At 63.5% G+C, this 54,370-nt stretch carries 44 protein-coding genes (1 of these 44 cut by a window edge); 25 read left to right on the forward strand and 19 right to left on the reverse strand.

Annotated features, from left to right (window positions below):
• The 7 genes from AC5E6W_RS03165 to AC5E6W_RS03195 form a co-directional block, all read right to left on the reverse strand.
• On the reverse strand, positions 1-892 hold the 5' portion of the coding sequence (locus AC5E6W_RS03165; RefSeq protein ID WP_491750804.1) for an Nramp family divalent metal transporter. It extends 371 nt beyond the left edge of the window; 892 of the gene's 1,263 nt are visible here — the first part of the coding sequence; its start codon is at positions 890-892; its stop codon lies beyond the left edge, outside the window.
• Positions 893-1,091: 199 nt separating this feature from the next.
• Positions 1,092-2,147 (reverse strand): CgeB family protein, encoded by a 1,056-nt coding sequence (locus AC5E6W_RS03170; protein WP_491750805.1) that lies wholly within the window; start codon positions 2,145-2,147, stop codon positions 1,092-1,094.
• Between the two features lie 9 nt (positions 2,148-2,156).
• Complete coding sequence (locus AC5E6W_RS03175; RefSeq protein ID WP_491750806.1) at positions 2,157-2,348, reverse strand: hypothetical protein; 192 nt, start codon at positions 2,346-2,348, stop codon at positions 2,157-2,159.
• A 16-nt stretch (positions 2,349-2,364) separates the two neighbouring features.
• Positions 2,365-3,630 (reverse strand): magnesium transporter MgtE N-terminal domain-containing protein, encoded by a 1,266-nt coding sequence (locus tag AC5E6W_RS03180; RefSeq protein WP_491750807.1) that lies wholly within the window; start codon positions 3,628-3,630, stop codon positions 2,365-2,367.
• Between the two features lie 327 nt (positions 3,631-3,957).
• Positions 3,958-5,019 (reverse strand): 1,9-bis(guanidino)-5-aza-nonane synthase, encoded by a 1,062-nt coding sequence (locus tag AC5E6W_RS03185; RefSeq protein WP_491750808.1) that lies wholly within the window; start codon positions 5,017-5,019, stop codon positions 3,958-3,960.
• 176 nt (positions 5,020-5,195) lie between these two features.
• Positions 5,196-6,578 (reverse strand): methyl-accepting chemotaxis protein, encoded by a 1,383-nt coding sequence (locus AC5E6W_RS03190; protein ID WP_491750809.1) that lies wholly within the window; start codon positions 6,576-6,578, stop codon positions 5,196-5,198.
• Between the two features lie 200 nt (positions 6,579-6,778).
• Positions 6,779-8,161 carry a methyl-accepting chemotaxis protein gene (locus AC5E6W_RS03195; RefSeq protein WP_491750810.1) on the reverse strand — a complete coding sequence of 461 codons (1,383 nt, stop codon included), beginning with the start codon at positions 8,159-8,161 and terminating at the stop codon, positions 6,779-6,781.
• 203 nt (positions 8,162-8,364) lie between these two features.
• Between AC5E6W_RS03195 and AC5E6W_RS03200 the strand changes: the two genes are divergently transcribed.
• Positions 8,365-9,489 (forward strand): serine hydrolase domain-containing protein, encoded by a 1,125-nt coding sequence (locus AC5E6W_RS03200; protein ID WP_491750811.1) that lies wholly within the window; start codon positions 8,365-8,367, stop codon positions 9,487-9,489.
• Between the two features lie 122 nt (positions 9,490-9,611).
• Here AC5E6W_RS03200 and AC5E6W_RS03205 read toward each other — a convergent pair whose 3' ends face one another.
• From AC5E6W_RS03205 to AC5E6W_RS03215, 3 genes are all read right to left on the reverse strand, one after another.
• Positions 9,612-10,508 carry an alpha/beta fold hydrolase gene (locus AC5E6W_RS03205; protein WP_491750812.1) on the reverse strand — a complete coding sequence of 299 codons (897 nt, stop codon included), beginning with the start codon at positions 10,506-10,508 and terminating at the stop codon, positions 9,612-9,614.
• A 116-nt stretch (positions 10,509-10,624) separates the two neighbouring features.
• Positions 10,625-10,819, reverse strand: coding sequence for a helix-turn-helix transcriptional regulator (locus AC5E6W_RS03210; RefSeq protein WP_491750813.1), 195 nt, complete (start codon positions 10,817-10,819; stop codon positions 10,625-10,627).
• Positions 10,812-11,231 carry a hypothetical protein gene (locus tag AC5E6W_RS03215; protein ID WP_491750814.1) on the reverse strand — a complete coding sequence of 140 codons (420 nt, stop codon included), beginning with the start codon at positions 11,229-11,231 and terminating at the stop codon, positions 10,812-10,814. Before AC5E6W_RS03215 ends, AC5E6W_RS03210 begins: the two co-directional genes overlap by 8 nt.
• 293 nt (positions 11,232-11,524) lie before the next feature.
• On the opposite strand from AC5E6W_RS03215, the gene AC5E6W_RS03220 reads away from it, so the two are divergent.
• The 5 genes from AC5E6W_RS03220 to AC5E6W_RS03240 all read left to right on the forward strand — a co-directional run bounded on the left by AC5E6W_RS03220 (position 11,525) and on the right by AC5E6W_RS03240 (position 15,869).
• Entirely contained in the window at positions 11,525-11,860 is a 336-nt protein-coding gene (locus AC5E6W_RS03220; RefSeq protein WP_491750815.1) for a hypothetical protein, read from the forward strand.
• A 244-nt stretch (positions 11,861-12,104) separates the two neighbouring features.
• A complete protein-coding gene (locus tag AC5E6W_RS03225; RefSeq protein WP_491750816.1) occupies positions 12,105-12,776 on the forward strand; it encodes a hypothetical protein in 672 nt (223 codons plus the stop codon).
• Positions 12,777-12,973: 197 nt separating this feature from the next.
• Positions 12,974-14,332, forward strand: a complete 1,359-nt coding sequence (gene pncB, locus AC5E6W_RS03230) for a nicotinate phosphoribosyltransferase (protein ID WP_491750817.1) — start codon at positions 12,974-12,976, stop codon at positions 14,330-14,332.
• Positions 14,333-14,336: 4 nt separating this feature from the next.
• Positions 14,337-14,999 (forward strand): leucine-rich repeat domain-containing protein, encoded by a 663-nt coding sequence (locus tag AC5E6W_RS03235; RefSeq protein WP_491750818.1) that lies wholly within the window; start codon positions 14,337-14,339, stop codon positions 14,997-14,999.
• 45 nt (positions 15,000-15,044) lie between these two features.
• Positions 15,045-15,869, forward strand: coding sequence for an SOS response-associated peptidase (locus AC5E6W_RS03240; RefSeq protein ID WP_491750819.1), 825 nt, complete (start codon positions 15,045-15,047; stop codon positions 15,867-15,869).
• 32 nt (positions 15,870-15,901) lie between these two features.
• Here the strand turns inward: AC5E6W_RS03240 and AC5E6W_RS03245 are convergent, their stop codons facing one another.
• Positions 15,902-17,536: a VWA domain-containing protein gene (locus AC5E6W_RS03245; RefSeq protein WP_491750820.1), complete on the reverse strand. Its 1,635-nt coding sequence runs from the start codon at positions 17,534-17,536 to the stop codon at positions 15,902-15,904.
• Between the two features lie 76 nt (positions 17,537-17,612).
• On the opposite strand from AC5E6W_RS03245, the gene AC5E6W_RS03250 reads away from it, so the two are divergent.
• Positions 17,613-18,596, forward strand: a complete 984-nt coding sequence (locus AC5E6W_RS03250) for a phospholipase C/P1 nuclease family protein (RefSeq protein ID WP_491750821.1) — start codon at positions 17,613-17,615, stop codon at positions 18,594-18,596.
• Between the two features lie 121 nt (positions 18,597-18,717).
• Here AC5E6W_RS03250 and AC5E6W_RS03255 read toward each other — a convergent pair whose 3' ends face one another.
• Positions 18,718-19,200: a DUF2062 domain-containing protein gene (locus AC5E6W_RS03255; protein WP_491750849.1), complete on the reverse strand. Its 483-nt coding sequence runs from the start codon at positions 19,198-19,200 to the stop codon at positions 18,718-18,720.
• Positions 19,201-19,457: 257 nt separating this feature from the next.
• Between AC5E6W_RS03255 and AC5E6W_RS03260 the strand changes: the two genes are divergently transcribed.
• The 4 genes from AC5E6W_RS03260 (at position 19,458) to AC5E6W_RS03275 (ending at position 22,751) form a co-directional block, all read left to right on the forward strand.
• The gene (locus AC5E6W_RS03260; RefSeq protein WP_491750822.1) at positions 19,458-20,243 is read left to right on the forward strand and encodes a lysophospholipid acyltransferase family protein; all 786 of its coding nucleotides are present in this window, start codon (positions 19,458-19,460) and stop codon (positions 20,241-20,243) included.
• A gap of 110 nt (positions 20,244-20,353) precedes the next feature.
• Positions 20,354-21,727, forward strand: a complete 1,374-nt coding sequence (locus AC5E6W_RS03265; protein WP_491750823.1) for an ATP-binding protein — start codon at positions 20,354-20,356, stop codon at positions 21,725-21,727.
• A gap of 183 nt (positions 21,728-21,910) precedes the next feature.
• Positions 21,911-22,282 carry a response regulator gene (locus AC5E6W_RS03270; protein WP_491750824.1) on the forward strand — a complete coding sequence of 124 codons (372 nt, stop codon included), beginning with the start codon at positions 21,911-21,913 and terminating at the stop codon, positions 22,280-22,282.
• Between the two features lie 184 nt (positions 22,283-22,466).
• Entirely contained in the window at positions 22,467-22,751 is a 285-nt protein-coding gene (locus AC5E6W_RS03275; RefSeq protein WP_491750825.1) for an Hpt domain-containing protein, read from the forward strand.
• 142 nt (positions 22,752-22,893) lie between these two features.
• Here AC5E6W_RS03275 and AC5E6W_RS03280 read toward each other — a convergent pair whose 3' ends face one another.
• The 3 genes from AC5E6W_RS03280 to AC5E6W_RS03290 all read right to left on the reverse strand — a co-directional run bounded on the left by AC5E6W_RS03280 (position 22,894) and on the right by AC5E6W_RS03290 (position 30,502).
• Positions 22,894-24,912: a glycoside hydrolase family 88 protein gene (locus AC5E6W_RS03280; RefSeq protein ID WP_491750826.1), complete on the reverse strand. Its 2,019-nt coding sequence runs from the start codon at positions 24,910-24,912 to the stop codon at positions 22,894-22,896.
• A 68-nt stretch (positions 24,913-24,980) separates the two neighbouring features.
• A complete protein-coding gene (locus AC5E6W_RS03285) occupies positions 24,981-28,625 on the reverse strand; it encodes a hypothetical protein (RefSeq protein WP_491750827.1) in 3,645 nt (1,214 codons plus the stop codon).
• Positions 28,541-30,502, reverse strand: a complete 1,962-nt coding sequence (locus AC5E6W_RS03290; RefSeq protein ID WP_491750828.1) for a DNRLRE domain-containing protein — start codon at positions 30,500-30,502, stop codon at positions 28,541-28,543. The genes AC5E6W_RS03285 and AC5E6W_RS03290 overlap by 85 nt, the downstream gene beginning before the upstream one ends.
• 316 nt (positions 30,503-30,818) lie before the next feature.
• On the opposite strand from AC5E6W_RS03290, the gene AC5E6W_RS03295 reads away from it, so the two are divergent.
• From AC5E6W_RS03295 to AC5E6W_RS03310, 4 genes are all read left to right on the forward strand, one after another.
• Positions 30,819-32,225: an APC family permease gene (locus tag AC5E6W_RS03295; protein ID WP_491750829.1), complete on the forward strand. Its 1,407-nt coding sequence runs from the start codon at positions 30,819-30,821 to the stop codon at positions 32,223-32,225.
• Positions 32,226-32,322: 97 nt separating this feature from the next.
• Positions 32,323-34,023: a phosphoglucomutase (alpha-D-glucose-1,6-bisphosphate-dependent) gene (pgm, locus tag AC5E6W_RS03300; RefSeq protein ID WP_491750830.1), complete on the forward strand. Its 1,701-nt coding sequence runs from the start codon at positions 32,323-32,325 to the stop codon at positions 34,021-34,023.
• 250 nt (positions 34,024-34,273) lie between these two features.
• Positions 34,274-34,579 carry a DUF6582 domain-containing protein gene (locus AC5E6W_RS03305; RefSeq protein ID WP_491750831.1) on the forward strand — a complete coding sequence of 102 codons (306 nt, stop codon included), beginning with the start codon at positions 34,274-34,276 and terminating at the stop codon, positions 34,577-34,579.
• Positions 34,580-34,628: 49 nt separating this feature from the next.
• Positions 34,629-35,147: a DUF2199 domain-containing protein gene (locus AC5E6W_RS03310; protein ID WP_491750832.1), complete on the forward strand. Its 519-nt coding sequence runs from the start codon at positions 34,629-34,631 to the stop codon at positions 35,145-35,147.
• A gap of 65 nt (positions 35,148-35,212) precedes the next feature.
• Here AC5E6W_RS03310 and AC5E6W_RS03315 read toward each other — a convergent pair whose 3' ends face one another.
• Entirely contained in the window at positions 35,213-36,700 is a 1,488-nt protein-coding gene (locus AC5E6W_RS03315; RefSeq protein ID WP_491750833.1) for a GDSL-type esterase/lipase family protein, read from the reverse strand.
• 431 nt (positions 36,701-37,131) lie between these two features.
• Between AC5E6W_RS03315 and AC5E6W_RS03320 the strand changes: the two genes are divergently transcribed.
• The 4 genes from AC5E6W_RS03320 (at position 37,132) to AC5E6W_RS03335 (ending at position 41,942) form a co-directional block, all read left to right on the forward strand.
• Positions 37,132-37,269: a hypothetical protein gene (locus AC5E6W_RS03320; protein WP_491750834.1), complete on the forward strand. Its 138-nt coding sequence runs from the start codon at positions 37,132-37,134 to the stop codon at positions 37,267-37,269.
• A gap of 47 nt (positions 37,270-37,316) precedes the next feature.
• Complete coding sequence (locus AC5E6W_RS03325) at positions 37,317-38,396, forward strand: YeiH family protein (RefSeq protein ID WP_491750835.1); 1,080 nt, start codon at positions 37,317-37,319, stop codon at positions 38,394-38,396.
• Positions 38,393-38,593 carry a hypothetical protein gene (locus AC5E6W_RS03330; protein ID WP_491750836.1) on the forward strand — a complete coding sequence of 67 codons (201 nt, stop codon included), beginning with the start codon at positions 38,393-38,395 and terminating at the stop codon, positions 38,591-38,593. The genes AC5E6W_RS03325 and AC5E6W_RS03330 overlap by 4 nt, the downstream gene beginning before the upstream one ends.
• A gap of 145 nt (positions 38,594-38,738) precedes the next feature.
• Positions 38,739-41,942, forward strand: a complete 3,204-nt coding sequence (locus tag AC5E6W_RS03335) for a carboxypeptidase-like regulatory domain-containing protein (protein WP_491750837.1) — start codon at positions 38,739-38,741, stop codon at positions 41,940-41,942.
• A 425-nt stretch (positions 41,943-42,367) separates the two neighbouring features.
• On the opposite strand, the gene AC5E6W_RS03340 is transcribed toward AC5E6W_RS03335, so the two are convergent.
• Positions 42,368-44,131, reverse strand: coding sequence for an RNB domain-containing ribonuclease (locus AC5E6W_RS03340; protein ID WP_491750838.1), 1,764 nt, complete (start codon positions 44,129-44,131; stop codon positions 42,368-42,370).
• A 154-nt stretch (positions 44,132-44,285) separates the two neighbouring features.
• Here AC5E6W_RS03340 and AC5E6W_RS03345 point away from each other — a divergent pair, with 154 nt between their 5' ends.
• Positions 44,286-45,821, forward strand: a complete 1,536-nt coding sequence (locus tag AC5E6W_RS03345; RefSeq protein WP_491750839.1) for a PAS domain-containing protein — start codon at positions 44,286-44,288, stop codon at positions 45,819-45,821.
• Positions 45,822-45,962: 141 nt separating this feature from the next.
• Here AC5E6W_RS03345 and AC5E6W_RS03350 read toward each other — a convergent pair whose 3' ends face one another.
• Positions 45,963-47,075 carry a radical SAM protein gene (locus AC5E6W_RS03350; RefSeq protein WP_491750840.1) on the reverse strand — a complete coding sequence of 371 codons (1,113 nt, stop codon included), beginning with the start codon at positions 47,073-47,075 and terminating at the stop codon, positions 45,963-45,965.
• A gap of 341 nt (positions 47,076-47,416) precedes the next feature.
• On the opposite strand from AC5E6W_RS03350, the gene AC5E6W_RS03355 reads away from it, so the two are divergent.
• From AC5E6W_RS03355 to AC5E6W_RS03370, 4 genes are all read left to right on the forward strand, one after another.
• On the forward strand, positions 47,417-49,954 hold the full coding sequence (locus AC5E6W_RS03355; RefSeq protein WP_491750841.1) for a 2-oxoglutarate dehydrogenase E1 component: 2,538 nt from the start codon (positions 47,417-47,419) through the stop codon (positions 49,952-49,954).
• Positions 49,955-50,025: 71 nt separating this feature from the next.
• Positions 50,026-50,307: a type II toxin-antitoxin system RelE/ParE family toxin gene (locus tag AC5E6W_RS03360; protein WP_491750842.1), complete on the forward strand. Its 282-nt coding sequence runs from the start codon at positions 50,026-50,028 to the stop codon at positions 50,305-50,307.
• A 9-nt stretch (positions 50,308-50,316) separates the two neighbouring features.
• On the forward strand, positions 50,317-50,601 hold the full coding sequence (locus AC5E6W_RS03365) for a HigA family addiction module antitoxin (RefSeq protein WP_491750843.1): 285 nt from the start codon (positions 50,317-50,319) through the stop codon (positions 50,599-50,601).
• Between the two features lie 10 nt (positions 50,602-50,611).
• The gene (locus AC5E6W_RS03370) at positions 50,612-51,235 is read left to right on the forward strand and encodes an HAD family hydrolase (protein ID WP_491750844.1); all 624 of its coding nucleotides are present in this window, start codon (positions 50,612-50,614) and stop codon (positions 51,233-51,235) included.
• Between the two features lie 203 nt (positions 51,236-51,438).
• On the opposite strand, the gene AC5E6W_RS03375 is transcribed toward AC5E6W_RS03370, so the two are convergent.
• Complete coding sequence (locus tag AC5E6W_RS03375) at positions 51,439-53,142, reverse strand: MFS transporter (protein ID WP_491750845.1); 1,704 nt, start codon at positions 53,140-53,142, stop codon at positions 51,439-51,441.
• A gap of 80 nt (positions 53,143-53,222) precedes the next feature.
• Between AC5E6W_RS03375 and AC5E6W_RS03380 the strand changes: the two genes are divergently transcribed.
• Entirely contained in the window at positions 53,223-54,194 is a 972-nt protein-coding gene (locus AC5E6W_RS03380; protein ID WP_491750846.1) for a hypothetical protein, read from the forward strand.
• Positions 54,195-54,370 lie beyond the last annotated feature (176 nt).

Raw genomic sequence — 54,370 nt, forward strand, 5'->3', positions numbered from 1 at the left:
AAGCCGCAAAGAACGACGCATTGAACAGCCCAGCCGCGAACAGGATCGGCGCATACCGCTCCGCAAACGGCTTCATCGCCGCGGCAGCATCCGCGCCACTCGCAATGTTCCGCACCCCATGCGCATACAACGTCCCCGCACACGCCACGATGATGAACCAAGCCACCACGTCGGTGAAGATCGACCCCACGATGACATCCAACCGCGAAGCCTTGTACTGCTTCACCGTAACGCCCTTCTCCACCACTGACGATTGCAGGTAAAACTGCATCCACGGCGTGATCGTCGTGCCAATCACACCCACCGTCATGTACACGTAGTTGTGGTCCTTCCAGATCGACCGCGGCGGCAGCGTAATCGTCTGCATCATCGCGTGCTTCCAGTCCGGATGCGCCAGCACGCCCGCGATGATGTACGAGAAGTACAGCAGGCTCGCCACCAGGAAGATCTTCTCCACCGACTTGTAGTTGCCCTTCACCACCAGCGCCCACACGGCCGCGCCGCACACCGGCACGCTGAGGATCTTCGGCACCGCAAACAGCTGCGCGCTCTCCGCAATGCCCGCAAACTCCGCGATCACGTTGGTGAAGTTCACCAGCACCAGCAGCACCATCATGATGAACGTCAGCCGCAGCCCGAACTCTTCGCGGATCAGGTCGCTGAGTCCCTTGCCCGTCACCGCGCCCATGCGCGCGCACATCTCCTGCACCACGATCAGCGCAATCGTGATCGGCAGCATCGTCCACAGCAGGTGATACCCGTACTGCGCGCCGGCCTGCGAATACGTGAAGATACCGCCCGCGTCGTTATCGACGTTGGCGGTGATAAACCCCGGCCCCAGCACAGCGAAGAACAGCATGATGCTGATCCGCCAGCGCTTCCAGAAACTCATACCCGGCGGACTCCTTCGAGAACGCTGCCACACTCATGGTCTACAGAACGCAACCCCGCGCCGCCCCGCATCGAGGCCAGACTCCGGCCAGCGGAAGCACGCTTCCGTTGTAACGTTCCCTGCAATGTCACGGTGTCGTCCCTGCGTGTCTAGAGTACCCTGTTCAGCCCCCGCACGGCTCCCCGTACAGCCCCACCGGTCAGATGTTTACAGCGGCGTTGTGTGGTCGCTCCTGGCTCGTCACCCGCTCCAATATCCGTTCCACCTGCGCATCGTTGCTATACCCGCTCCGCAACGCGCGCTCGCATCCGGCCTTCGCAATCCGCTCCCGCGCCTCCACATCGGGCAGGTATCTGCGAATCTTCGCCAGGCACTCCTCAAAGTCCGAGAAGAACACCGCCTCCTCGTCTTCGACAAAACGCTCCAGGTGCCCCGCCGACCGCTCCGCCAACAGGAACCCGCCACATGCCGCAATCTCGAAGCTCTTGTGCACGAACTCATCCTGGTTGGAATGGGTAAGAAAGCTGAGGTTGATCTTCGACCGCCAGATCGCCTCACGGTAGTCGATGCGATACAGCTCCGCTCCCGTGAACAACGCAGCCAGCGCCTCGGCGTCGAGCTGCTCCCGCCACATCCGGTTGCCCGAGATTGCCACCGGCACGCCATACTCACGCCACAGCCGGGTCAGGAACGCGGCCCGCTGGTCATACGGCGTTCCGATGAACGAGACTCCGCGATCGCGCATGCGTTCGTTCCAGCGGGCCGGCGCCGGAAAATGAATCGTCGGCTCATACGCCGTCTGGATCTTGATCACATCCCGAGCCCCACGCGCCTTGTAGTCCAGCACGTTCTGGTCACGCTGCGTCGCATGCACGTCGAAGTGCGGGATGCACTGCATGTACAGCCGCCATCCCGGATCGCGCCGCGGCCCAAACGCGTTGTCAATCATGTAGCTGACCGTCTTGATGCCCATCGCCCGCAACGCATCCAGCGTCGCCGGCTGCAGGCTCAGCAGCTTATCCGCCCAGAACACATCCGGCCTGTGCTCCCGAGCCATCGCCAGGATGTCCCGATTCAGCCGCGCGACCCACGGCCCCATCTGCGTCCGAAACACAACCTTGCGCAGCAGCTCATTCCGCGGCCGGTACTCCAGGTCATTGATCGTAATGACCTCATGCCCCAACCGCTCCAACGCCCACCCACGATACTGCGCCGAATCATTCGGACTAAGCTGAGCTGCGTAAAGAATCTTCAAACCCTGCCCTCACCGCCCGATCGCCACGCAGCACTTCATCCCCACACCGCGGCCCTCAGCGTACTCCGCGTTCGTCGTTCCCGGGTTCGTCGTCACGCCCAGCATGCTCTCGTAGCGTACCGTCGCGTCGCGGCGTTTGCAGCTCCTTGGTGAAACCTTCGTGCCCTTGGTGTCCTTGGTGGTTTCCTTTCCCTTTTCCAAAGGCAGCGAAGAACCTCTACGCTTCGCGAAGCTGCGCAATCACCTGCTCCGCATGAATCGCCCCCGCCAGATGCCCCTTGTGATCCACCACCGGCAGAGACCGCAAATTGTATTTGTCGAACAGCTCCGCCACCTGCTTGTGACTCGCATTCAACGGGCAGCTCACAATATGCCCCTCCCACAGCGACGACAACGTCGTCTCCGGCTTCGCCAGGATCAGCCGCGGCAGCATCACCACGCCCAGCAGCTTCTCCTCCGCATCCGTCAGGTAGACCTCGGTGATCGTATCCGGGTCGCCTTCGAACGTCCGCAGCGCCTCGATCGCCTCGCCCACCGTCGCCTCGTTCGGCACACTCAGGAAGTCCGTCGTCATCTGGCCCGCCGCCGTGTTGTGCTCAAACTCCAGCAACTCCTCGACGTCATGACGCTCCTCGGGCTCCATCTCCTCGAGAATCGCCTCCGACTCCTCATCCGAAAGCTCGCTCAGCAGGTCGGCCGCCGCGCCCGGGTCCATCTCTTCGATGATGTCCGCCGCGCGCTCGGAGTCCATGCGCTGCACGAGCTCCTTCTGCATCCGCGGCTCGAACTCCTCCAGCGTCTCTGCCGCCGTCTCCTCCGGCAGCGAGCTGAACACCGCCTCGCGCTCCGCCGGTGCCAGATCTTCGAGAATCTCCGCAATATCCGAAGGATGCAGCTTCGCCAGCCGCTCCCGCCCGATCTTCAGCCGCACCCTCCGCGCCGGATCCCGCTCGATCAGGTCCACGCAGTTCCACGGGATGATCCGCGGCTTCATCTTCCCCGTAAAGTTCTCCACCGCCGCCGCAGGAAGTCCCTTCAGCAGCCGCCGGATCGCCCCACGGTTGCCCACCTCCACGTCCTCAATGCTTAGCCGCGTCGACCCCGGAGCCCCATTCCCCTGCCACGCCAGGTCCACATCGTTCACGCGGACCACCTTGCGCCCATCCACGTCGATAATCTGCTGGTCCAGCAGGTCGAAGTCCAGCAGCAGGAAATCGTTCGGCCGCTTCAGCAGCTCAGGCTGCGCAGTAGCCTCCAGCGTCGTCGCGTTCGGCTGCGGCGCCTTCAGGTCGGACATCAGCAACAGCAGATCCTTGCCGCCCATGTGAGGATTCCGCAACACCAGCCCGGCCACCTGCGTGCCGTCCTTCAACACATCGATGGCAAGATCCCGCACCCGCCCCAGCTTCGTTCCGCTGGCGTCGACAACAGTCACCCCCAGCAGGGCGGAGACACTCGTCGGAATGGCACGCACATCGCTCATCGCTACCTAACCTTACCCCATTCCGATGCAAACGAAATCAGACGCCAACCCCCGACCCCAGTACAAATCAGGTGCCCCATGCCAGCACGAAATCTCGAAAAGATGTGGGCTCAAAGGATGCGGGTGGGATGTCGGGTGGCCCATCCTTTCCCAGCCCAACCGCACACCTCAAACCTCCAGCCCGCATAGCGGGCAACCTGTTCCCCTCACACCTCTACAGAAAACCAGCACCCAAACACACGAACGGCGGAGCCAAAGCCCCGCCGCCGCACTGCATTCTGAACCCTGGGCCCTAAACTCTTGACCCTTGGCCCTATACCCTTGGCCCTACGCCGTAACCGGCTCCAGCACCGCCGCAAACGCCTTGCCTTCACGAGCCGCCGCAGCCTTCTTATGCCACGCATAGCCGGCGATCAGCGGAAACGCCATCGTCGCCTCGGCATACACCATCTGCTCGAACGTCAGATCCACCTTGCCCCACGAGCTGGCTTCCTTCAGCGTCGAGCCCGACAGCGCACCATCGCGAGCATCCGCTACCGTGATCTGGATCGCGTACTTGTGCATCGACGCATCCACGCCCAGAATGTCCGCCGCCACCACGATGTCCTGCGCGAAGTTCTTCGGCACGCCGCCGCCAATCATCAGCAGACCCGTCGTCGGGTTCGCCAGCTTGATCTGCGTCAGCTCATAGAAGTCCTTGCCCGAATCGATCGACACCACAGCCTTGCCAGCCCGTGCATGCTGGTGCGCCACGATCCCAAACCCAAACGAGCAGTCCGAGAACGCCGGGCAGAAGATCGGCACTTCCTTCTCATAGCAGGCCAGCACGATCGAATCGTTGTTGCCCTGCTCCGGCGTGCGGCCATTCTTCACCAGGTACGCGCCCATCGCCTTGATCAGCTCCCGCGATGAGTAAGCCTTCGGCTCCAGCGAGTTGATGATCCTCTCGGTCGTCTCATCGCAGATCCGCAGCTCTTCCTCATCGATGAACGTGTCATAGATGCGGTCGATCATCAGCTCGCGAAGCTCCGCGTCGCCTGCGCCGTACTTGTACTCATCGCCCGCGATGTAATGCCGGTACCCCAGCGCCTCGAAGAAGTCCTGGTCGACGATGTTCGCGCCCGTGGACACAATCGCATCCACCATGTTGTTCCGCACCAGGTCGACGATGACCTTCTGCAGCCCCGCCGAGATCAACGATCCCGCCAGGCAAAGGATGACGCCGCACTCGGTATCGCGCAGCATCATGTCGTAAATGGTGGCAGCGCGGTGCAAATCACGCGAGCTATACGCCATCGAACCCATCGCATCCACCAGCGCCACTACGTCGTGCTTGCTGATGTCGATGTGCTCAATCTGCTTCTGGAGAAGTTCTTTCTTGGTCGCCATATCGATTAACAGTTTATCGTTTTTCGCCAGTCCCCAAGCGGAAATCTGTGAATTTGGTGTTTCAATCGACCCCATGAAAACCGCGGTGCTCCTCCTGAGCCTCTCCAACGGGCAACTGGCAAACTGAGAACTGGCAACTGAGAACGAACACCGGCGATTCCCTCGCCCGCAGCCCCTTACGCCGCCCGCGCGCCCTTCACCACCACATCCAGCCGCGACGCCAGCTCCTGCAGCATCTCCGCCTGGGCCGTAAGCTGTTCCGAGGCTGCAGCGCTCTGCTCCGCGCTGGCGGCGCTCTTCTGCGTCACCGCCTCCATCTTCCGGATGGCCCGTCCGATCTGTTCGATCCCCCGGCCCTGCTCGGTGCTTCCGTCGTGAATCTGCTCGACCAGCCCCTTCACCGACGAAAATGCCGCGGTCGCCTTCTGACCCGACTCCACCAGCGCTGCAATTTTCGTGCTGCCCATATTCGAGTTGCTCGCTGAAAGCGTCGTCAGCTCCGAGATCTCCTCAGCCGCCTTCGCCGAGCGATGCGCAAGATTCCGAACCTCTTCCGCCACCACCGCGAAGCCCTTCCCAGCCTCTCCAGCACGCGCCGCTTCCACCGCGGCGTTCAACGCAAGAATGTTCGTCTGGAATGCAATCTGGTCGATCACCTGCAGCGTCTTCGCAATACTCTGGCTCGACTCTCCGATCGCATCCATCGCCTCGACGCACGCCTTCATCGCCAGATCCGACTCCTGAGAACTCTTCGCAGCACTCGTCACCAACCCGGCTGCACTGCCGGAGCTAGCCACATTCCGTTGCGCCATCGCATTGATCTCCTCGGTAGACGCCGAGGTCTCTTCGATCATCGCCGCCTGCTCCGACGTCTCTCGCGCAAGGTCCTGGCTGGCGTCGCAGACGCCGGCGGCTGCCGCATGTACCTGCTCCGCGCCCTCCCGCAACTCCGCCGTGATCGCGTTCAGGCTGCTGTCGATCTGCCGCGTCAGCCACACCGCAAATCCAATGCTGAGAACCAGGCTGAGGACAAGGACCGATCCTCCCAGCAGCGACGCCCTCACTATGCCACTCACCATGGACGTCCGCGACTGCTCGCTGAGCTTCGCACAAAGATCCTGCACCGCCTGAGCGTCCGCGACCAGCGTGGCTCCCCGCGCCGCCCACTCCTTCACCTGCGCATCATAGGCCGGGCCGCTTCGCTCCCCGCGGGCCACCATCGCCAACGCAGGCCTCATCTGGCCTTCGTAATCCGTCATCGCGCGCTGCAGCTCCACGACAGCCGGACGCACCGTCTGCAACTGCTCATCTGCATTCACCAGCGTGGCCAGATTCGTCAGTCGCTCCTGCGCCGCACGAAACCGCTCATCGCCCTTCTGCAGCGCTCCAGGCTTCTGGATCGTAAGTTGGTAGATGTAAAAGATGCGCGCGTTGAGGATCTCGCGCTCGAAGCCCGTCGCCCCCTGCTGAACATGACTGAAGCTTTGCGCCTGCGTGTCCTCGCCCTGCATCACCGTGCGCATCGTCAAACCCGACATCACCGCAAGCAGGGCCATCATGGTCAGCAATCCGGCAAAGCCGAGAGAGATCTTCCGGGAAATGGGCCAGCCGTTCACAACGCGCCTATCGGCCTCTTGCGGGAAACATTCACCGCTGACCCACAACACGTAGTTTCATATCGGAATTGGTGCGGCGCAGGTCGCCGCGAACGCACCTCTGCTCATTCATCCCCTTATCCCTTGGGATCGATGAGTCCTCGTCAGGCCGCCCGCGCGCCCTTCACAATCAAATCCAGCCGCGACCCCAGGTCCGCCAGCGATTCCGCCTGCGCCGTCAGCTGCTGCGCAGCCGCGGCGCTCTCCTCCGCGCTCGCCGCACTCTTCTGCGTTACCGCCTCCATCTTCTGGATCGCCCGGCCGATCTGTTCAATCCCGCGGCCCTGCTCCGTGCTTCCCTCGTGGATCTGCGCCACCAGCCCCTTCACCGACGCAAATGCCACAGTCGCCTTCTGCCCCGACTCCACCAGCGCCGCAATCTTGCTGCTGCCCACATCCGAGTTACTGGCGGAAAGAGTCGTCAGCTCCGAGATCTCTTCAGCCGCCTTCGCCGACCGCTGCGCCAGGTTCCGAACCTCCTCCGCCACCACCGCGAATCCCTTGCCGGCCTCTCCCGCCCGCGCCGCTTCCACCGCCGCGTTCAGCGCCAGGATGTTCGTCTGGAACGCAATCTGGTCGATCACCTGCAGCGTCTTCGCAATCCTCTTGCTCGAATCGCCAATCGCGTCCATCGCCTCGACGCACTCCTTCATCGCCAGGTCCGACTCCTGGGAACTCTCCGCCGCGCTCGACACCAGCCCCGCCGCGCTTCCCGAGCTCACAATGTTCCGCCGCGCCATCGCATTGATCTGCTCCGTCGACGCCGACGTCTCCTCGATCATCGCCGCCTGCTCCGAAGTCTCCCGCGCCAGCACCCGGCTCGCATCCGAGACACCCGCCGCTGCCATCGACACTTGGCATGCGCCCTCCCGCAGCTCAGCCGTAATCGCATTCAGGCTCGCATCGATCTGCCGCGTCAGCCACACCGCGCACACGATGCAAAGCAGCAGCGTCATGCCAAAGATCGAACTGCCGATGAGCATCGCGCGGTGCATGCCGTCCACCATCGAGGCCCGCGAGCTCGCACTGAGCTTCGAGCAAAGATCCTGCACCGCCTCCGCGTCAGCGACCAGCGTCGCTCCATGCGCCGCCCAGTCCTTCACCTGCGCATCGTAGCCTGGTCCGCTCCGCTCGCCTCGTGCCACCATCGCCAGCGTTGGTCGCAACGCGCTTTCATAGTCCTTCATCGCCTGCTGCAGCTCCGTCACAGCCGGTCGAACTTCCTGCAGCGCATCGTCCGCCTCCACCAGCGCCGTCAGCGCTACCAGCCGCTGCTGCGCCTCATGAAAGCGCTCCTCACCCTTCTCCACCGCTCCCGGCTTCTGGATCGTCACGTTGTAGATGTAGAAGATGCGAGCATTCAGGATCTCGCGCTCGAAGTTCGTCGCCTCTTGTTTCGCCGGCACAAAGCTTCGGTCCTGGGTGTCTTCTCCCCGCATCACGGTCCGCATCGTCAAGCCGGACATCACCGCGAGCAGGGCCATCATGGTCAGCACTCCGGCAAAGCCAGCCGAAATCTTTCGAGAAATAGGCCAATCGTTCACAGCGTTCCTATCGACCCGTAGTGGGAAACATTCATCCAGGGGTCACCGGTGATCGCCCGCAGGCCCTAAACGGAACGGCACCCGGAACCGCCGCCCCTCCCTCCGCGTATCAGCCTCAACACGACACTCCGGACGGAACGGACCCCATGCGCTCTCTGCACCAAGGACTCCTCGCAGCTCTCAGCCTCGCGCTCAGTATCCTCCCCGCCACGGCGCAAACTCCGCAGCCTTCCGCTGCCACCCTCCGCGCTCGCATTCAGGGCAACCTCCCGCTCTGGCTCAAGGCCAACAACGTCCCCAGCGCCGCCGTCGCCTACATCGAGAACGGCAAGATCGCCTGGACCGTCGTCTCCGGCGAACAGAGCCCCGGCGTTCCCGCCACCGACCAGACGCTCTACAACATCGCCTCGCTCACCAAGCCCATCGTCGCCGAAACCATCCTGCGCATGGCCTCGCACAACGAACTCCAGCTCGACGAGCCCATCTACCCCTTCTGGGTCGATCCCGACGTCAAAGACAATCCCTGGAACAAGGAGCTCACGCCGCGCCTCTGCCTCACCCACCAGACCGGCTTCGCCAACTGGCGGCGCATGACCAACGGCGTCCTCACCTTCAAGTTCGAACCCGGCGCCCAGACCAGCTACTCCGGCGAAGGCTACTTCTACCTCGCCCGCTTCGCCCAGGCTAAGGCCAAACGCCCCTTCGACGAATTAGCCCAGCAGTACGTCCTCGGCCCCATCGGCATGAAGAGCACCTCCTTCACCACCCAGCCGTGGTTCACCGGCCGCGTCTCGCAACCCTTCACCCACGCTCCCGACGGCACGGACGCCTTCCAGCCTCCCCACCTCACGCCCACCTGGAACGCCGCCGACCTCGTCCACACCACCGTCGGTGACTACGCCAAATTTGTCGTCAGCGTCATGCACAACGAAGGCATCAGCCCCGCTATCGCCAAACAGCGCTTCGTCATGAGCCGCAACTGGACCTCGCCCGCCGACCTCGAACTCCTCTGCAAGCTCGAAGCCCCCAATACCCCCTGCCACTTCTCCGCTGGCATGGGCCTTGGCTGGCAGGTCTTCGACCACAACGGCGTCACCATCATCGACCACTCCGGCTCCGACACCGGAGACCACACCCACGCCTTCTTCGTTCCCGGCAAACAGATCGGAGCCGTCATCTTCACCAACGGTGACAACGGCCCCAAAGTCATCGGAGAAATCGTCCGCATCCTCTACCCCGATCCCCTCTACGACGAGACCGCATCGCACTAACATCCCCTACCATCCCCTACGAGCAAAAATCCCCTCTCCGACCAACGGGAGGACCAAGCGAAGCCGTAAAAAGGCGCGGAGCGCCCGCCCCACGCGCAGTGGGAACGCACCATCACCAACGCCTACTTCAAAAACCCCTCCAGCGCCGAGTCGAACTTCGCCGGCTGGTCATACATGATGAAGTGCCGCGCCCCATCCATCCGCACCAGCGTCACGTTCGGCATCGCCTGGTAGCCGGCCTTCATCGCGGCCTCGTACGTGTCCACGTTCGGCATCTGCAGCGTGGCGTCGTGCTCATACAACACCAGCGCCGGAACCTTGATCGTCGCCACCTCCGGACGCATGTCCGTCTCCATGTCCTCGATCATCGCTTCCACCATCACCTTCCGGTCGCTCGCCACCGTATCCGCCACCACGACCTTCAGCCCCTCCGGATCCTTCACCATCATCTTCATCATCATCGGCTGCATCGCGTTGTACTGCGCATCCGGAATCCCCAGGATCTGCTGCTTCATCGCCTCCGCCTGCGGCTTCACCGTCTCCACCGTCGCCGACGGACTGAACAGCACCGAATAGAACGGCAGCGCATCCACAATCACGATCTTCCGCACGTCCCCCGGATACTTCGCCGCCAGCATCAGCGTCAGCAGCCCGCCCAGCGAGTGCCCCACCACCACCGGACGCATCTTCCCCGCCACGATGTACCCATGCAGCTCCTCCAGCAGCCCCGGCAGAATCTCGCCCGTCGCATTCACCCCCGGCGCCTGCCCCCCAAACCCATTCACCTGCACCAGGTGCAGCCTATAGTTCGGAGCCAGCAGCTTCGCCTCCGCGTCCCAGACGCTCCGCGAGCTCGCCAGCCCCGGAATCAGCACCACATCCGGAGCTCCCACCTTGCCCGCATCCACCACCGTGAACCGCACCGTCGTGAAATCCTGCGCCCGCACCGGAACGCACAGCAGCACAACGCCGCCCACCACAAACACAAGCGTCGCCAGAATCTGCAGCAGCTTCGTCATCTCCCCATCTCCTCTTTCGGTTGCAACTTCATCCTCAAGGCGCACGCCGTCCTTCGCCATGGAAGTTTCTCATCTCCCCGGCATGACATCTGTCACGTTGCCAATGTGTTTTTGCTTTACTGCACGTCCGTAAAGATCCCCTCGATCGGCAGCTCGAACAGCCGCGCAATCTTGAACGCCAGCGGCAGCGAAGGATCGTATCTCCCCGTCTCGATCGCATTCACGCTCTGCCGCGAGACCTCCAGCTTCTCCGCCAGAAACGCCTGCGACCACCCCCGCTCCGCCCGAAGGTCCTTCAACCGGTTAAGCATCGTCCCGCACCCGGTTGGTCAGGTACTGCACCAGCTCCGCAATGCCATTGGCCACCGCGAAGATCGCGAACAACACAAACGGCTCAAACCCGTTGTAGTGCGCGAACGCCCGCAGAAAATCGTCCACCACCAACGCTCCCAGAATCGCCGCCGTCCCCACCAGGATCGACCGCACCCGCTGCGCCTTCAGAAACTCGTCCGTCTCCTCCTGGAGGTACCGCCCCAGCCGCGCCATCAACGCAATAATCGGCACCGCCGGCAGCACCGACCAGAAGTACAACATCGGGCCCACCACATGCGTATGCTTCACCACCCACGACGACCCCAGCAGCAACACCGCATACACCACCATGATCCACAACACATCCCGCTCATACCGCTTCTTCGCCGGCGTACTTCCCACACAAAGCATCACGTCCTCCTCGAAACGCAACTACCATTAACTGACAAGCAAACTTTACGTCAAGCAAGCTTGTCATGTCAAGCGTCCTTGTCACATATTTATAGCTGTCAAGGGCGCTCATCCGCGCCTTGCCGTAACTCTAAGAAACCGCGCAGGAAGACAGCCACACGTCTTGCGCAATGACCACAGGGACCTACGTAAAATGGAGAGGAAGCAGAATTGAACGAACGAGCGGGGCAGCGAGCCACAAAGATCGCGAAAGAGTCTAAACTCCGAGGGCATTTTGGCCGATATGCTTATAATTGGGCACCGTGAATACCGCCTGGATCGGCCGAGCGATTGTCCTCGTGGTGGCGCTGATCGCCTATGGAAAATGGTGGCAATCCATCAATCACGGGTTGATAGTGGCTGCAAAGTGGGTCTTTCGAATCACGCTCGATCCAAAGACCTGCACTGTAGCGGAAACTTTCCTAAACGAAGCGGCTGTCCTTTGGTTCGTCTTCCCGCTGCTGGACATTATTTATGACCACAGACACCTCGATGATCCGACTCTTCATCAGGCATATTGGTTGTCGCTAGCGTGCTTCCTAGGAGCTGTCGTTTTGTCCCACGTCGCCGGAAGGCGGAAGGAGGATTAGAAAATGTCCCACATCGCCCTTTGGTCGGCCGTCGGGGTTTCAATAGTTTTTGCTCTGGGTTTGGTTTCGGCCATCGAGACGCGAAGACAGCGCAAGATTCACCCACCCATGCCGCGGGTTCGGGTATATGAGGTGGATCGTCCCGAGCAGCAGTTCTCTACCGGAGCGGCAAGGACAACCGTGACACCCACGACGGCGATGAGTATGGCCGCCAGCGGCGGGTCTCTAAATGGAGAGGAGAATCTTGCGCAAGTCGGCGGTCATTCTCGCTAGAACGCTTGGATTCATCGAACTCGCTGACCTGTTAACAGGCAGCAAGATTTCTGCGGCAGAGCTTGTGAGGCGGCTGGCGGAGAAATATGAGTTCCAGAAGTTCCCTAAAACCATTGAGGAATTCAACGCCAGCAAGGGAATAACTTTCGTAGATGGATCAACGCACGACTGGCCTATAGACAAGCTAGTCGTCTGGGATACTTTGCTGACACTCGAAACTCGGGTTAATACCGATGTATCGAAGGCCGTTCTGGAAGAAATTCTCACTTGGGGCCAAGAAGAACTGGGGCTCAACTACAAGCCTGGGGCGATAAAGAGATTTGGCTACATCAGCGATGTGACTTTTTTTAGCGATGTCCCCATCCTGGATGTCAACCCAGCCGTCAGAAGCCTTGCCACGAAGTGTGGGGAGGAGCTATCGCAAATCTGGATGGAGCCCGTGAAATATGAACCGTTCACGGTACGAGTGGGGCATGATCCATCATCTCGAAAGTATCCGATAGCTTCCTTCTCGATTGAACACAGAGCGGAGACCCGATTCTCTGAAAACAAGTATTTTTCCGAAGCCCCGCTTCCAACCTACCTACACTGGAAATTGTTAGAAGAGTTTGAGATGAATATGCAACTCACGAAGAAGGGCTGAAAACGTATGAGTCTATCAGGCAAGTTAAGGGAAGAAGAGGAACGGAATGGAAAACGAGCGGTTCTGGTTCCATCCAAAGACTTTTATCCCCTAACCGCCCTGAATAGAACACTTACAAACGAAGTCCGGGCCTAACTCCCATCGATTCAACACTTGGCTTCGAAGAGGGGGGAGGGGGTAAGCTAGTCCTCAACCCGATGAACGTTAACTTCGCCGAGCGCGCGCACAACCACAACTGGAAGCTCGACCCCATCGTGCGCTCCCTGCTCGATACCGACTTCTACAAGCTGCTCATGCTGCAGTTCATCTGGAAGAACTTCCCCAACGTCCCCGTCACCAGCGAGATCCACAACCGCACCATCAAGGTCCGCCTCGCCGACCGCATCTCCGCTGGGGCCCTACGCGACCAGATGGAGCACGTCCGTGGCCTCCGCCTCCGCAAGTCCGAACTCGTCTGGCTCGCCGGCAACACCTTCTACGGCGTCCGCCAGATCTTCTCTCCCGAGTTCCTCGACTGGCTGGAAAAGGACTTCCGCCTCTCCGACTACGAGATCCTCGAACCGCAGTCCGGGGACCAAGCCGGCCAGCTCGTCGTCCGCTTCTCCGGCCTCTGGACCGAGGTCACCCTGTGGGAGGTCTACGCCCTCGCCATCGTCTCCGAGCTCAAGACCCGCTCCGCCCTCGCCGAGCTCAACGAGCTCGAGCTCGACGTCCTCTACGCCCGCGCCAAGACCCGCCTCTGGGACAAGATCGAGCTCCTCCGCCGCGTCGAAGGCCTCCGCCTCTCCGACTTCGGAACCCGCCGCCGCCACAGCTTCCTCTGGCAGGAGTACTGCGTCCAGGCCCTCAAGACCGTGCTCAACCACGGCCGCGGCGCCACCGACTCCCCCGGCGAAGAGCGCTTCACCGGAACATCCAACACCTCGCTCGCCTACAAGCACGATCTCGAAGCCATCGGCACCAACGCCCACGAGCTCCAGATGGCCCTCGCCGCCATCGCCTCCCGCGGCTCCGACGACGACCTCCGCGCCAGCCAATACAAGGTCCTCGAGCTCTGGCAGCAGAGCTACGGTGGCGCGCTCCTCATCATGCTCCCCGACACCTTCGGCACCACCCAGTTCCTCGATAGCGCCCCGGCCTGGGTCGCCAACTGGACCGGCGAACGCGTCGACTCCAAAGACCCCTTCGAGGCCGGCGACGAATACATCGCCTGGCTCCTCAAACGAGGCCAGGACCCACGCGCCAAACGCCTCATCGCCTCCGACGGCCTCGACGCCGACACCATCGTCGGCCTGCATGACTACTTCCGCAACCGCATCCGCTTTTCGGCAGGTTGGGGTACTCTCCTGACGAACGACTTCCGCGACTGCCACCCCCGCGGCGAAGACACCCTCGAACCCATCTCGCTGGTCTGCAAGCTGACCTCCGCCGACGGCATCCCGACGGTGAAGCTCTCCGACAACCCCAGCAAGTCCACCGGCCCCGCCGACGCCATAGCCCGCTACCGCAAAGTCTTCAACTCACCCGTCCTCGAAGAAACCCCGGTGCTGGTGTAGCCCGATGACCGCAGCGCGGAGACCAACGCTAAATCTTTGGAAGCAGCATCTCGGGACGGTTCCCGAGGACGTGTGGGATCGCCACGACCTCGAAGCACTGATTCTGGCCGACAATGATCTCCGGGAGCTCTCGCCCCGCATCGGCGAACTCCGCCACCTGCGGATGCTGGATCTCGGCCACAACCAGCTCACCGAGCTTCCTGAGAGCCTCGGCAATCTGGAATCGCTGAGTGACTTCCTCTATCTTCACGACAACCACCTTGCGACACTGCCAGCCTCCATCGCTCAGCTCCGAAAACTGCGCTACCTGAACCTCAGCGAGAACGCGTTCGAGCATCTTCCAACAGCTATCTGCAAGCTCCCATCTTTGGTCGAGCTGCGAGTCACCGACAACAAGCTGGCGGAGCTGCCACAAGAGATCGCCCACGCTCGTAGCCTTCGCGAACTGCACCTGCGCAACAACGCGCTGACCACGCTCCCAGCATCGATCGCCGCCTTGACCGAACTGCGACAACTCGATCTCCGTGGTAATCCGTTGCAATCGCTGCCCGCAGCGCTCGCCGAAATGCCTCGCCTCGAGAAGCTCGATCTCCGCTGGGTGGAAACATTGGACGAACCCACATGGTTCACGACGCTCGAAGCACGCGGATGTCTCATCTACAGGTGAGCCACATCAGAAGCTGTCCGCTGCGACGAACGGCATAATCAAACCATGTGCGGTCGCTACGCCCTAAAGTCCTCGCGCAAGACCATCGCTGCCTGGTTCGGTGTCGCGGAAGACGACCTGCCTCCCTTCGGCGAGAACTTCAACGTTGCGCCGCAGACCTTCCAGCCAGTCGTGCGGCTCTCGCCCCACACCGGTGAGCGCGAGATCGTCCTGCTGCGCTGGGGACTCATCCCCGCCTGGGCGCGCAGCGCACGGGAAGGCGCCATGCGCTTCAACGCCCGTGCCGAAGACCTCGCTTCGAAGCCCAGCTTCCGTGAAGCGCTCCGCAAGCGCCGCTGCCTCGTCCCCGCTGACGCCTTCTACGAGTGGCAGAAGCTCGGCCCCAAACAGAAGCGTCCCTACGCCATCGCAATGAAGGACGGCGGACTCTACGCCTTCGCGGGCCTCTGGGAGCGCTGGAAAGAGCCACAGGGCGATTGGCCCGAAGGTGCCGAAGGCGGATGGTTAGAGACCTTCACCATCATCACCACCGACCCCAACGAGCTCATGGAACCCTTCCACAACCGCATGCCCGTCATCATCGCCCGCAAGGACTACGACTGCTGGCTAGGCTCCGAAGCCAGCGACGACGAACGCCTGCCACTCGACCTCCTCCGCCCCTTCCCCGCCGAAGAGATGATCACCTGGCGCGTCGGCGACAAGGTGGGCAACGTCCGCAACACCGAAACCAACCTGCTCGAAGAGCTATCGGCAGAACAGCTAGATGACGAAAATCTGGAAGCCGCACAGCAGCCAAAGCCCGCGAAGCCAAAGGCTACAAAAGCTCTCAAGAAGAACGATGACGACCAGCAAGGATCGCTCTTCAGCTAGTTGCAGGACCTGCTAACGGCGAAGCCGCTGCCCTACTTCAGCTGCCGCAACGGAAGAATCACGCTGCCAAGCTGTCGGCTCTCGGGCTCACGCACCAGCACCCGCATCACCGTCGTCGAAGGCAGCGGCTGCAACGTCTGCCGGAACGCCACCCCACTCTCGAGATATGCATGGTACTGCTTCTCCGTCAGCCGCAGGTCCATGCGGTGGATGGCCTGGCGCAGCACGTTTCCCGCCGCATCCTGCTCCACCAGCCGTATCTCGAGCAACGCGCTGTGGTCCGCATCCTCCGCAAGCATCGGCAGATTCGCAATGCCGATGGAACCTGTCAGCTGGAGCATGTGCGGCTTCGGCTTTTCGAGCTTCGCCGCTGTGATGTCCAGCGGAATCGCCGTCGCGTTGTACGGACTCTGGATCGCAGCCAGGATCCTCGCGTAGGTAGAGTCCGAAGGCGGAGGGTCCTTCGTCGCAAAGTAACCCCGCGGCAATTCCAATGTCACGCCCGGCTTGTCCACCTGCAGCTTCAGCTCGTGGAACTTGCCATCCACCGAAGCCTCGTCCACATAGAAGCCAACCGTGTAGCGAGCCCCATCATCCTCCGCGACCTCGCGGATGGCCTGCGAGATGCCATTGGTGTTCACGTAAGCACGGCCGCCTGTCTCATAGGCCATCTCCCGCATCGCCTCGATCCCCGGAGGTGTGGTGCCCGGAGCCCGAAGCGACGGCGGAGCTCCACCCACCGCAGTGTTCTCCACAAACATCGCCGGCATCAAGCCGCGAGCGTCGACTGGGTAGATGGCGATGTTGGCAGGTGCGACAACGCGCGCCGCAGCCTGGCCCGGGATTGGAAGGTCCGCGGTAAGCCAGAGAAGGCTCTTGCGACCGGGGATCGCCGCCACATGCTTTGCGATAACGCTGAGGCTGGTCAGCGTCGCCCGTGCCCGCGCTCCGTTGAACTGCGCCGCCAGCGCATTATTGCTGCTCTTGAGCAGCTCCGGGTCCATGGGAAGGCGATAGACTCCTGGCTCCGCGACCTCGCGCAGAGTTTTGGATGCGGGGTCATACGTATTCACCGCCGCGATCTGCTGCTCACGGTCGCAGGTGAAGTCGCACAGCAGACGCAGGCTCCCGCCCAGAACATAGATAGCAACGCGATCGGCGGGGTCCATCTGCTGCAGTGCCACGAGAAGGCGATGCTTCGCGTACAGCGCAGCGCCATCCTCCATCCACACCGGCGAGTCCTCGTAGGGCATCGAGTGCGATCCGGAAAGCGTGTTCAGATTGTCGAGCAGCAGGATCGTGATGTTGCCTCGCGCGCTGCTCGGCGCGCTGTTGGAAACGCCGCTCGCGGGAACCTCGGGTTCGCTACGATTTGAGAAGGTATCCGCCGCAGCCGGCTCCTCCGCCTTCTTGCGCAACCCATCCGACTCGACCTCGAAGACGCTGATCTTCCGCGCCTTGCCCTGGTCGCGCAGCACGAAGTCGTCCTTCGTCAGCTTTACCGCAGGCGAGCCCTTGCTATTGCGCGCAATCACGCTGATCTGCACCAGGTGGGTAGACACGGTGATCGTTGGAGTTGGAAGCGGCACATCGTCCTGCGCCCGCGCGACCATAACAGCAGCGGCAGCGACGATCCATAGCGCTGTCAGCCTTACGTTGCGGGACATCGCGCCGACCTCCGATTGAGCCTGGGATTGGCGATCAGTATACGTCCCGTCACACACGGCCTCGTATACTCCCCGTATGTCCCGCGTACCCTCTCTCTCCCGTATTGCCGTTGCCGCAGCGCTCATTCCGCTGCTGACCGCCCAGTCCGCCTTCGCCTGGGGCCGCGACGGCCACATGATGATTAACGAGTTAGCCGCAGCCGCCCTACCGGCCAGTGTGCCCGACTTCCTGCGCGACAAAGCCGCGCTCGAAGAGATGGCCTACCTCGGACCCGAGCCCGACCGCTGGAAGCAGTACGACGCCGAGCCCGAGCTTGATGTCACGCAGACGCCTGACCACTTCATTGACATGGAGTGGGCCAACCTCGCCGGCGAGACCTGCACCGACGGCAAGGATTGCGTCGATGGCTATCGCCTGCCGCGCCGCCGCTATGACTTCCTGCGCGGTCTCGCCAAGGCACAGGCCGCACATCCCGACATGGCAAAGCTCACGCCCGAAGGCGTCGGCATGCTGCCCTGGCAGGTGGAAGAAGTGTGGCAGCGCCTCAAGAGCGCGATGCGCAACTACCGCGAGCTGAAGGAGCAGCACAAGGAAACGAAGCCTGTCGAAGAAGCCATCCTCTTCTACTCCGGTTGGCTTGGCCACTATGTTGCCGACGGCTCGCAGCCGCTGCACACCACCATCCAATACAACGGCTGGACGGGCGAGAACCCAAACCACTACACCACCGAGCACAAGATCCACGCCCAGTTCGAAAGCATCTACGTCTCGGCCAACATCAAGGAGAAGGATCTCAGTCCGCTGGTCGCGGCGTCGCAGCCGCATGTCATCAACGATGAGTGGCTGCAGTTCATGCAGTATCTCGACCACACCCACTCGATGGTGGAGAAGACCTATCAGCTCGAGAAGGCCGGCGGCTTCACCGACGCAGGCTCCGCCGAGGCCAAGGCCTTCACGGAAGAACGCATCGCGGCCGGAGCCATCGAGCTCCGCGACCTCATCTACTCCGCGTGGGTACACTCCGCCGATCCGGTAAAGCCCTACACCGGCGCGCAGTAGAGCAGCAGAGTAGCTGAATAGCAGAACAGCAGAACAGAAAGAGCAAAGGACCAGCCTCGGCTGGTCCTTTGCTCTTTGCATGCAACCCCGGGAGGCTGCGATCAACCTGTTCTGCCGCCCCTCAGCTGTTCTGCTGCTTCAAATGCATATGCCGATGCAGCCTGCGCAGCATCGGTTCGAGCACCGCTTTGAGCAATGGCGCAGCGATGATCGCGGCCGCGAACCACACGATCAGCGCATGCCACTCCCAGGTCCACAGCAGGCGCGTCGTCTCCCACGGATGGCGTGTGACACCCTCGATCAGTGCGCGTTTGCCCATCGGCAGCCCCGGCGTATGGAACAGCACCGAGCCAATGTGTACCCACAGTGGGAACAGAGCAATCTGAATCGGGTAGACGATGTGGTTGCCGATCTGCGACGCCACCAGGTTGAGCCGGAAGATTCCGGCCAGTGCCAACCCCACCACGGTCGTCGAGCCCAGCAGCGGATTCACGCCCACCACCACACCAATGGCCAGCGACCACGCCAGGCCTTCCGGCGTAGCACCCATCCGCAACAGCTCCAGCAACGGATGCACGACGCGCCGATGGAAGAAAGTTCGCACTCCCGCCAAGGATAATCGCCTGCGCAGCTCCGCACGATGACCATGACGATGTGTCCGCGGATTCTGTTGTGACCGGCTCGAGCCCATCGTCCCTCAACCGATTGGATGCAGGACAGTGGGTTCCTGCGACCACAGCCCCCACCCAGCCTCCATCGGACTGAAACGCGCCCTTGCTACTCTGTTTGGAAGCTACACTCCGGTTCACAGCTACACTCGTGAGTGCATGCAACGCGGCCCTTTGCCGCTGAGGGCTACGCTTGATCTTCTTCCGCCGGATCTTCCGCCTGGCCGCCATCGGCTGGATGTTTGTTTTCTCTCTCTCCGAACTCCTGCTGAGGCGTCCGCGCACGCGTCCCGAGCGCGCCGCCTGGCTCACACGCTTCTGCGGCCGCGTGCTGCGCGCGGCGAATATCACCGTCCTGCCCCGCGGGCCCATCCCGGTGGAAGGCGCGGTTATCTGCAACCACCTCACAATCATCGACATCCTCTCGCACTCCGCGCTACGGCCCACGGTCTTTGTCTCCAAGGCTGAACTGCGCGAGGTGCCCCTGATCGGCTGGATCAGCATGATGGCCGGCACGGTCTATGTCGTCCGCGGCGGCGGCGGCAGCGCCCAGAAAGCCGCCGAGAACATGGCCAAAGGCTTTCGCGATCACCTGCCCGTCACCTTCTTTCCCGAAGGCGGCACCTTCATGGGCGACCAGCCAGTGATGCCCTTCCGCAGCGGCCTGCTGGCCGAATCGCTGGCCGCCGGAGCCGACGTCACCCCGAGCTTCCTGCACTACGAGCTCACTCCGGCCGACATCGCCCGCGGCCGCACTCCCCGCGAGGATGTCTATCTCGGCGAGCGCTCGCTTCCCAACATGGTCTGGAGCCTGGTCGGCCTCGAGAGCCTGCGCGTCCATATCCAGTTTGCCGATGGCCCCATCACCTTCCCGCCAGAGGCCTACGAGGACCGCAAGATTGCCGCCGTCATCGCCCACGACCACGTGCTGGAACTGAGCGGTACCACCAGGGGCCAACCTGGCGGAGCCGTACGATAGCCCATCGCCCATCACCAAAGACAGGGAGGGCAGCTACCTTGGTGCATCCCTGAGAGAAGAAACACCGATCCCTGCATCCTCCGTGCGATAGCATGGAACTTCGGCCAAGCATGATTACGATCGTCATCACGGTCCTTTCGGTCCTGGTGTTCCTGCTGTCGGTGGTGTCCATCACACTGGGCATCCAGCACGCACGCACTCGTCAGGTGTGCGACCGTCTGAATCTCGAACTCGCCCAGGCGTTGCGCGAGGCTCAGCACCAGCAGACCGTGCTCAAAGAGCGCCGCGAACTCGACACCATCAAGGACGAGTTCATCTCCACCGTCTCGCATGAGCTGCGCACCCCGCTGACCAGCATCCGCGGCGCCCTCGGCCTCCTCAGCTCCGGTGTCGTGGGCAAGCTGGACGATAAAGCCGCCAACCTGCTGCGCATCGCCAGCTCCAACACCGACCGCCTCGTGCGGCTCATCAACGACATCCTGGACCTGGAGCGTATGGACTCCGGCCGCGCTCCCCTGCACATCCGCCGCTGCATCCTGCAGGAGTTGGTGGAGCACGCCGTCGACACCATGACCGCGCTCGCCGAGGCCGCGCAGGTCCGGCTGGACACCGTGCCCGAACCCTCCGGCGACCCCATCACCTTCGACGGCGACCCCGACCGCTTCCAGCAGGTGCTCTGCAACCTGCTCTCCAACGCCATCAAATTCTCCCCGCCGCTTTCTTCCGTGCGCGTACTCACCGGCTCGGACGGCGAGTTCTTCGTGCTGCGCGTCGAGGACCAGGGCCGCGGCGTTCCCACCGAGAAGATCGAAGCCATCTTCGATCGCTTCAGCCAGGTCGATCCCTCGGACGCGCGCCAGAAGGGCGGCACCGGCCTTGGCCTTGCCATCTGCCGCTCCATCATCACGCAACACCTCGGCACCATCTGGGCCGAGCGCAACGATGCGCACGGCAGCGGACGCGCCGGTACCACCTTCACCCTGCGCATGCCCCGGGTCACCGCTGCAGGCGTTCCCGTCCCGGCACGCGGGCACAGGCGCGTGGAGTCCACCGTATTAGTCGTCGACGACGACGATGTCTCGCGCCGCACCATGGTGGAGCTGCTGCGCCGCCACGGCTACCTGGTGGTGGAGACTGCCTCCGGCGGCGAAGGTCTCTCCATCGCCGCCAACCAGCGCATCGACGTCATCCTGTTGGACCTCTACATGCCCGGCATGAGCGGCTGGCAGACCATCGAACGCCTCAAGCACACCGAAGCCACGGCCGCGATTCCCGTTGTCGTCATCAGCGTCGTCAGTCCCTCGGACTCGGGCGAGGAACTTCCGCTGATGGCCGCGACCGAAGGCTGGGTGAAGAAGCCGCTCAACGAAGGCCTGCTACTCACCGAGCTCGCCCGCGTCCTGGAACTGGCCCATGGCCGCGTGCCGCTCCTCGGAAAAGGCTTCTCCTACAGGCCCATTGCCCCCGGCTCGCGTCTCGGCTAGTCCCCTAACACTCAGGCCACGCCACCGCCTTCGACCGCAATCGCGATGCCTGCAGGCGTGTTTCGATTCGGCGAGTGCACTGCCAGACACGCTCCAAAGGTGGCATAGGATAGCGCCAAACGTGCAGCGTAGAATGACTTCGAAGCCATTCCGGCTTCCACTCCGCAACTCCAGGTAGAGACCGTGCGACGCATTCTGATCATTGACGACGAGGAAGATATCCGCGAGGTCGCGGCGCTGTCGCTCGAGTCCATCGCCGGCTGGACCGTGAGCACTGCCTCTTCCGGAGCGGACGGCATCAAGGCCGCGCTCTCCGACCCGCCTGACGCCATCCTGATGGACGTGATGATGCCCGCGATGGATGGGCCCACCACCTTCAAGGAGATGCAGAAGTCTCCCGAGCTCTCACAGATCCCTGTGATCCTGCTGACAGCAAAGGTCCAGGGCGTCGACCAACGGCGCTTCGCCGGACTGGGAGTCGCCGCGGTGCTCTTCAAGCCCTTCGATCCCCTCACGCTCGCCGAGCAGATGTCCGTGGCTCTGGGTTGGAACTGAACGGTACCAACCGCCGCACTTCACGCTCCGGATTTCGCGCTCGAATCACACGCGTATGTGCGTTGACCCCGCATTCGCGGGGATAGTGACGACTTTTCCTAAGTCGTACCCGCACGCAGAGGTCGTACCGCGATACCCTGAGTCAGTGACTCCCCCGAGTGAAACGCAAGACCAACTCCGCCTGATGATGATGGCGATCTGGGAGCGCAACCTGCCCCTCATGCGGGGCAGGCTGGAGATTCTCGACAGCGCCGCCGCGGCTGCAGGGAGCCGTACGCTCTCCGCGGAACAGCGCGCTGAGGCCGCCAGCACCGCGCACAAGCTTGCGGGTTCGCTGGGTATGTATGGCTACGCCGATGGAACCGATATCGCACGCCGGATCGAGCAGGATCTGACCACAATCGGCCCCGTCGAGGCAGCTGACCTGCGCATGCTGACCAATGCCCTCCGCGCCACTCTGGGTCTTTAGATAGCTTCTGCAAACGCCCTGCTTTGTCAGAGCAGGGCTTCAGCCGTAGAGATCCCGGAAATACAAGGGCTTTAGCTCCTGAGGGCGCGGGATCTTGAGCGAAGCGGACTAGCGATACCCCCTAAGGATCGCGAACCACATACTACCGCGTCGCCTCGCTTACCAGCCAATGCGTCAGCTCCAGCCCACCCGCAAAGTTATCCTCACCAAGTGGAAGCTTCCGCCCATCCGTGTACTCGTTGTAGATCCATGGGTCGACGTTGGCGAACACTAGCCCCTTGCCCACATGCGCGACGGCCATCAGCACATCGCCCTCATGTTCCGCCGTCCCCTTGTCATTGAGGATCGCCTTCGCCGGCGATGAGACCTTGATGCTGCAGGTCTCTTTCATGATCGCCTTGTGGGCCTGGTGGAAGATGCCGCCCGTGCCTGCGGGGATCGTCACCAGCGTGTTGTCGTACACGTTGTTCAGCTCGCGATTGCGCGTCACCGCGTTGTAGTGGATCCCGAAGCGGTCCATCAGCAGATCGAGATGCTGCTGATCGGCATGCTCGGAGTCGTTCTCCATCACCACCAGCGTGCCGCCGGCCTTCACCCACGCCTCGATGGCGTCCGCGCTCTCCTTGTCCATGTAATGTGGATTCGGATTGAGCGCAGGAATATCCGGCGACGCGATCATGTAGATCGACACGCCCTTCAGGTCCTCTGCGCGCGGTGCATGGTCCAGCAGTTCCGTCACCATGCCATACTGCCGGAACATCCGTCCCCATACGCTGTAACCGCTGTTCGCATCGTCGGTCCACTTGTAGTGGAAGAGCTCTTCCTTGCCGTTGGGCAGCTTGCGCCTCTGCGAGTTGAACCACGCATCGCCCAGCACCACCTTGCCATGCGAGCGCCGCAACAGATCCGCCGCACGATCCCGCTGCACGATCTCGCTGAGCGCCATCAGGTACGCTCCCATGCCCTTCGCGTCGTCATCGCCCACAGGATCATTCACGTAGTACTCATAGGTTCCGCTGCGATACGGTGTGCCGCCCAGCCCCGCTACCTTCACCGTGCCGGAGAGCGTGCCATCCGCCTTCACAAACCGCTTCTGGATTCCCTCCCAGCCGCGCGTCACCGCAGGCTCCGCATTGATCCCAACGATGCCCAGACGCGCACCCTTGGCCAGCGCATACACAAACATGCAGCTCGCCGAGGTCTCGAGATAGTTGCCCTTCTCGTTGCCCTTGTCCATCACCTGCCACCACAACCCCGTCGCAGGATCCTGGTAGCGAATCACCGCGCCGAGCAACCGCTGCGCCACCGCCTGCACCGCCGCACGCTGCGGGTCCGTCGGCGACATCCGCTCCAGCACCTCTACCAGCGCCACCGCATACCATCCCACGCCGCGAGCCCAGATCTCCGGGCTCTTGCCGTCCTTCTTATTCGCCCACGGCATCTGCAGACTGGCGTCCCAGCCATGATGCAGCAAGCCTGTGCTGTCGCTGAGCTTCGCATCCATCAGCAACAGCTGTGCCACCTCGGTGTCCATCGACGCCTGATCCTGGAACGTCGTCGCATAACCCGCCATAAACGGTCCGGCCATGTACGCTCCATCCGCCCACATCTGGTTCGGATAGATCTGCTTGTGCCAGTAGCCTCCGGCAGCGTTCTTCGGCATCGCCAGCACTTTGTCGTGCAGGAACTGCACTGCCGTGTAGTACTGCGGCTTCTGCAACACGCGATACATCGCGAGCACGCTGCGCCCCATCTCGATATCGTCCAGCGTGTGCTCATCCTCCGGGAAGATCTTCTCCGGCGTCAGGTGGATGATCCCCTGCGCATCCACCGCGCGATCGACGGCCTTATGCACATACTCGAAGTAGCGAGGATCGCCGGTGGCGTTCCACATCGCCAGCACCCCGTCGAGCAGCGTGCCTTCTTCGTAGCTCCAGTCCCTGTGGTTGCCGATGCGGCCCTCAGGCCACAGTGTCATCGCGTGATCCAGCACGGGATACGGACCCGACGGCGGCAGCAGCACGGGGATCGCCTGCGCATGCGTCGAAGCCCCATCGTTGCGAGCAGCATTGCCCTGGGCTTCGGTTCGCGAACCTGCAACAGCCATCGTCCCTACCGCCAGCGCCGCGACAAGAACGCGGCGCAGAAATGCATCGTGCATGAGCTCACCTCAACCGCAACAGAATACGTGAGAGCGCACCGGTCGACATGCGAGATGCGGAATGAGGCCTACTGGCAGGTCAGCGAGGTCCACACGCCTGCAGTTGTCCCCGAAGCTCCACTGATCTGAAGATCAATGAACTGGCCCGCAGCAATGGCTACCGAGCCGCTAACGCTGCACTGTCCGCCAGTCGTAATACAACTCAGCGCAGAAACGCCGCTCATCGAGCCTGGCGCGCCCAGCCGCAGCGTGACAGTGATGTCGTTCGACTGCCGCGAGTACACCGTCAGCGAGCTTGCCGTGCATCCGTTCGGCACCCACGCCAGCACCGCATCGCCTTCGCTGGCGGAGGAGTTGGGAGTGTTCACTGCATAGTAGGTCGTCAGGTAGCTCACCGAGTGATACATCGCGGCGAAGCTGTTGCCGCCAGTCGAACTCGTCCCGCTCGACCCACCCGCGCCCTGCGCCCCCTGCGGAATGCCGAAGTTCAGCACCGCACTCTGCGCCGTGCCCGTATTGGTGACCGTGGCCTGCGAACCGGCCGCCAGCGTCGTCACCGTGCCGAGACTCACGATCGCCGCCGCGCCCGAAGGCCCGCTCGGGCCCGTGCTCCCAGCCTGCGCCAGCAGGCTCCAGAAGCCTGGATAGAGGTCCGGCTCAAGGTTAGAGCCGGCAGTAGTCGCCAGATAGCTCGAGCCCTCGTAGGTCACCGCATCGTTCACGTTATAGAAGGTGCCCGCGGTCCATCCCCCGCGGAAGTTCATGCCTGCCGCTCCTGCGGAACCCGTAGCGCCTGTAGCTCCTGTCGGCCCAGCTGGGCCGGCTATGCCTGCCACCCCGCTGGCTCCCGGGGCTCCGGTCGCGCCCTGACCGCCATTGGCGCCAGCGGAGGCCAGCACCGCCCAACTTGACGTGGCCACATCCGGCCGCTGCCCAGTGTTGTCGGCCACCAGCGAGAGGTACGTCGACCCCGCATAGCTGACCGCATCGCCCACGTTGTAGATGGTCGCCGGAACATAGGCTCCTTGCCACGTCACGCCCGCCGAACCGGTAGCTCCAGTCGCGCCCTGCGGCCCCGCCGGACCGATTGATCCCGTCGCCCCGACAGGTCCTGCCACCCCAGCCACACCCTGCGGACCAGCATTGCCCTGCGGCCCCGTAGCTCCTGAAAATCCCAGTAGCCCCTGCAACCCCGTCGGTCCGGTCGCACCAGTGGAACCAGTCCGTCCCGACGCGGCCAGCAGCGACCAGTATCCAGCGCTCACATCCGGCTGACGGCCCGTGTTCGCAGCCACCGCAATATAACTCGACCCCAGGTAGCTGACCGCATCGCCCACGTTGTATCCCTGCGCCATCGCCCACGCCCCGGCAAAGCTCACCGGTGGTCCCGTCGCCCCGGCGGGACCAACCGCTCCCGTAGCTCCCGCGGCTCCAGCCAACCCGGTCGCGCCTTGCGCTCCATCCGCTCCGGTCGCTCCCTGAGCCGCCAGCAGCAGCCAGCTCGCGCTTGACGCCGGGTTCTGGCCGACGTTGCCGCTCACCAGCGACACATAGCTCGATCCACCGTAGCTCACCGCATCGCCCGTGCTGTAGGGTGTCGCCGCCGAGTACACCCCAACAAAGCTCACCCCCACCGCTCCAGTCGCGCCCGTAGCCCCCGCCGGCCCGGCGATACCTGCTGGCCCCGCGACTCCCTGCACTCCCGCAGGCCCCTGCAGTCCCTGGCCACCTGTGTCCCCTGTTGCGCCGGTCGCTCCCGCAGCCGCAAACAGCACCCAGTTCGTGGGCGAACTCGATGGCGTGTTGCCGGTGTTCGACCCCGTCAGCGACACATATCCGGCCCCCTGCCACTGCGCTCCATCGCCCGCCGCATAGGTCACAGCTGGGTCGTAGGTTCCGCGAAAGCTCAATCCCACAGTGCCAGTGGCTCCGGTGGCTCCCGTAAGCCCCTGCGGTCCGGTCGGCCCAACCACACCCGGAACACCCTGTGCCCCATCGCTTCCCGCCAGCCCCTGCGATCCCGTGGGGCCGGTCGCTCCCGTAGGACCCGCCGGGCCACTGAGCCCCTGCGCTCCGACCGGCCCCTGCAACCCCTGCGCTCCCTGCACCCCCGGAACTCCCTGCGATCCCGGTGGACCCACAGATCCAGTAGCCCCAACCGGGCCGGCAATCCCCTGCGGCCCCACGGCTCCCACCGCGCCCTGCGCGCTCAGCAAGCCCCAAAACGCGGGACTCTCATCGGGCGTCTGCCCCACATTCGAAGACACCAGCGACGCATAGCTGGACCCAGCCCACACCACCACATCGCCAAGCGCATAGTTTGTGGTGGAGCTATACGCCCCGCGATAGACCAGCCCCGGTGTCCCGGTAGCTCCCACCGCTCCAGTCGCTCCCGTGGTTCCAGCGAGCCCATTCGCTCCGGCCGGCCCCTGCGCACCCGTTGCACCAGCCACCCCCGTAGCACCCGTCGCGCCGTTGCTCCCGGCAGCCGCAAACATCGCCCACTGCCCAGGCGATTGATCCGGCGCATGACCGGCATTGCTCGCCGCCAGCGACACCCACCCCGCTCCCTGCCACTGCACGCCATCCCCCACCCCATAGTTGACCGTGGAATCATATTCCCCGCGGAAGCTCAGCCCAACCGGTCCTGCCGGACCGACTGCCCCCTGCGGACCAGCGGAGCCCGTGGCACCCGTTACCCCGGGAACGCCCTGAGCTCCATCGCTGCCCGCAATTCCCTGTGTGCCTGTCGGGCCTGTTGGTCCAGCGGTGCCGGTCGCTCCGATCAAACCCTGCGCACCCGCCGGTCCCTGCGGACCCGCGACTCCCTGCAAGCCCTGCGGCCCCGCAGGACCGCTCAATCCCTGCAGCCCGGTCGCGCCCGCGACGCCCTGAGGTCCGGCCATTCCCGCAGGCCCTGCACCTCCCTGCGACGCCACCAGACCCCACGCCACGGGGTTCACCCCCGGCGTCTGCCCATAATTGGAGGCCGTCAGCGAGACGAAGCTCGCGCCCTGCCACGCCACCACATCGCCCAGGTTGTAGTTGGTGATCGAGTTGTACGGTCCCTGATAGGCCATGCCCACGGCTCCCGTCGCCCCCGTCGCACCGCCCAGGGCAAACATCGCCCACTCCGCCGGCGACTGGTCCGGCGTGTTCCCCACATTGCCGTTCGCCAGCGAGATCCACCCGGCGTTCTGCCACAGCACGCCATCGCCCTGCGCGTAGCTCGCGGTCGAGCTGTACGCTCCACGAAAGCTCATCCCCACCGCGCCCGCAGCCCCGGTCGCCCCAACTGGCCCTTGTGGCCCGGTGGCGCCTGCCGCACCGGGAACTCCCTGCGCCCCATCCGTTCCCGCTAACCCCTGCGGTCCAGTAGCCCCGGCCGGGCCAGCCGGACCAATGGCCCCCGTAGCGCCCATCGGCCCCAGCGGACCCGTAGCTCCCACAAATCCCTGCGGCCCAGTCGCTCCCTGCAGGCCCGCCGGGCCGGTAAGTCCCGCTGGCCCCACGGGACCGGCAACGCCCTGTGTTCCGCTAGCGCCCACAGCTCCCACCGCTCCCTGCGCCGAGAGCAATCCCCACGAAGCGGGACTCGCGTCGGGCGTCTGCCCGAGGTTTCCCGCCATCAGCGAGGCATAGCTCGCCCCGTTCCACACCACCACGTCGCCGACACCATAGTTATTGGTCGCCCGGTACGCCCCCTGGTACACGAGTCCCGGAGTTCCGGTCGCCCCCGTGCCCCCGTCGCTCCGTTTAGGCCGTTGAGCCCCGCCGGTCCCATCGCACCCACGGCACCCGTCGCGCCGATGTTTCCCTGCAGCCCGGTTGCGCCCGTCGACCCCGCCGCAGCGAACATCGTCCAGTCGCCCACGGTGGTCCCGGGCGTGTTCCCATGGTTGGTCTCATGCTGCGAAACCCAGCCCGCGCCCTGCCACAGCACGCCATCGTTCGCCGCATAGTTGATCGTCGAGTCATACGCTCCGCGAAAGTTGAGCCCCACTGGCCCCTGCACTCCAGCCGGCCCCTGCGCTCCAGCCACCCCGGTCGCGCCCGTCACTCCCGGAACGCCCTGCGCCCCATCGCTGCCCGCGAATCCCTGAGGGCCCATCGCACCCACCGGTCCCACGGCGCCCGTTGCCCCGGTCAGCCCCTGAGCGCCCACGGGCCCCTGCGGTCCCTGTACCCCTTGCGATCCGAGCGGACCAACAGGCCCCTGCAAACCGATCGGACCCACCGCACCGGTCGCACCCGTCGCACCCACCGGCCCAGCAGGCCCCGCGTCACCCTGGGCCGCCAACAGCCCCCATGCCGCCGGATTGACACCCGGCGTCTGCCCGTAATTGGAGGCCGTCAGTGACGCATAACTCGCGCCCTGCCACGTCACCACATCGCCAAGCGCGTAGTTCACGACCGAGTTGTACATTCCCTGATACACCAGCCCCGGCGTCCCTGCACTGCCTGCGGCGCCGGTCGCGCCCGGAGCTCCCGTCGCCCCGGTCGCTCCATCGAGACCCGCCCGTCCCGTCGCTCCTGTCGCGCCGTCCGCACCGGTTGGCCCTGTAGCTCCGCCCGTCGCCATCAGCCCCCACGATCCTGTCGGCAAGCTCGGCGTGTTGCCGTGGTTCGACGCAATCAGCGACACATAGCTCGACCCCTGCCACAGCACCACGTCCCCGAAGGCATAGTTCACCGTCGAGTCATACCCTCCCTGGTAGGTGAGCTTCGTGCCCGAAGCGCCGTCGACCCCTGCAGCTCCAGTCGCGCCGGTCAATCCCGTAGCCCCCGTAGCTCCCGTCGCGCCGGCAGTACCCGAGGCACCCGCCGCACCTGTAGCGCCGGGCAAACCCGCCGGGCCCATCGCACCTGTCGCTCCAGTCGCCCCGGCAGCTCCCATCGGCCCCGTTGCCCCCGCAGATCCTGTAGCCCCGTTGGCTCCTGCAACTCCTGCCAGCCCCACGAGTCCCTGCGGTCCCGTCGCACCCGTTGCGCCCGCCGCACCCGTCGCTCCTGTGGCTCCAGTCGCTCCCGTAGCCCCGACAGCCGCTGACCCACCCGTCGCCAATGCAATCTCCAGCCGCGGCTCGTGCGAAGTCTCGTCATTCTCCTTGCTGTCGAACTGAACCACCGCGGTGGCCGCCGTCAACGCCACACCATCGTTGCTTGCCGGAGAGCTGATCCACTGCTGTACCAGGCCCGTAATGTCGAAGGTCACGAACTGCCCCGGCGTCGCCGCCTGAGCTGTCTGTACCGCGCTGCCGATTCCCGGCAGCGTCGCATACGTCACGGCCGATTCGCTCCATGATCCCAGCAACGGCGCGACGGATACAGTTCCTCTGCTGTCCGCGCGGTTCAGATAGACCTTCAGGGTGGCGCGCGTCACCTGGCTGGCCACCGTCCCCGGCGGCAGCGATCCCAGGTCGAACTGGAGCAGCGCGGTGTAGCCGCCCCCCACGTTCAGGTTGCTCAGGCTGCCCGCGTTCACCGTGGGCTGCCCGCTGGAGACGTGCGCATCCCCGACCAGGGTCGCTTCCTGCGCCCATCCCTTCATCGCAGCGACCGTCAGCGCAAGCGCAAGTACGGCCCGCAAGACACGGACCCACGCCGCCTGCCCTAGACGCAACGCTGCGTCTCGCCTCACTCCACTTCCCTCAGCACCGAGTCCTGCTCTGCGTGGCCCTATCCGGAAGTCGACGCCGCAGGAAATGCTCTGCCGCGGAGACTTGGCATCCGGAGTACGAAAGGTTCGCTTGGTCGTTCAAAGAATTGTTACCCGCGATGCCCGCATCCGAGTCAGCCTCCAGCCCAAAGTGACACTGGAGTTCCCGTTTCGGAACATGAGGCGTCGCCTGTCGCCCTGTGAGACGATGCTGCCAATGCCCGCCCCGCCCGCGTCAGCAGTCCCCATGCCTCCCGAACCACGCGAGACCTCCGAGCACGGCCTCCGCCGTCAGCTCAGCCTCGGCGATCTCGTCTTCTCGCAGGTGCTAGCGGTCGTCGGCAGCGCGTGGGTGGGAATTGCCGCGGCCCTCGGCCACGCTCAGACCGTCGTCTGGCTGCTCGCGATGGCGTCCTTCTACCTTCCCATGGCCGTCGCGGTCTACTACCTCAACCGCGCCATGCCGCTCGAAGGTGGCCTCTACACCTGGGCCCGGCACGGCTTCGGCGACCTCATCGGCTTCCTCGTCGCGTGGAACGTCTGGACCTACGCCCTGCTGGACATCGCCACGATCTTCTCGCAACTGCCCAGTGAGTTCGCCTTCATGGTCGGCCCCCGCATGGCCTGGCTTCCCGAAAACCACGCAGCGGTCCTCACCAGCCTCATGCTCATCGTCGTCGCGATGGCCGTCGCCGCGTTGCTCGGGCTCGGCCTCGGCAAGTGGATCCACAACCTCTCTTCCGCCGCGATGATCCTCGCCTTCGCCCTGCTCATCGCCGCTCCCATCTGGGTCAAGCTGCACCACGTGCCGTTGGTCTATCACCCGGTGGAGTTCCATCTGCCCGCTGCGTCCGCGAAGAACCTCGCCCTCATCGCCCAGACACTCATCGCATCGAGCGGCCTCGAGTACCTCGCCATCCTTGCCGGCGAGACACACCATCCGCAGCGCAACATCAGCCGCTCCGTCGTCCTCGCCTCGCCCATCATCATCGCGATGTTCGTTCTGGGCACCTCGTCGGTCCTCGCCTTCCACGAGTACACCGGCGTCCCCATCAACTTCATCGCGCCCATCCCGCAGACGCTGACGCTTGCCTTCGGCGACCACGGCATGGGCTCGCTGCTATCGCGGCTCGCCATCCTCCTGCTGCAGATCCGCATCCTCGGAGCCGCCAACTTCATGTTCGCTGGAGTCACTCGCCTGCCCATGACCGCAGGCTGGGACCACCTCGTCCCGTCATGGTTCGCACACCTGCATCCCCGCTTCCGCACCCCTTCGAACGCCATCCTCGTCGGTGCTCTCGCCGTCGCTGGCCTGTTGCTTCTCAGCTACGCCGGCTCCCACGCCTCGGAGGCCTTCGCCCTGCTCAACAACGCCTCCAACGCCTGCTACGCGCTCGCCTATGTCGCCATGTTCCTCATCCCCATCGCCGGAGCGGTCGCCATCCGCAACCAGATCCCGCGCTGGGTCAAGTGGGTCATGGTCCCCGGCGTACTCGCCATGATCTTCTCCGTCTGCCTCGAAGCCTATCCCTTCCTCGACGTGCCCAACCCCATGTCCTTCGCCGTCAAGATCGTACTGACGACGCTCGCGCTCAACGCGCTCGGCTTCGCGTTCTACCGCATCCGCAATACGCGCCGCCTCACCGTAATTTGATGATCTCCTCCCGAGGTCCCTCGCATCTCATAGTCGGCAGCGCGCAGGTAAGCCCGAGCCCTGCCAAACTTTGCGCGAGGTGTATTACCCTTCCCCCATGTCGACCGAAGCCACGCAGAATCAAGACCCGCTGCTGAACACCCCCGGCCATCTCTCCTCGCCGGACCGCCTCACGAATCTCCCGCGCTTGGTAACCGCCTACTACGCGAACCACCCCAATCCGGAGAATCCCGCCGAGCGTGTCAGCTTTGGCACCTCAGGCCATCGCGGCTCGTCGCTGAACTCCAGCTTCAACTACGCGCACATCCTCGCCATCACCCAAGCCATCTGCGAGTACCGCGCCGAGCAGGACACCACCGGCCCGCTCTTCCTCGCGATGGACACCCATGCGCTCTCCGAGCCCGCCTTCGTCACCGCACTCGAGGTCCTGGCGGCCAACGGCATCACCGTCTTCATCGACAGCGGCTATGGTCAGGAGGGCAACAACGTCGGCTACACGCCAACGCCCGCCTGCTCGCACGCCATCCTCACCTACAACGCGGCCAACGCCGGTAAGCCCCTCAGCGATGGCATCGTCATCACGCCCTCGCACAACCCTCCCGAGGATGGCGGCTTCAAGTACAACCCACCCTCCGGAGGCCCGGCCGATACCACCGCCACGAAGTGGATCGAAAACCGCGCCAACGATCTCATCGCCGCCAAGCTGCAAGGCGTGAAGCGTCTCAACTACGCCAAGGCCCTCAAGGCCGACACCACGCAGCGCTACGACTACATCAGCGCCTACGTCGGCGACCTCTCCAACATCATCGATCTCGAAGCTCTCAAGGGCTCGACCCTCAAGCTCGCCGTCGATCCTCTCGGCGGAGCCGGCGTAGCCTACTGGCCCCGCATCGCCGACCTCTTCTCCCAGATGGGAGTCAACCTCCAGGTCCTCAATCCCTACGTCGATTCCACCTTCCGCTTCATGACCCTCGACTGGGACTCGCGCATCCGCATGGACTGCAGCTCGCCGTATGCCATGGCCAGCTTGATCTCGAATAAAGCCAAGTACGACGTCGCCTGGGCCTGCGACACCGACCACGATCGCCACGGCATCGTCACCGCCAGCAGCAGCCTGCTCAACCCCAACCACTACCTGGCCGTCTGCATCGAGTACCTCTTCACCCATCGCCCGGGCTGGAGCGACAAGGTCGGCATCGGCAAGACCCTCGTCAGCTCCTCCATCATCGATCGTGTCGCCAAGGGCCTCAATCGCCCCATGCTCGAAGTGCCGGTCGGCTTCAAGTGGTTCGTCGACGGATTGATCGGTGGCACCCTAGGCTTCGTCGGCGAAGAGAGCGCCGGTTCGACCTTCCTGCGCCGCAACGGCCAGGTCTGGACCACCGACAAGGATGGCCTCATCGCCGGCCTGCTCGCCGCCGAGATGACCGCCGTGACCGGCAAAGATCCCGGCGTGCTCTACGCCGACATCACCGCCCGCTACGGCTCGCCCGTCTATCAACGCATAGACGCCGAGGCCACGAAAGATCAGAAGGCCAAGCTCGCCAAGCTCTCCGCCGCGCAGGTCACCGCCAGGGATCTCGCCGGTGAGCCCATCACCGCGATCCTCACCGAAGCTCCCGGCAATCACGCCCCCATCGGAGGCCTGAAGGTAACCACCGAAGACGGCTGGTTCGCCGCCCGCCCCTCCGGCACCGAAGACGTCTACAAGATCTACGCCGAAAGCTTCAAAGGCGCCGACCACCTGAAGCAGATCCAGGACGAGGCCAAAGCACTGGTCACTGCAGCCATCGCGTAGACGCTCCACTTTCGAACAAGATCTCATTGGGGCTCCTCACAACTTTCTACGGAAAGGTCGCGAGGAGCCCTCGGTCCGAGCAGTGCGTCACATCATTCCTTGGTTTCACGAAACCGATGTTCATCACATCGCGCAGCCCCACGCCTGGATGATCAACGCACGGCGCCCCGGCTCCATCCAACTTCCCGTGAGCGTCCAACCGCAGAGCACGAAGGCGCTCGCTTGATCTTAGGAATCCCGGAGGATGGCCATGCCCGCAACACGCAAGAGCACGAAATCCCACAGCACGCCCCACGCCCTCGATACCAATGCGCGCAAGCACGTCGCGGAGGATAACTTCGCCTATCCCGAGCAGCGTAAAGAGCCCCTCAACGACGCGTCGCACGTCCGCAACGCCATCGCCCGCTTCGACCAGGTCAAGGGTGTCAGCGATGATGAGCGCAAGTCCGCCTTCCGCCGCATCAAAGCCGCTGCGAAGAAGTTCGGCGTTGAGATGAAAGAGACCAGCTGGAAGCAACTTGGGCGTCAGCCTCACACCGCAAACTCCGGCAGCTGATCGCAGCCGTACAGGCCGCAAGGAAGATGCCGCGTGAAAGAATAAGGCCATGGCAACTGATGTGCTCCGCGGCTTCGTCTGCCGCGTGTGTGGCGAGCGCCACGACCTTCCCTTCAGCTATAGCTTCAAGGCACCCATCGCCGCGGCCGCCGTGCCGCCGCACGAGATCGACGCGCGCGTCATCCTCACCAAGGACCAGTGCGTTGTCGACCAGCGCGACCTGTTCCTCCGCGGCCGCATCCTCGTGCCCATACACGGCATGGACGAGCCCTTCATCTGGGGCGTGTGGGCCGAGGTCAGCCCCAAAAACTTCCTGCGCACGCAGGAACTCTGGAACACCCCCGGCCGCGAGTTCGAGCCCGCCTTCCCGGGCTACCTCAACTCGGAGATCCCCATCTTCGGCAACACCCTCAACCTCCAGGTCGATGTCCAAACGCAGATCGTAGGCCGCCGCCCGCACTTCTTCGTCAAGGACGCCGACCACCCCCTAGCCCGCGAACAGCGCGAAGGCATCACCCTCGAACGCGTCGAAGAGATCGCCGAAGAGTTACTCCACCCCGACGATTAACGCGAAACGCTAACTCGCTGACTCGCCAACGTGCGCAGCACACTACCGCGAAGCGCTACCTCCCGCTACCGCGAAGCGCTGCTACCCACAACATCCGGCCCCAGCTCCACCGCCGTACGAACCAACTCATCCGCCACCATGCGGCCAAACACCTGCTGCCCATGCGGGTTCAGGTGCGTGCGGTCGAGCGCCGGCTGCGCCTTCGTCGCGTTCTCGGCTTTCGCATCCGGGTGGCCCTGCATATCAAACCCATCCGCCTGTTCCTGCGTCATCGTGTTCAGCAGCTTCGTCGATGACCGGTTGAGGTCGACGCACGTGAGGTCCTCGTCTGCGGCCACCTTGCGCGCGGCCTCGGCATACTCGTTCAGATCTTCCTTGACCTTGCCGTCAACAAACGTTCTCCGGCTCAGAGACGTAACAATCACCGGCACGCCACCGATCGCCCGCACGTCCGCGATCATGCGCTTCAGATACGCAATGTAATCCGGAATGCTCGCATAGACCTTCGGGCTGTTCACCTTCTGGTCGTTGTGTCCGAACTGAATCAGGTAGTAGTCGCCATGCTCCGCGATAGCCTTATCCCATAGGCCTTCCGCAAAGAAACTCTTCGTGCTACGGCCATTCTTCGCATCGTCGATACATGTCACGTTCGGCGTCATCACCGCGCAGAAGCCCGGTCCCCATCCGCCCTCGCTGGCTACGGTCGAGTCGCCGATGAGGATGATCTTCACCGGCCCACCCTCGATCACCTTCATCGCCTTCACGCCCTCAGGAGGCAGCGTCGCCACATCCTTGCGCACATACTTCGCGAGCTTCGGCTCAGCCTTACCAAGGTCCACGGCCACCATCCGACCGAAGACATAGCTGCCCGCCCAGTCAAGATGCGTCTTGTCGAAGATCGTCTTCCCATCCGCATCCTTCTTGGTGATCGCGAGCTTATTCCCTTCCGCCTCCCCGATCTTGTCGAGGTACGCAATGCTCTCGTTCTGCAGCTCGATCAGCGGAACGTGCATCTCCTTCGCCACGCCACGCATGGCATCGCTGTACACGGTCAGGTCGGAGTGAATCTTGCCATCCGCGCCGAAGTAACGCCGCGTCAACGGCGTCACCAGCACCGGCGTAATGTGCGCCGCGCGAGCCTCCGTCACATAGCGCTTCAGGTTCGCGATATAGTCCGGCAGAGTCACCTGCCGGTCGGCATGATCGGCCGTCACGAGATCGTTGTGCCCGAATTGAATCAGCGCGTAGTCCGGCTTCGTCGCCAGCACGCGGTCCCATAAACCCTGCTCGCGAAACGTGCGCGTACTCGCGCCGCCCTTCGCCATGTCGAGGCAATCCACCTTCTCCGTGAGGTTGGCGCAGAAACCCCGCCCATAGCCCGCGTTCTGCGTCTGTGTCGAATCGCCCACCAGGTCGATGCGCACGGTCGTACCCGGCTTACGCGTAGCCGCAGTCGCTGCGTCAAAGGCCCGAGCCGGATCGCCCTGTGCCATTGCAGCACCAGCGCAACCAATCATTACTCCAGCCACCATCCACCAACCCGCGTTCCACATGCCTGTCCTGCCTCCTGGATATCTCAGCCTGTCCGCGAATGAGTGTACGTGATTCAGCCACCGCAGCTTTCACGCAAGACAGCATCAGCATTCAATCCGCGGAAACATCCTGCCGATAAGGTCAACTCGCTGCGTCGCCGAGGGCGCAGCAAGCATCCGATCCGCATCGGGATTCTTGACACCGCGAACCCCTCCCGATAGGCTCAAACCTGATGAAGCTGTCTCTCACCGCCGCGACCTGTTGCATGTGTTGTTGCATGCCGTGTTGTTGCGCCGGTGTTTGTACGCTCTAGGGTTCGCCTCACAAGCCGACTTGCAAGCCTCCAAAGCACCCACGCAACAGCCGAATGGCAGCGTGGGTTTTGTGTCTCTGGAGCCTGCGCCGCACCCTCCCCGCACGACAACACAGTTGCAGCACGAGGAATACCCTGATGGCGCACCCCACCCAGACCTCCAAGGCTCTCCCCCACGGCAAGCTCATCTTCAACGCCGACGCCGCGGCGATTGCCATCGCGCTATCGTTCGCCGCACTCATCCGGCTGAACATCATCCACCGCATCGGCTGGTAACTCCCGCCCCTCCCGAAAACGAGAGCCTCATCCTGTCCACCGCAACCATGCCGCTCCACAACACGACCGCCGCGCGCCGCCTGCCCAGCCCGCGCGAGATCGCTGGTCTGTTGCCCGGCACCGCGCTGCTCTTCGCCATCGGCCTCGCCGGCAAGGGGCTCGAGTCGCTCGGCATCTACCTCCGCGCGCATCATCATTACTTCCCGCATATCGAGTACGTGCTGTGGGCCATCATCCTCGGCCTGCTCGTCTCGAACCTCACCACCGTCCCGCAGATCTTCCGCCCCGGCATCGCCACCTATGAACTCTGGCTGAAGCTCGGCATTGTGCTCGTAGGCGCCAAGTTCGTCTTCTCCGACGTGCTCCGCCTCGGCAAGATGACCATCGCGATGGTCGTCATCGAACTCGCCCTCTCGCTCACCGTGATGACGCTGCTGGGCAAGCTCTTCAAGCTGCCGCCCAAGCTCACTTCGCTGCTCGCCATCGGCAGCTCCATCTGCGGCGTCACCGCCATCATGGCCGCGCAGGGCGCCATCGAGCCCGACGAGGAAGACACTTCCACCGCCATCGCCGCCATCCTCACCCTCGGCGCCATCGCCCTCTTCACCTTCCCCGCCATCGGCCACTTTCTTGGAATGGGACAACAGTCCTACGGCATCTGGACCGGTCTGGCGGTCGACAACACCGCCGAGGCCACCGTCACCGGAGCCCTCTACGGCGACGTCGCCGGACGCTTCGCGATCCTCGCCAAGACCGCCCGCTCCGCCTTCATCGGTTTCGTCGTACTGGGATACGCCATCTACTGGGCCTCCCAGGGACAGGCCGCCCGCGTTGAAAACAAAGCCCTTTTCCTGTGGCAGAAGTTTCCCAAGTTCATCCTCGGCTTCATGGCCATCAGCGTCCTCGCCACCGTCGGCTTCTTCTCGGCGGGCCAGCTCACCTCCCTGGCGAACCTCTCCAAGTGGGCGTTTCTCCCCGCCTTTGCCGGCGTCGGCCTCCGAACCCAGCTCAAAGACCTCGTCAACCAGGGCTGGCGGCCGATAGTAGTAGGCGTGCTGGGAGAGATCTTTATCGCGTTGGTGACGCTGGCGCTCGTGTTTTTTGGCTATCATGGAGGTAGACCATGACGCATTGCCTCCCCGCGTTGCTGATGGTGTTCCTCACGAGCGAAGCCGGTCACATGGCGACGCTCGCGATGATCGTTGTGGCCGTGATGCTCGCTGCCGGAGTCGCAATCTGCGCTCTCCGCAGCCGCCGCGCCGCAAGCCGCCTAGCTCCCACCACAGGAGCCTGTTCCTCCGTAACCGGTTGTTGTCGCCGCTAGTCTCCTTCTGATCTAAGCGCGAGAACCCAAACTCTTCCCCCACAACGCAACATCCCTCAGCACCCATCCGCGAACTCGTGCGCCCTTTGTTCCAACGAAGAGAAACGCGCAGGAGCGCGGCGCTGCACACTTTCCGGAGAATCCCATGACGCACTTGTCTTCCTCGTCCTCTTCAGACGCCCGCCGACGATCGCATTCGATCACAGCCCTCGCAGCCTCTGCCTTCCTTCTGGCACTCGCTTCGCTCGCACACGCGCAGGTTGTCGGAGGCACCATCTCCGGTGTCGTCACCGACTCCTCCGGAGCCGTGATCCCCAACGCCACCGTCATCGTGCGCAACGAAGATACCGGCACGCAGCGCATCCTCAAGACCAGCGGCTCCGGCTCCTTCTCCGCGCCCTCCATCCCCGTCGGCTCCTACGACGTCTCCACCGCAGTCGATGGCTTCGCGCCCTACGACCGCAAGAACATCGTGCTCACCGTAGGCCAGTCTCTGCCGCTCACCCTCGCCCTGCATCCCGCCGGCTCAACCTCCGTCACCGTCGACGGCAACGACCTCAGCCCGGTCAACACCTCCACCGAGCAGATCTCCGGCCTCGTCGACTCGCGCCAGGTCAAGGAGCTTCCGCTCAACGGCCGCAGCTACGACCAGCTCATCCTGCTCAACCCCGGCACCGTCAATTACACCAACCAGCGCTCCGGAGGCACTGGCACCTCGAACAGCTCCGTCGGCAGCATGTTCTCGGTCTCCGGCCGCCGCCCGCAGGACAATCTCTACCTGCTCAACGGCGTCGAGTACACCGGAGCCTCGCTCATCAACGTGACGCCCGGTGGAACCTCCGGCCAGCTCCTCGGCATCGATGGCATCCACGAGTTCAACGTCGTCAGCGACACCTACTCCGCCTCCTACGGCAAGCGCGACGGCGCGCAAATCTCCATCGTCACGCAGCAGGGCACCAACCGCGTGCACGGCTCCGCGTATGAGTTCCTGCGCAACAGCTTCTTCGACGCACGCAACTACTTCGACGGCGCACGCATCCCCGAGTTCCAGCGCAACGACTACGGTGCCTCGCTCGGTGGCCCGCTACGCAAGGACAAGTTCTTCCTCTTCGGCAACTACGAAGGCTATCGCCAGAATCTCGGCCTCTCGCTCGTAACGCTGGTGCCGGACAACGCCTCCCGCGCCGCAGCAGCGCCCTCCGTGAAGCCGTTCCTCAACCTCTGGCCCGTGCAGACCATCGCGAACGATGTCCAGCCCGGCATCAGCGAGTGGATCGGCACCAGCCCGCAGCACATCCGCGAAGACTTCGGCACCACGCGCTTCGACGCCAACCTCACGCCCAACGATCTCCTCTTCGCCGTCTACACGGTCGATGACTCCACCGCGCACACTCCTTCGCAGGATCCTTACTCCGTCGTGGACGAGTTCCTGCGAGAGCAAGTAGTCAGCGTGCAGGAGCAGCATGTCTTCTCGCCGCGCATCCTCAACACGGTGCGCTTCGGCTTCTCGCGCGCCAGCTTCCTCTTCCTCGGCTCAGTCCCCGCCGACGTGCAGGCCAACACGCCGACCTTCATCCCCGGCCTGCCCACCGGCGCCATCGTCATCTCCGGCTCTACCGCATCGAACGGAGCCTCGGCCATCACCACCGCCGGCGCCAACGTCGGAGCGAACAACGCCATCACCCGCAACCTCTTCACCTTCGACGACCACATCTTCTACACCATCGGCCGTCACCAGATCGAAGGCGGCGTGTGGCTGCAACGCCTGCAGTCGAACGACAATCTAGCGCAGGACCAATACGGCCAGGCCTCGTTCGCTTCGCTCGCCACCTTCCTCACCGGAGCCATCAAGACCTTCACCTACGCCCCGCAGGTCACGCCACTCGGTTGGCGCTCGCTCTTCGTCGCCGGCTATCTCGAGGACTCCTTCCACCTCACCCCACGCGTTGAAGTCCGCGCCGGCGTGCGAACCCAGTCCTCCACCGGTTGGAGCGAATCCCAGGGCCGTGCCGGCATCTACACCTTCAGCGCGAGCAGCAACAACAGCCCCGCCGGCGTCATCAGCACCAACCCCACTGTCGTCTCCAACGCCCTCACCGACAACAAAGCCCTCCTGCTCGTCGAGCCGCGCCTCGGCGTCGCCTGGGATGTCTTCGGCAACGGCCGCACCAGCGTGCGCGCCTCCGCCGGCTTCCATCACTCGTTGCTCGACGCCCTCGACTATCGCCTCGATCAGGCCGCTCCCTACAACACCGTCTATACCTACACGGGCGGCAACGTAAGCGCGCCCTTGAGCGGCGCCAAGGCTGTCTCGCCCTCCACCGTCGCCACCAACATCAACACTCCCGCACTGCTCGCCTACGCGCTCAAGGTCGAGCAGCAGATCGCTCCGCACACCTCGCTCACCGTCGGCTACGACGGCTCGCACAGCTACCACCAGATCCTCTCCGGCGATCTCAACGAACCCGCCTTCACGTTCGTCAACGGCCGCGTCTTCTATCCCCAAACAGGTGGCCAGACCAACAACCCCAAGGCCAATCCCGCACTCGCGAATACCACCTCGTGGTGGTCCGGCGGCTCCGGCAGCTACAACGCCCTCATCGTCGATCTCCGCCAGCAGCTGACTCACGGTCTCCAGCTGCGCGGCAACTATACCTGGTCGAAGAACCTCGACGATGGCTCGGCCTGGAACACCTCCGTCTCGGCCAATACACCCGCCTTCGTCGCGGTACCGCAGCTCCCACATCTCGACTACGGCCGCGCCGCTACCGACCTCCGCAACACCGCCTCCATCAACGCAACCTGGGCTCTGCCCGTCCGCCAGCTATTCTTCGCATCTAGCATCTCGCATCTAGCATCTGCGATCGTCGACGGCTGGTCTCTCTCCACCATCGCCAGCCTCAACTCCGGCTTCCCGTTCTCTCCGCAGCTAGGCTATAACCCCACCAACAGCGGCGATTCACGCAACCCTGTGCGGCCAGACCTGAATCCCAACTTCAACGGCCAGCTCTACACCGGAGAAAGCACAGCGCAGCGCGTCGCGCAGTACTTCAACTCAGCAGCGTTCCTTGCTCCCGCAACGGGCTACGTCGGCAATGCCTCGCGCGACTCCCTCACCGGCCCCGGCTACGCGGACTGGGATCTCTCGCTGCTCAAATCCACCCGCATCACCGAAGGCACACGCGCCGAGTTCCGCGCCGAGTTCTTCAACGTCATCAACCACACCAACCTCGCTCTGCCCAACGAAGTCGTCTTCTCCAGCGCCACCGCCCTCGGAACGCCCGGAGTCATCACCTCAACCGCGGGCACCAGCCGCCAGATCCAGCTCGGCGTGAAGGTGCTCTTCTAAGCCAGCTCATCTGACAGGCAAACGCAGGGACGCAAAAGACGCCAGGTCCCGCAGCGATCTCCGTTGCGTACCTTGGCGTCCTTCGTGACCTTAGTGTCTTCCGTTGCCCTTGCCGTTGCCCTTGCTGTTGCCTTTGCTGTTGCCTTTGCTGTTGCCTTTGCTGTTGCCTTTGCACTTGCCTCTGTCTCTGCCTCTGTCTCTGTCTCTGTCTCTGCAGCGCCCTTGTAACTAGCTCGCTCTCCGCCACAGCCCCCTGTGAAAAGCGAATGCAGAGACGCAAAGAACGCCAAGGCCCGCAGCGATCTCCGTTGCGTACCTTGGCGTCCTTCGTGACCTTAGCGTTTTCCGTTGCCCTTGCTGTTGCCTTTGCTCTTGTCTCTGTCTCTGCCTCTGTCTCTGTCTCTGTCTCTGCAGCGCCCTTGTAACTAGCTCGCTCTCCGCCCCACCATCGCGAAGTCAATAAACGCATGCTCCGGGTCGGTATGGATCAGCTTCACGTTGACCTTGTCGCCCACATCCAATCCCTCGCCGCCATGCACCACGCGGCCTTCGAACGGCGGCCGGATCACGCGCACATAGACACCCTTGTCACTCGCTCCCGTAACGACACCCGCGAAGATCTGGCCGATGCGATCTGCCATCGCCACCGCGGCGACGCGCTTCTGCATATGGCGCTCGATCTTGCGCAGCGCCTTATCTGCAACGTTGCAATGCGCCGCGATCGCCGCAAGCTCATCGTCGCTGTACGGTGCCGGTTCGTTCCGCACCATCGCATGCAGCACACGCTGCGTCACGATATCCGGAAAGCGCCGATTGGGCGCGGTCGAGTGCGTGTAGTCCCGCGCCGCCAGCCCAAAGTGCCCCGTAGGATCATCGTCAGGACGCAGCAGCATGTACTGCCCCGGTCCCATCAGCTTGATCACCGTCAACGCAATATCCGGATAGTGATCCGGATCGCGCTGGCGCAGCGTCTCCAGCACATCATTCAGCGCATGCGAGTCCGGAGTGATCGGCAGATCGAACCCACGATCCTTCGCCAGCGACACAATGCGGTCCCAGCGCTGCGGCACGATGACCACACGCTGCAGCCCCGAACGTCCACCCTTGCGCAGCGCCCGCGCCATCACACCATTCGCCGCAACCATCAGGTCTTCGATCAGCAGCATCGCGCGGTTCTGCGTAGCCTCCTCCACATCGATCACGCGCCCATCGACGACCACCGGATCGGCCTCAGCCTTGTGGAACTCCAGCGCACCCTTGGCCACGCGTGCCTTGTGCAGCGCCTGCGCGGCCTCATCCTGCAGCTTCAACTGCTCCTGCAACCATCCGCGATGCAGCGGCCCCGTCGCCGGCTCCGGCGTCTGATCCAGCTCCCCCACACCAATCAACGTCGGATCAGGCTCATGCTCACGCGCCGAATCCGAACGCAACGAAAGCTCATCCGGGTCGCTGATGCCCGCAGCTGTCTTCTCTAGCCACGGTCCCACGCGTGAGTACGCCAGCTGCGCGCGATTGCGCACCACCGCACGCGAGATCACCTCATCGACAATCTCACCCTCCGCCGTCACCGTGAAGCTCATCATCACCGCGTAGCGATCGGCGTTCTCGTTCAAACTCGTCAGCCCAGTGGAGAGCTCCAACGGCAGCATCGGAAAGTTCTTCACCGCCGTATAGATCGTCTGCGTCTGCGCCTTGGCATGTTCGTCGATCGGACTGCCCTGTTCCACCGCCGCGGCTACATCGCCGATAGCGATATGCAAACGCACGCCCTTGTCCACGCGCTCCGCCACTTCGATCTGATCCAGATCGCGCGACGTATCGTTGTCGATGGAAGACCATCCAAGCCCACGCAGATCCTCAACTCCAGACGAAGCGGCAAATGTCGCATAGCGCGCCTCAATCTCGCTCACCTGTTCCGCCACGCCCGGCCCAAACTCCGGCCGAAAGCCCGCCTCATGCATCTCGTCCAGCGCAGCCTGCGTCAGGTCGAAATGACGCGCCGACTGCGCATCATGCGTGGGCAGTTGGTGCGATCCCTGCCCTTGCACGGGACCGCCGTCCGCGTGGCTGCCATGCGCGTGGCTCTCGTGCTGGCGTCCGTCGTGCTCGGGGTGGCCATGCTCGTTGTGGTGGTCCCCCTGGTGCGTGAAAGACGAAGGCCGGTGATCGCGAGGGGAACTTCCAGACATGCCCCGCAGACTACCACGTGGAGGGAAGCATCGGATAACTGCGGCGACGGCCAACGGAGCAACCGACGTCTGCGTCCAAGCTGAAAGCCGTATTGGACCAGAACCTGATCGACGCTCTCCGGGCCTCGTTTCGCTTCGCCTACACTGGAGTTCCGTGACGCCGCTTCCCGAGTTCGACGCAGTATTCCCCGAGTTCGATGCAGCACCCGTAGCCCCGCAAACGTACCGTATGCTGCTTGAGCTTGCCGAGTCGCTGCCCGATGGCCTCGTGGTCATGGACCGCGACTGGCGCATCGTCTACGCCAACCCCACCGCAAGACGCATCAGCCGCCTGCGCGATCAAGACATCAGCGGCCCCACGCACTGGGAGCTCTACCCGGATACCGTCGGAACCATCGTCGACCAGGTCTACCACGCCGTGATGGCAGATCGCGAACCGCGGACCCTGCCCACCTTCCACTACCAGCCCTTCGACCTGTGGGAGACCATCCACGTCTTTCCCGTCAGCACCGGCATCGCGCTCTACTATCGCGACGTCACGGAAGCCTATGAGGCCGAAGAGGCGCGCGCCTCCGCCATCGCCGAGATCGAGCGCCAGCGCCACGAAGCCGAAGCTATCTATCGTGGAGCTCCCATCGGGATGGCCCTCTATGACGCGAAGACCTTGCGCGTGCTCCGCATCAACGATCGCCAGGCCGAGATCTTCGATGTCGATCCGAAGCAGGCCATCGGCATGCCCTTCGAGGATCTCGTGGCGGGCGTGCCCACCGGACTCCCGTCCCTGCAGCGCGCAGCCACCGGCGAGCGCATCCTCAACCTCCCCATCGATGGCGTGTTGGCCCGGCGTCCCGGCGAGCATCGCCATTGGAGCGTCAACTACACGCCCGTCTTCGGTGACGATGGCGAAGTCCGTGCCGTCGCCACGGCCACCCTCGAGGTAACCCAGCAGAAGCGCGCCGAAGCTGCGCTCATCGAAGCCGAGAAGCTCGCTGCCGTCGGCCGCATGGCTGCCTCCATCGCGCACGAGATCAACAACCCGCTGGAGTCCGTCACCAACCTGCTCTTCCTCGCGCGCTCGGAGAGCACCAACCCCGCCGTACGCGAGTACCTCGACATCGCCGACCAGGAGCTGCGCCGCGTCTCCATCATCGCCAACCAGACCCTGCGCTTCCACAAACAGCCGACGGCCGCGCGCGAAGTCTCCTGCGGAGATCTCTTCGACACCGTGATGAGCTTGTACGAGGGCCGCCTGCGCCACTCCAGCGTGCACGTCGAGCGGCGCAAGCGCAACACCCGCAACGTCACCTGCTTCGAAGGCGACATCCGCCAGGTGCTGCACAACCTGGTCAGCAACGCCATCGACGCCATGCCGACCGGCGGACGGCTCATCCTTCGCTCCCGCGAAGCCACCGACTGGACCTCCGCCCGCGATGGACACACGCCACGCCGAGGCATCGCCCTGACCGTCGCCGACACGGGTTCCGGCATGGACGCCGCAACCCGCGCACGCATCTTCGAAGCTTTCTTCACCACCAAGGGCCTCTCCGGCACCGGCCTCGGCCTGTGGATCTCCGCCGGCATCATGCAGCGTCACCAGGGCAGCCTGCGCGTCCGCTCCAGCACCAACCCCGCCCACCACGGCACCGTCTTCACCCTCTTCCTTCCCTTCGACGCAGTGCTCACCGACTAGCCGCGCTTGCGCAAGGAGCGCGAACGAACCCCTGCACAAGTCTTCTCTTTGTCAGGGCGGGACTTCAGTCCCGCCATAGAGTCTGTAACGACAATGCGGCTTTAGCCGCTGAGGGAATACCCGGGTAGGATCAAGCCTTCACTACGCCAGCACCCGCTCCCGTAACGGCCGCAACCGCGTCTCTTCCAGCCCATCGCGATAGAACATGTTGTACGTGTCGAACGGAATCAGCCGCTGCCCATCCGGGTGCGCGATGTGCACACAGGTCTTCTTGATCGACCGCAGATCGAAGCTCTGCGCATCGATGAACTGCACGATCAGGATGCGAAACAGGTTGTCGTAGTCAAGCTTCCGAGGCACGAGCACCTGCGGCAGGCAACACAATAACTCGCGCAGCGTACTCGCCTGCGACATCGGCGAGTGGTTCGTCGCGAACAGCTTGAAGAGATGGCCGCGAATCGCCTCGTCCTGCTCATACACAATCGTGTTGCGGCCCGCGTTGATCAGCACATCCGGCTCGATCATGCCCGTCAACGGGACGACCCTGCCCTCCAGCTTCATCGCATACGCCATCGCCAGGCTGTCCGGATGACACGGCACTGGAATCAAGTCCTCCAGTCGAAACACACTTGTCTGCTCGAGGATCCTGCGCCGCACCTCGCTCAGCGTCAGCCGATGCTGCTCGCGGTCATAACCCTGCAGCCGCCCCGCCTGCTGCACAGGCTGAAACGTCACGCCGCGCACACAAGGTTGCTGTAGCGCAAAGTCCACAATCGCTCCCAGTTCGTCATCGTTGACGCCGCGCTCGACGGTAACCACCAGCGTCGTCGACAGGTTCAGCCGATTGAGTTTCTCCAGCGCCTTCATGCGCACGCTGCGCAGGTCCGCGCCGCGCAACTGCATCAGCGCCTCGCGTCCCAGCGAGTCGAACTGCAGGTACAACTCGAAGTGCGGCATGTACTCCGCAAGCCGCTCCGCGAAGCCCTCCTCCATAGCAATCCGCACACCGTTCGTGTTCACCATCAGGTGTTTGATCGGCGTGCGCTTCGCCGCATCCAGCACCTCGAAGAACTGCGGATGGATCGTCGGCTCACCACCGGAGATCTGCACCACGTCCGGCTCCATCTCGTTCCTCACCACCGCATCGAGCATGCGCTCAATCTCTTCCATCGTGCGAAAGGTAGTGCGATGCGTTCCGCTCTCCGCATAGCAGACCGGGCAGTTGAGGTTGCACGCGTCGCAGATCTCGATCAACGTCAGGCACGAGTGTTGCTCCCAGCGACTCGAACAGCGGGTGCAGCGCGGGATGGAAGAGCTCTGCCACGGGGATGAGAAGAAGTGCAAGCAGTCTACCTGCTTCGGCGCCCCGTTTCTCCTTGGCACGTCCTACCCTCGATTCCCAACCGTAACCTCACCCCTTGCAGCACTTCCCTGCACGCGCGCCGCCTGCGCATGAAGCTCAAACCAAAGACCGCGAAGCCCTGATCCAAGCCTCGGCCGCGACCCGAAACGACGTGCGGAAATCCGAACGTAACGCTCGAATATCGCACGCAGCTCGTCAACCCTCTCCACACGGGCTTAACATAATGAGTGCCATGGCTACCTCGTCCGCCACACGCCCTTCCAAGCCTTCCCAGCCCCGAGCGGAGTCCCTGAGAGACGACCTCGTGCGCCAGACAGTGTTCGATGTCTTCCGCCGCTGGGGCTTCCTCCAGGCCTCGCTCGATCCGCTCGGCCAGTACCTCGCACCCGAGCCCTTCCCGCTCTCCATCCCCGACGGTCCCGAGTTTGAAGCCGCCGCTGCCGAAGCCCGCCGCGTCTACTGCGGCACCATCGGCGCCGAGTTCATGCACATCGCTTCGCCGGAGAAGCGCGCCTGGATCCAGCAGCGCCTCGAAGGCCCCGCGCCTGCCGTCGATCAGAAGCGCATCCTCTCGCTGCTCATCAAGGCCGACCTCTTTGAGCAGGTCGCGCAGCAGCGCTATCTCGGCACCAAGCGCTTCTCGCTGGAAGGTCTCACCGCGCTCACGCCGTTCCTCGATCAGCTCTTCGTCACCTCGGCCGAGCTCGGCGTCACGCGCAGCCTCTTCGCGATGGCTCACCGCGGCCGCCTCAACGTCATGGTCAACACCATCGGCCGCACCTCGAAGGAGATCTTCACCAACTTCGAGGACGTCGACCCCCGCTCCATCATGGGCGGCGGCGATGTGAAGTACCACATGGGAGCCACCGGCGAACTCGTCACGCCCGCCGGCAAGACCATCCACCTGCATCTCGCGTCGAACCCCTCGCACCTCGAGGCCGCGAACCCCGTCATCATCGGCCGCGCTCGTGCCTGGCAGGAGCGCATAGGCGCAGAGGGCACCACGCAGGTCCTGCCCATGGTCATCCACGGCGACGCCGCCTTCGCAGGCCAGGGCATCACCGCGGAGACCCTCAACCTCGCCTCGCTCGACGGCTACAACGTCGGCGGCACCATCCAGGTCATCACCAACAACCTGCTCGGCTTCACCGCGAATCCCGAAGAGTCCAACTCCTCGCGCTTCTCCTCCGATCTCGCCAAGCGCCTGCCCATCCCCATCTTCCACGTCAACGCGGAAGACCCCGATGCCGTGGCGCGCATCGCCATGCTGGCCGCCGAGTATCGCCACACCTTCGGCTCCGACGTCGTTATCGACATCATCGGCTATCGCCGTCACGGCCACTCCGAGGTCGATGACCCCACCGTCACGCAGCCTCGCCGCTACGCGCTCATCAAGGATCACCCCCCGCTCTACAAGCTCTACGCCGAGAAGATCGGCATCGATCCGACCGCTGAGGCAACGGAGATACAGCAGCAGTTCTTCGAGGACCAGAAGGCCGCCAAGCAGGCCACCTCCAAGCCCCGCCTGCACGAGCTCCCTCCCTACTGGAGCGCATTCTACGGCGGTGCACTGCGTGCGGAAGACAATCCCCCCACCGGCATCGGTGCGGAAGAGATCGCCTCGCTCACGACGAAGCTCACCACCGCGCCCGAAGGCTTCCACGTTCATCCCAAGGTAGAAAAATTGCTGGCCCAGCGCGTGGAGATGGGCACAGGCAAGAAGCCCCTCGACTACGGCATGGCTGAGCTGCTCGCCTACGCTTCGCTGCTCAAGACCCGCGTCCCCGTTCGACTCACTGGCCAGGACTCGCAGCGCGGCACCTTCAATCAGCGCCACTCCGTGCTCATCGATACCGAGACCGAAGCGCGCTGGTCGCCGCTCAACAACATCGCTCCCGAGCAGGGCCGCTGGCAGGTCTACAACTCCATGCTCTCCGAGGCTGCCTGCCTCGGCTTCGAGTACGGCTATGCCCGCGACTTCCCCGAAGCCCTCGTGCTCTGGGAAGCCCAGTTCGGCGACTTCGCCAACGGCGCGCAGATCATCATCGACCAGTTCATCGCCGCGGGCGAAGCCAAGTGGGGACTGCTCTCCGGCGTCACCATGCTCCTTCCGCATGGCTACGAAGGCCAGGGCCCCGAGCATTCGTCGGCACGCGTCGAGCGTTATCTGCAGCTCGCCGCCCAGGCCAACATCCAGGTCACGCAGCCTTCCACCGCCGCACAGTACTTCCACCTGCTGCGTCGCCAGGCCCTGCGCAAGTGGCGCAAGCCGCTCGTCGTCTTCACGCCGAAGTCCATGCTGCGTCATCCCGACGCGATGTCGCCCGTCGCCGATCTCGCCGCGGATCAGTTCCAGATGGTCATCCCCGACACAGCCGTGCGCGCTCCGCAGCGCGTTCTGCTCTGCTCCGGCAAGATCGGCCACAACCTCCGCGTCGAGCGCGCCAAGCGTGGGCTCGATGGCAAGCAGGAAGGCAAGCCCCGCGTCGCCATCATCTTCATCGACCAGCTCTATCCCTGGCCTGAAGCCGAGTTGCAGGCCGCGCTCGACATGCACGGACGCGCCCAGGAAATCGTCTGGGTTCAGGAAGAGCCCGGCAACATGGGAGCTTGCAGCTTCGTGATGCCGCGCCTCAAGCGCCTCTCGCGCGGCCGCCCCGTACTCAAGATCACGCGCACCGCATCGGCCAGTCCCGCCACCGGCTCCGCGAAAGCACACGAGATGGAAGAGAAGACCCTCATCGATCTCGCCCTCGGCAGCGCGTATTAATTTCCGGCAATTACGAACGGGATGCGTTACTAACGCTTGATGTTAGTAACGCATCCCGTTATCCTTTTCGTGTGATCGTTAGCTTCCGCGACGCCGAGGCACAAAAGCTGTGGGAGACAGGCAAGAACCGTACCCTGCATGCGGCGTTGCGCATTCCGGCATGGAAGAAGCTTGCGATTCTGCACGCTGCTCTTGCGCTCGAGAACCTGCGGGTCCCTCCCGGAAATCGGCTGGAAGCATTGAAAGGCGATCGGCGCGGCCAACATAGCATCCGGATCAATGACCAGTTCCGCATCTGCTTCGTCTGGAAGGACGGCAATGCGCATCAGGTTGAGATCGTCGACTATCACTGAGGAAAACCAATGGCGAAAACCTTCGCGATCCATCCCGGCGACATCCTCCTGACGGAGTTCATGGAGCCGCTGGGCCTGACTGCCTACCGTCTGGCGAAGAATCTCCAGGTTCCCCTGCCCCGCATCAATGACGTCGTCCGCGGCAGGCGTTCCATCAGTGCAGATACCGCCGTCCGACTCGGAATTTATTTCGGCCTGCCCGCACAGTTCTGGCTGAACCTGCAGAACGAGTACGACATCCGTCTGGCACAAAAGGCCCTCACAAGCAAGATCAAACCGCGCCTCGCCGCATAACTTGGAGCCCATGAGCGACCTCACCGCAACCGTCCCCGTCACACCGCTCCCCATCCCCGTGGGAGCTTTCAAGGCCTATCTCTTCGACCTCGACGGCACACTTGCCGACTCCATGCCGCTGCACTATCGCGCCTGGATGCAAGCCGTGACTGAAGCCGGCGGCCAGTTCCCTGAGGATGTCTTCTACGAGCTCGGCGGCGTGCCCATCGTCAAGACCGTGGAGATCCTCAACGAGCGCTTCGGTACCCACATGCCTCCCGAGAAGACCGCGCACGACAAGGAGCAGCTCTACTACGCCATGCTCCCCGACCTCAAGCCCATCGCTGCGGTCGTCGCACATGTGCACGCGATGCATGGCAAGATCCCACTCGGCATCGTCTCCGGCTCACCGCGTGCGTCGATCGCGCAAACCCTCGAACGCATCGGCCTCGGCGGCGAGTTCGACATCATCGTCGGTGCCGAAGATTACACCCACGGCAAGCCCGACCCTGAACCCTTCCTCACCGCGGCGAAGAAGCTCAACCTCGCGCCCGCCGATTGCCTCGTCTTTGAAGACGCCGACGCCGGCATCGCCTCCGCCGTCGCAGCAGGCATGCAATATGTCCGCGTCCCACGCGGCAAGGTCACAATCTAGCGACTCTCTGATCACGTTGCACGACGGCAGGTCACGGCTTCAGCCGTGACAAATCCTCTGTCAACACCATGGCTTTAGCCCCTCGGGAAAGTCGGGCATGGTTCAGACTCTCGGTAGCCGGCCAGCGCATTCACAAACAACGAATAACTGACAACTAATAACTGACAACTAATAACTGACAACTAATAACTAACAACCGCCCCTCACGCTTCATCCCGCGGATCGGCCGGTCCAACCTCCGCCACCCACACCTGGTGCGAGACCCGCGGTGGCTCATCGCCCACATGCATCTCCCACACCCGCTTGCGTAGCGCCTGGTCATCGGCCGTCGTTCGCTCGCGTGAGCGCAAATAGTCCAGCCAGCTCTCCATGATGAACGTCTCGTTGATGTGCTCCGGGTCCGCTGCATCGCGATAGATCCCCCAGCGCACTGCGCCGTCGCGCAATCGCGCGCCCTTCAGCTCATGGATCGCCACCGTGAAGTCTGCATAGTTCTTCGGCGGAATCCTGTAGTGAACCGAGATGCGCACCGGCCCATCGTTCGGCTCCGGCGCTGCAGCCAGCGTCGGCAGCGGGCGCTTCCACTCATACGGCGTCAGGTCCGGCAACGATCCCTTGAGGATGTGGATGCGCGACGTGAAAGGAATGCTCACCGCCATCCCCACCGCGGCACATAGCATCGCCACCTTCACCGAACTATGCTCCGCGATCAAGCCCCACGTCACGCTGCCCAGCGCCAGGCCCCCCTGGAACGTCATCATGTACGTGCCCAGCGCGCGCGCATACACCCAGCCCGGCACCGAAAGCTGCACGCTCACATTGAGCGTCGACATGGTGGACGTCCACGCAAAGCCTGCTCCCAGCAACACCGGAATGATGATCCACGGCTGCGGCACCAGCGCCAGCACCAGGAACACAATCACGTAGTACACGCCCGTGCTCGCAAGCAGCGTGTCCGCATCAATGCTCTTACGAATGCGAGCCAGCGTCCCCGCAGCGAACACCGCGCCCAGCCCCAGGCAGCCATTCAAGATGCCATACCCCATCGCTCCGCTCAGCGAGCTGCGATGCAGGTCCTTCTTCGCCAGCACTGCCAGCAACGACCATACCGCCGACACGAAGAACGCAAAGATGAATGCCCGGATCAGCGGCCCCTGAACGTTAGGCGCGTAACGCAGGTACCGCAGTCCCGATCGCACCGAGCCTGCAATGCGCTCCGCCGGCAGTGCCGACTTGAACAGCGGCTTGCGCTTCCATCGCCACAGAATCCAGATCACTCCCGCGAACGATACCGAGTTCAGCGCGAAAACCCACGCCGCGCCGGTATGCGCGCGTGTGAACGCTGCCACCATCAAGCCGCCGAACGCCGGTCCCAACGCACGAGCAATGTTATTGCTCGCAGCATTCAACGTCACCGCGTTCGGCAGCTCCTCATGCGGCACCAGCTCCGGCACAATCGCCTGCCACGCCGGGTTGTTCATCGACGACCCAATGTTGAGCAGGAACGTCAGTACCAGCAGCGTCCACGGCGTGATCACATTCGCGAACGTCAGCACCGCCAGCAGCGCCACCGACGCCAGCATCCACCACTGCCAGATCAACAGCAGCCGTCGCCGATCGAAGATGTCCGCGGTCGCGCCCGCCAGCAGCCCGAGGAACAACACCGGCAAACTCGCCGCCGTCTGCATCAACGCAATCAGCAGCGGCGACGACGTCAACGCCGTCATCAGCCACGTGCCCGCCGTGTCCTGCATCCATGTGCCGACGTTCGAAACCGTCGCCGCAATAAAGCGGTCGCGAAACAGCGGAAGCCTCAGCGGCCCGAACGCATCGCCGGAATGATCCGGTGGCGGCGGCGCGGCCGAGGTGCCAAGGTCAGTCGTATCTACGTGCGCTGTCTCTCCCACGCTTGCTTGGATGCTCCTCCGGTCCAGGTCGCGATGGCCACGCTGCAGCAGCACCATGGCCAGCCTCTAGAATCGCAGACATGGGATTGCGTGTCGCGCTGCTTTTGGTCCTTGCCAACATGACCCAGTCCCTGCACGCGCAGAGTGGGACAGAACCCGCGCCAACCGAAGCTCCCTTCCCTCCGATCCGCGACCTCATGCTCGCAGTCGAGAGTAACCAGCGCCGCTTCGAGGCTGCTCGCCGCGACTACATCTATCACGTGCACACCGTGGAGGAGGACTACGACAGCCACGAGCACGTCAAGAAGACCACCGTCACCGACGCCGAGAGCCTAAGCATCAACGGCGTCCGCGTCGACAAGGTCGTCGCGAAGAATGGCCATCCGCTCACTCCCGACGAGCAGAAGAAGGAAGACGAGCGCGTCGACAAAGAGGTCTCCAAGGGACAGGCGAGGCGCACGAAGAACGAGGATAAAGGCCGCGAGACCGACCAACGCGGCAACGAGATCACGCCCGTCTCACGCATTCTCGAGCTCGGCAGCTTCACCAATCCCCGCCGCGTTCAACTCGACGGTCGAACCGCCATCCTGCTCGACTTCGCAGGAGATCCGCAGGCCAAAACGCACAACAGCTTTGAGGGAATCGTGAAAGACCTCGTCGGCCAGATCTGGATCGACGAAAAGGATCGCGTGCTCGTCCGTGGCGAAGGCCATTTCCTACACGACTTCAAGCTCGGCGGGGGTCTGGTCGCGGATATCCATCAGGGCCTTCACTTCAACTTCCGCTCGACGAAGGTCAATGACGAGGTCTGGCTGCCGGCGCATATCGAAGGCGAAGGTTCGGCGCGGGTGCTGCTCTTTGTGCAGATTCGCGGGCACGTGACGGTGACCACCTCCGATTACCGGAAGTTCCGCACATCCTCCACGATCATCCCCTCCAACCGGGTCATCGGAGCCGATGGAGAGCCGCTGCCGAAACAGCCGGAGCCAGATCAGCCCGGTCAGGAGAAACCAGCCTCATCGCCCCCGCGCACAACGCCGCCCCGACTCTAGGTCCCATGTTTTGTCAGGGCGGGACTTCAGTCCCGCCATAAATGGACTGAGGACAACGCGGCTTCAGATGGGATGAGACGGCTGGCCTCACGGAGGAGCTAGGCTTTCCGTACGCACTCGAGGGTGCAGAAGGAGACCAGCCATGGGACAGGGTATCAAGCGTTGTCAGCCTGCGA

This window comes from Bryocella sp. (assembly GCF_058498515.1).

Coding starts and splice junctions, on each gene's coding strand:
- AC5E6W_RS03210 (WP_491750813.1), bottom strand. CDS start 10,819: ATGCTTAACCGGTTGAAGGACCTTCGGGCGGAGCGGGGGTGGTCGCAG.
- AC5E6W_RS03320 (WP_491750834.1), top strand. CDS start 37,132: ATGGCGCACCCCACCCAGACCTCCAAGGCTCTCCCCCACGGCAAGCTC.
- AC5E6W_RS03275 (WP_491750825.1), top strand. CDS start 22,467: ATGATGATGGCGATCTGGGAGCGCAACCTGCCCCTCATGCGGGGCAGG.
- AC5E6W_RS03315 (WP_491750833.1), bottom strand. CDS start 36,700: ATGTGGAACGCGGGTTGGTGGATGGTGGCTGGAGTAATGATTGGTTGC.
- AC5E6W_RS03380 (WP_491750846.1), top strand. CDS start 53,223: ATGGGATTGCGTGTCGCGCTGCTTTTGGTCCTTGCCAACATGACCCAG.
- AC5E6W_RS03340 (WP_491750838.1), bottom strand. CDS start 44,131: ATGTCTGGAAGTTCCCCTCGCGATCACCGGCCTTCGTCTTTCACGCAC.
- AC5E6W_RS03215 (WP_491750814.1), bottom strand. CDS start 11,231: ATGCTTTGTGTGGGAAGTACGCCGGCGAAGAAGCGGTATGAGCGGGAT.
- AC5E6W_RS03310 (WP_491750832.1), top strand. CDS start 34,629: ATGGCAACTGATGTGCTCCGCGGCTTCGTCTGCCGCGTGTGTGGCGAG.
- AC5E6W_RS03305 (WP_491750831.1), top strand. CDS start 34,274: ATGCCCGCAACACGCAAGAGCACGAAATCCCACAGCACGCCCCACGCC.
- AC5E6W_RS03295 (WP_491750829.1), top strand. CDS start 30,819: ATGCCTCCCGAACCACGCGAGACCTCCGAGCACGGCCTCCGCCGTCAG.
- AC5E6W_RS03235 (WP_491750818.1), top strand. CDS start 14,337: ATGACCGCAGCGCGGAGACCAACGCTAAATCTTTGGAAGCAGCATCTC.
- AC5E6W_RS03245 (WP_491750820.1), bottom strand. CDS start 17,536: ATGTCCCGCAACGTAAGGCTGACAGCGCTATGGATCGTCGCTGCCGCT.
- AC5E6W_RS03280 (WP_491750826.1), bottom strand. CDS start 24,912: ATGCACGATGCATTTCTGCGCCGCGTTCTTGTCGCGGCGCTGGCGGTA.
- AC5E6W_RS03325 (WP_491750835.1), top strand. CDS start 37,317: ATGCCGCTCCACAACACGACCGCCGCGCGCCGCCTGCCCAGCCCGCGC.
- AC5E6W_RS03180 (WP_491750807.1), bottom strand. CDS start 3,630: ATGAGCGATGTGCGTGCCATTCCGACGAGTGTCTCCGCCCTGCTGGGG.
- AC5E6W_RS03370 (WP_491750844.1), top strand. CDS start 50,612: ATGAGCGACCTCACCGCAACCGTCCCCGTCACACCGCTCCCCATCCCC.
- AC5E6W_RS03200 (WP_491750811.1), top strand. CDS start 8,365: ATGCGCTCTCTGCACCAAGGACTCCTCGCAGCTCTCAGCCTCGCGCTC.
- AC5E6W_RS03185 (WP_491750808.1), bottom strand. CDS start 5,019: ATGGCGACCAAGAAAGAACTTCTCCAGAAGCAGATTGAGCACATCGAC.
- AC5E6W_RS03265 (WP_491750823.1), top strand. CDS start 20,354: ATGATTACGATCGTCATCACGGTCCTTTCGGTCCTGGTGTTCCTGCTG.
- AC5E6W_RS03240 (WP_491750819.1), top strand. CDS start 15,045: ATGTGCGGTCGCTACGCCCTAAAGTCCTCGCGCAAGACCATCGCTGCC.
- AC5E6W_RS03190 (WP_491750809.1), bottom strand. CDS start 6,578: ATGATGGCCCTGCTTGCGGTGATGTCGGGTTTGACGATGCGCACGGTG.
- AC5E6W_RS03330 (WP_491750836.1), top strand. CDS start 38,393: ATGACGCATTGCCTCCCCGCGTTGCTGATGGTGTTCCTCACGAGCGAA.
- pgm (WP_491750830.1), top strand. CDS start 32,323: ATGTCGACCGAAGCCACGCAGAATCAAGACCCGCTGCTGAACACCCCC.
- AC5E6W_RS03250 (WP_491750821.1), top strand. CDS start 17,613: ATGTCCCGCGTACCCTCTCTCTCCCGTATTGCCGTTGCCGCAGCGCTC.
- AC5E6W_RS03205 (WP_491750812.1), bottom strand. CDS start 10,508: ATGACGAAGCTGCTGCAGATTCTGGCGACGCTTGTGTTTGTGGTGGGC.
- AC5E6W_RS03335 (WP_491750837.1), top strand. CDS start 38,739: ATGACGCACTTGTCTTCCTCGTCCTCTTCAGACGCCCGCCGACGATCG.
- AC5E6W_RS03355 (WP_491750841.1), top strand. CDS start 47,417: ATGGCTACCTCGTCCGCCACACGCCCTTCCAAGCCTTCCCAGCCCCGA.
- pncB (WP_491750817.1), top strand. CDS start 12,974: ATGAACGTTAACTTCGCCGAGCGCGCGCACAACCACAACTGGAAGCTC.
- AC5E6W_RS03365 (WP_491750843.1), top strand. CDS start 50,317: ATGGCGAAAACCTTCGCGATCCATCCCGGCGACATCCTCCTGACGGAG.
- AC5E6W_RS03195 (WP_491750810.1), bottom strand. CDS start 8,161: ATGATGGCCCTGCTCGCGGTGATGTCCGGCTTGACGATGCGGACCGTG.